The 57,671-nt window shown below is 70.7% G+C and carries 46 protein-coding genes and 2 tRNA genes (2 of these 48 cut by a window edge); 15 read left to right on the top strand and 33 right to left on the bottom strand.

Annotation, left to right across the window (positions count from 1 at the left end; translation table 11 throughout):
• The 3 genes in view from JIG36_RS54070 to JIG36_RS18385 are tightly spaced (at most 52 nt apart) and all read left to right on the top strand, a layout consistent with a single transcriptional unit that may run on beyond the window.
• Positions 1-2,080 carry the 3' portion of a helix-turn-helix transcriptional regulator gene (locus JIG36_RS54070; RefSeq protein ID WP_203377561.1) on the top strand. The gene continues 662 nt to the left of window position 1, outside the view, so the window shows 2,080 of its 2,742 coding nt (coding positions 663-2,742); the start codon falls outside the window, past its left edge; the stop codon is at positions 2,078-2,080.
• A 52-nt stretch (positions 2,081-2,132) separates the two neighbouring features.
• Positions 2,133-2,927 (top strand): alpha/beta hydrolase, encoded by a 795-nt coding sequence (locus JIG36_RS18390; RefSeq protein WP_203377560.1) that lies wholly within the window; start codon positions 2,133-2,135, stop codon positions 2,925-2,927.
• The gene (locus JIG36_RS18385) at positions 2,924-3,664 is read left to right on the top strand and encodes an MBL fold metallo-hydrolase (RefSeq protein ID WP_203377559.1); all 741 of its coding nucleotides are present in this window, start codon (positions 2,924-2,926) and stop codon (positions 3,662-3,664) included. Before JIG36_RS18390 ends, JIG36_RS18385 begins: the two co-directional genes overlap by 4 nt.
• Here JIG36_RS18385 and JIG36_RS18380 read toward each other — a convergent pair.
• From JIG36_RS18380 to JIG36_RS18350, 7 genes are all read right to left on the bottom strand, one after another.
• A complete protein-coding gene (locus JIG36_RS18380) occupies positions 3,639-4,859 on the bottom strand; it encodes an RNA polymerase sigma factor (protein WP_203377558.1) in 1,221 nt (406 codons plus the stop codon). The two genes, JIG36_RS18385 and JIG36_RS18380, sit on opposite strands and share 26 nt — an antisense overlap.
• Positions 4,856-5,218, bottom strand: a complete 363-nt coding sequence (locus JIG36_RS18375; protein ID WP_203377557.1) for a YciI family protein — start codon at positions 5,216-5,218, stop codon at positions 4,856-4,858. The genes JIG36_RS18380 and JIG36_RS18375 overlap by 4 nt, the downstream gene beginning before the upstream one ends.
• The gene (locus JIG36_RS18370) at positions 5,215-5,796 is read right to left on the bottom strand and encodes a DUF998 domain-containing protein (protein ID WP_268919639.1); all 582 of its coding nucleotides are present in this window, start codon (positions 5,794-5,796) and stop codon (positions 5,215-5,217) included. The genes JIG36_RS18375 and JIG36_RS18370 overlap by 4 nt, the downstream gene beginning before the upstream one ends.
• Before the next feature lie 125 nt (positions 5,797-5,921).
• Positions 5,922-6,596: an MBL fold metallo-hydrolase gene (locus JIG36_RS18365; RefSeq protein ID WP_203377555.1), complete on the bottom strand. Its 675-nt coding sequence runs from the start codon at positions 6,594-6,596 to the stop codon at positions 5,922-5,924.
• Between the two features lie 232 nt (positions 6,597-6,828).
• A tRNA-Glu gene (locus JIG36_RS18360) sits at positions 6,829-6,901 on the bottom strand.
• A gap of 90 nt (positions 6,902-6,991) precedes the next feature.
• Positions 6,992-7,063 (bottom strand) — tRNA-Gln (locus JIG36_RS18355).
• 68 nt (positions 7,064-7,131) lie between these two features.
• Positions 7,132-7,929, bottom strand: a complete 798-nt coding sequence (locus tag JIG36_RS18350; protein ID WP_203377554.1) for an NAD(P)H-binding protein — start codon at positions 7,927-7,929, stop codon at positions 7,132-7,134.
• Positions 7,930-7,975: 46 nt separating this feature from the next.
• Between JIG36_RS18350 and JIG36_RS18345 the strand changes: the two genes are divergently transcribed.
• The gene (locus JIG36_RS18345; protein WP_203377553.1) at positions 7,976-8,743 is read left to right on the top strand and encodes a TetR/AcrR family transcriptional regulator; all 768 of its coding nucleotides are present in this window, start codon (positions 7,976-7,978) and stop codon (positions 8,741-8,743) included.
• Here the strand turns inward: JIG36_RS18345 and JIG36_RS18340 are convergent.
• From JIG36_RS18340 to JIG36_RS18325, 4 genes are read right to left on the bottom strand one after another with little or no spacing between them, the layout of a single operon-like run.
• Positions 8,714-9,505, bottom strand: a complete 792-nt coding sequence (locus JIG36_RS18340) for a fumarylacetoacetate hydrolase family protein (RefSeq protein ID WP_203377552.1) — start codon at positions 9,503-9,505, stop codon at positions 8,714-8,716. The genes JIG36_RS18345 and JIG36_RS18340 overlap by 30 nt on opposite strands.
• A gap of 40 nt (positions 9,506-9,545) precedes the next feature.
• Complete coding sequence (locus tag JIG36_RS18335) at positions 9,546-9,803, bottom strand: helix-turn-helix transcriptional regulator (protein ID WP_203377551.1); 258 nt, start codon at positions 9,801-9,803, stop codon at positions 9,546-9,548.
• A 9-nt stretch (positions 9,804-9,812) separates the two neighbouring features.
• The gene (locus tag JIG36_RS18330; protein WP_203377550.1) at positions 9,813-10,655 is read right to left on the bottom strand and encodes an ABC transporter permease; all 843 of its coding nucleotides are present in this window, start codon (positions 10,653-10,655) and stop codon (positions 9,813-9,815) included.
• Entirely contained in the window at positions 10,652-11,578 is a 927-nt protein-coding gene (locus JIG36_RS18325; RefSeq protein ID WP_236047641.1) for an ABC transporter ATP-binding protein, read from the bottom strand. Before JIG36_RS18325 ends, JIG36_RS18330 begins: the two co-directional genes overlap by 4 nt.
• Positions 11,579-11,759: 181 nt before the next feature.
• On the opposite strand from JIG36_RS18325, the gene JIG36_RS18320 reads away from it, so the two are divergent.
• The 3 genes from JIG36_RS18320 to JIG36_RS18310 all read left to right on the top strand — a co-directional run bounded on the left by JIG36_RS18320 (position 11,760) and on the right by JIG36_RS18310 (position 15,507).
• Positions 11,760-12,701 carry a 3-methyladenine DNA glycosylase gene (locus tag JIG36_RS18320; protein WP_203377548.1) on the top strand — a complete coding sequence of 314 codons (942 nt, stop codon included), beginning with the start codon at positions 11,760-11,762 and terminating at the stop codon, positions 12,699-12,701.
• A 5-nt stretch (positions 12,702-12,706) separates the two neighbouring features.
• The gene (locus JIG36_RS18315; RefSeq protein WP_203377547.1) at positions 12,707-13,255 is read left to right on the top strand and encodes a DUF1877 family protein; all 549 of its coding nucleotides are present in this window, start codon (positions 12,707-12,709) and stop codon (positions 13,253-13,255) included.
• A 128-nt stretch (positions 13,256-13,383) separates the two neighbouring features.
• Positions 13,384-15,507, top strand: coding sequence for a hypothetical protein (locus JIG36_RS18310; protein WP_203377546.1), 2,124 nt, complete (start codon positions 13,384-13,386; stop codon positions 15,505-15,507).
• Positions 15,508-15,513: 6 nt separating this feature from the next.
• On the opposite strand, the gene JIG36_RS18305 is transcribed toward JIG36_RS18310, so the two are convergent.
• Genes JIG36_RS18305 through JIG36_RS18285 form a run of 5 tightly spaced genes read right to left on the bottom strand, consistent with a single transcriptional unit; the run spans position 15,514 to position 20,777 of the window.
• The gene (locus tag JIG36_RS18305; RefSeq protein ID WP_203377545.1) at positions 15,514-16,026 is read right to left on the bottom strand and encodes a DUF6985 domain-containing protein; all 513 of its coding nucleotides are present in this window, start codon (positions 16,024-16,026) and stop codon (positions 15,514-15,516) included.
• Positions 16,023-17,012 carry an endonuclease/exonuclease/phosphatase family protein gene (locus tag JIG36_RS18300; RefSeq protein ID WP_203377852.1) on the bottom strand — a complete coding sequence of 330 codons (990 nt, stop codon included), beginning with the start codon at positions 17,010-17,012 and terminating at the stop codon, positions 16,023-16,025. The genes JIG36_RS18305 and JIG36_RS18300 overlap by 4 nt, the downstream gene beginning before the upstream one ends.
• Before the next feature lie 42 nt (positions 17,013-17,054).
• Entirely contained in the window at positions 17,055-18,065 is a 1,011-nt protein-coding gene (locus tag JIG36_RS18295) for an endonuclease/exonuclease/phosphatase family protein (RefSeq protein ID WP_203377544.1), read from the bottom strand.
• A gap of 52 nt (positions 18,066-18,117) precedes the next feature.
• On the bottom strand, positions 18,118-19,464 hold the full coding sequence (locus tag JIG36_RS18290; protein ID WP_203377543.1) for a M16 family metallopeptidase: 1,347 nt from the start codon (positions 19,462-19,464) through the stop codon (positions 18,118-18,120).
• Positions 19,461-20,777 (bottom strand): M16 family metallopeptidase, encoded by a 1,317-nt coding sequence (locus JIG36_RS18285; RefSeq protein ID WP_438870737.1) that lies wholly within the window; start codon positions 20,775-20,777, stop codon positions 19,461-19,463. The genes JIG36_RS18290 and JIG36_RS18285 overlap by 4 nt, the downstream gene beginning before the upstream one ends.
• A 39-nt stretch (positions 20,778-20,816) precedes the next feature.
• Between JIG36_RS18285 and arfB the strand changes: the two genes are divergently transcribed.
• Together arfB and JIG36_RS18275 are read left to right on the top strand one after the other, a co-directional pair.
• The gene (arfB, locus tag JIG36_RS18280; protein WP_203377542.1) at positions 20,817-21,245 is read left to right on the top strand and encodes an alternative ribosome rescue aminoacyl-tRNA hydrolase ArfB; all 429 of its coding nucleotides are present in this window, start codon (positions 20,817-20,819) and stop codon (positions 21,243-21,245) included.
• Entirely contained in the window at positions 21,245-21,949 is a 705-nt protein-coding gene (locus tag JIG36_RS18275) for an alpha/beta fold hydrolase (protein ID WP_203377541.1), read from the top strand. The genes arfB and JIG36_RS18275 overlap by 1 nt, the downstream gene beginning before the upstream one ends.
• A gap of 1 nt (position 21,950) precedes the next feature.
• Here JIG36_RS18275 and JIG36_RS18270 read toward each other — a convergent pair whose 3' ends face one another.
• Both JIG36_RS18270 and JIG36_RS18265 read right to left on the bottom strand, forming a co-directional pair.
• Complete coding sequence (locus JIG36_RS18270; protein ID WP_203377540.1) at positions 21,951-22,352, bottom strand: hypothetical protein; 402 nt, start codon at positions 22,350-22,352, stop codon at positions 21,951-21,953.
• On the bottom strand, positions 22,328-23,575 hold the full coding sequence (locus JIG36_RS18265) for a hypothetical protein (RefSeq protein WP_203377539.1): 1,248 nt from the start codon (positions 23,573-23,575) through the stop codon (positions 22,328-22,330). The genes JIG36_RS18270 and JIG36_RS18265 overlap by 25 nt, the downstream gene beginning before the upstream one ends.
• A gap of 245 nt (positions 23,576-23,820) precedes the next feature.
• On the opposite strand from JIG36_RS18265, the gene thrS reads away from it, so the two are divergent.
• Positions 23,821-25,023, top strand: coding sequence for a threonine--tRNA ligase (gene thrS, locus JIG36_RS18260; protein ID WP_203377538.1), 1,203 nt, complete (start codon positions 23,821-23,823; stop codon positions 25,021-25,023).
• Between the two features lie 75 nt (positions 25,024-25,098).
• Here the strand turns inward: thrS and cimA are convergent, their stop codons facing one another.
• On the bottom strand, positions 25,099-26,667 hold the full coding sequence (gene cimA, locus JIG36_RS18255; RefSeq protein WP_203377537.1) for a citramalate synthase: 1,569 nt from the start codon (positions 26,665-26,667) through the stop codon (positions 25,099-25,101).
• Between the two features lie 253 nt (positions 26,668-26,920).
• On the opposite strand from cimA, the gene JIG36_RS18250 reads away from it, so the two are divergent.
• Entirely contained in the window at positions 26,921-27,667 is a 747-nt protein-coding gene (locus JIG36_RS18250) for a tyrosine-protein phosphatase (RefSeq protein WP_203377536.1), read from the top strand.
• On the opposite strand, the gene JIG36_RS18245 is transcribed toward JIG36_RS18250, so the two are convergent.
• The 5 genes from JIG36_RS18245 to JIG36_RS18225 all read right to left on the bottom strand — a co-directional run bounded on the left by JIG36_RS18245 (position 27,664) and on the right by JIG36_RS18225 (position 35,885).
• The gene (locus JIG36_RS18245; RefSeq protein WP_203377535.1) at positions 27,664-29,049 is read right to left on the bottom strand and encodes a caspase family protein; all 1,386 of its coding nucleotides are present in this window, start codon (positions 29,047-29,049) and stop codon (positions 27,664-27,666) included. The two genes, JIG36_RS18250 and JIG36_RS18245, sit on opposite strands and share 4 nt — an antisense overlap.
• A gap of 78 nt (positions 29,050-29,127) precedes the next feature.
• Positions 29,128-30,225, bottom strand: coding sequence for a branched-chain amino acid aminotransferase (locus tag JIG36_RS18240; RefSeq protein WP_203377534.1), 1,098 nt, complete (start codon positions 30,223-30,225; stop codon positions 29,128-29,130).
• 151 nt (positions 30,226-30,376) lie between these two features.
• Complete coding sequence (locus tag JIG36_RS18235; RefSeq protein WP_203377850.1) at positions 30,377-31,402, bottom strand: 3-isopropylmalate dehydrogenase; 1,026 nt, start codon at positions 31,400-31,402, stop codon at positions 30,377-30,379.
• Between the two features lie 316 nt (positions 31,403-31,718).
• Entirely contained in the window at positions 31,719-32,117 is a 399-nt protein-coding gene (locus JIG36_RS18230) for an Imm50 family immunity protein (RefSeq protein WP_203377533.1), read from the bottom strand.
• A gap of 9 nt (positions 32,118-32,126) precedes the next feature.
• Positions 32,127-35,885, bottom strand: coding sequence for an HNH/endonuclease VII fold putative polymorphic toxin (locus JIG36_RS18225; RefSeq protein ID WP_236047553.1), 3,759 nt, complete (start codon positions 35,883-35,885; stop codon positions 32,127-32,129).
• Positions 35,886-36,267: 382 nt separating this feature from the next.
• On the opposite strand from JIG36_RS18225, the gene JIG36_RS18220 reads away from it, so the two are divergent.
• A complete protein-coding gene (locus JIG36_RS18220) occupies positions 36,268-36,603 on the top strand; it encodes a hypothetical protein (RefSeq protein WP_236047637.1) in 336 nt (111 codons plus the stop codon).
• On the opposite strand, the gene serA is transcribed toward JIG36_RS18220, so the two are convergent.
• The 8 genes from serA to JIG36_RS18180 all read right to left on the bottom strand — a co-directional run bounded on the left by serA (position 36,590) and on the right by JIG36_RS18180 (position 49,971).
• Complete coding sequence (gene serA / locus JIG36_RS18215) at positions 36,590-38,194, bottom strand: phosphoglycerate dehydrogenase (RefSeq protein WP_203377530.1); 1,605 nt, start codon at positions 38,192-38,194, stop codon at positions 36,590-36,592. The two genes, JIG36_RS18220 and serA, sit on opposite strands and share 14 nt — an antisense overlap.
• Positions 38,195-38,279: 85 nt before the next feature.
• Positions 38,280-39,521 carry a mannosyl-3-phosphoglycerate synthase gene (mpgS, locus tag JIG36_RS18210; RefSeq protein WP_203377529.1) on the bottom strand — a complete coding sequence of 414 codons (1,242 nt, stop codon included), beginning with the start codon at positions 39,519-39,521 and terminating at the stop codon, positions 38,280-38,282.
• A gap of 169 nt (positions 39,522-39,690) precedes the next feature.
• Complete coding sequence (locus JIG36_RS18205; RefSeq protein WP_203377528.1) at positions 39,691-40,077, bottom strand: hypothetical protein; 387 nt, start codon at positions 40,075-40,077, stop codon at positions 39,691-39,693.
• A complete protein-coding gene (locus JIG36_RS18200) occupies positions 40,077-43,796 on the bottom strand; it encodes an ALF repeat-containing protein (protein ID WP_203377527.1) in 3,720 nt (1,239 codons plus the stop codon). The genes JIG36_RS18205 and JIG36_RS18200 overlap by 1 nt, the downstream gene beginning before the upstream one ends.
• 260 nt (positions 43,797-44,056) lie before the next feature.
• Entirely contained in the window at positions 44,057-45,070 is a 1,014-nt protein-coding gene (gene ilvC / locus JIG36_RS18195; RefSeq protein ID WP_203377526.1) for a ketol-acid reductoisomerase, read from the bottom strand.
• A 22-nt stretch (positions 45,071-45,092) separates the two neighbouring features.
• Positions 45,093-45,608, bottom strand: coding sequence for an acetolactate synthase small subunit (gene ilvN / locus JIG36_RS18190; protein ID WP_184955320.1), 516 nt, complete (start codon positions 45,606-45,608; stop codon positions 45,093-45,095).
• Positions 45,608-47,437 (bottom strand): acetolactate synthase large subunit, encoded by a 1,830-nt coding sequence (locus JIG36_RS18185; RefSeq protein ID WP_203377525.1) that lies wholly within the window; start codon positions 47,435-47,437, stop codon positions 45,608-45,610. The genes ilvN and JIG36_RS18185 overlap by 1 nt, the downstream gene beginning before the upstream one ends.
• A 200-nt stretch (positions 47,438-47,637) precedes the next feature.
• Complete coding sequence (locus JIG36_RS18180; protein ID WP_307872781.1) at positions 47,638-49,971, bottom strand: putative bifunctional diguanylate cyclase/phosphodiesterase; 2,334 nt, start codon at positions 49,969-49,971, stop codon at positions 47,638-47,640.
• Positions 49,972-50,083: 112 nt separating this feature from the next.
• Here JIG36_RS18180 and ilvD point away from each other — a divergent pair, with 112 nt between their 5' ends.
• The 3 genes from ilvD to JIG36_RS18165 all read left to right on the top strand — a co-directional run bounded on the left by ilvD (position 50,084) and on the right by JIG36_RS18165 (position 55,570).
• Positions 50,084-51,931, top strand: coding sequence for a dihydroxy-acid dehydratase (gene ilvD, locus JIG36_RS18175; protein ID WP_203377524.1), 1,848 nt, complete (start codon positions 50,084-50,086; stop codon positions 51,929-51,931).
• A 288-nt stretch (positions 51,932-52,219) separates the two neighbouring features.
• Positions 52,220-52,975 carry a siderophore-interacting protein gene (locus JIG36_RS18170; protein WP_203377523.1) on the top strand — a complete coding sequence of 252 codons (756 nt, stop codon included), beginning with the start codon at positions 52,220-52,222 and terminating at the stop codon, positions 52,973-52,975.
• Positions 52,976-53,071: 96 nt separating this feature from the next.
• On the top strand, positions 53,072-55,570 hold the full coding sequence (locus JIG36_RS18165) for an MFS transporter (protein WP_307872780.1): 2,499 nt from the start codon (positions 53,072-53,074) through the stop codon (positions 55,568-55,570).
• A 131-nt stretch (positions 55,571-55,701) separates the two neighbouring features.
• Here JIG36_RS18165 and JIG36_RS18160 read toward each other — a convergent pair whose 3' ends face one another.
• On the bottom strand, positions 55,702-57,671 hold the 3' portion of the coding sequence (locus JIG36_RS18160; protein ID WP_203377522.1) for a glycoside hydrolase family 2 protein. The gene runs 475 nt beyond the window's last position; the window shows 1,970 of its 2,445 coding nt (coding positions 476-2,445); its start codon lies beyond the right edge, outside the window — the gene reads right to left on this strand; the stop codon is at positions 55,702-55,704.

Below are 57,671 nucleotides of genomic sequence, written 5' to 3'. Positions count from 1 at the left end.
CCTCACCGACCTGGGCCACGAACTCACCGCCGGACAGCTCGGCGGCAGTGTCGCGCTGCCCGAACCGGCCCCGATCGGCAGCCGGCTCGAGGCGCACTACGCGGCCCGGATCGCCGCCTATCCCCCGGCCACCCGCACGTGGCTGCTGCTGGCCGCGGCCGACGCGGGCGGCAGCACCGACCGGCTCGTCGCGGCGGCCCGCCTGCTGGAGGTGACGCCGGCCGACGCCGGCCCGGCCGAGGCCGACCGGCTGATCACCGGTTCCCCGGCGGTGACGTTCCGGCATCCGCTGGTGCGCTCGGCCATCTATGGCGGCGCCCCGCCGGCCGAACGCCGGGCCGCCCACCGCGCCTTGGCCACCGCGATCACCGCCGAGGCCGACGCCGACCGGCGCGCCTGGCACCTCGCGGCGGCCGCGGCCGAGCCCGACGAGGCGACCGCGGCCGAACTCGAGCGGCGGGCCGGCCGGGCCGCGGCCCGCGGCGGGCACACCGCCCGCGCCACGTTCGTGACCCGGGCGGCCGAGCTGACCCCCGAGCCCGGGCTGCGGGCCGTGCGCCAGGTGCGGGCGGCCGAGGCGTCGCTCGCGGCCGGGGCCTACGGCCGGGCGTTGCTGCTGCTCGACGACGTGGACGAGAGCGCGCTGCCCGGCCCGGTGCGCGGCAGCGCATTGATGACCCGATCACTGGCCGAGGTCAACACGGGCACACCGGCCGGGCAACGGCTGGGTGCGGCCCGCTGTCTGGCCGCGGCCCGGGCGTTCGGCGACGACCACGACCGGGCCCGGCGGGCCGTGGTGCAGGCGATCGAACTGGCCCGCAGCGCCGAACATCTGGCCACGGTGAGCGAGCCTGAGATCGCCGGCGAGGCGGCCCGGCTGGTGCGCGGCACGACCGGCCTCGACGGCCTGATCCTGGACGGGTACGCGGCCTTCACCTTCGAGGGCTACGCGGGTGGGTTGCCGGCCGTGCGACGGGCCGTCGCCGCGATCACCGACCCAGCCGTGAGCGACGAGGCGCTGCTGGCCCGGCTCGTGGTCGGGGTCAACTTCTGCACGCTGCTGTGGGACGACGCGGCCAAGGAAGGGCTGCTGCGCCGGGCTGAGACGGCCGCACGGCGCAGCGGAGCCCTGCACGCTCTGGATCTCGTGCACTACCTCGGCGCGATGACCTGGTCGCTGCTGGGCGGGCTGAACGAGGCGGACCGGCACGACGCCGCCGGGCAACGCCTGCGCACGGCGCTCGGGATGACCGCCGACCAGGCCCAGGTCTGGCGGCACCCGGAACTGGCCACCTGGCGGGCCGGGCCCGGCATCCGGGAATCGGTCGGGGCCGCGCTCGGTGTCTTCGAGACGCTCGGGCTGGGCGGTCTGCACGGGTGGACACGGCTGAGCCTGGCCGTGCTCGACAACGCCGAGGGACAGTACGCGTCGGCCCGCGACACCCTGAGCGGGCTGATCGAACTGGGCCGGCCCCACCGTTATGCCGAGGCGCTGCCCGAACTGGTCGAGGCCGCGCTGCGCTCCGGCGACCGGCGCACCGCGAAACTCGCCGCGGCCGACCTCACCCTGGTCGCCGAGGCCTGCGGCACCCCGCGCGCGCTCGGCACCCTGGAACGGTCGCGGGCGTTGCTGGCCCCTGCCGGTGAGGCCGAACCGCACCACCGGCGGGCGATCGAGCTTCTCTCCGGCGGCATCGGCCCCGGCGACCTGGCCCGCGCCCATCTGGTCTACGGCGAATGGCTGCGCCGCCAACGCCGCCGGCGCGACGCCCGCGAGCAGCTGACCGTCGCGCTCGACATGTTCGCCGGTGTGCGGGCCGAGGCGTTCGCCGAACGGACGCGCAAGGAGCTGCGCGCGCTCGGCGGGGCGGCGCTCTCCCCCGTACGGGAAAGGAACGAAACGGCCCTGACCCCGCAGGAGGCCGCCGTTGCGCGCCTGGCCCGGGACGGGGGAACCAACGCCGAGATCGCGGCCCACCTGTTCCTGAGCGCGAACACCGTGGATTACCACCTGCGCAAGGTCTATCGGAAGCTCGGAGTGAAGTCGCGGCGGCAGCTCAAGGAGACCCTGCACGACTGACTACGTGTGGCGCGTGATTCGCCGATGGACGCGCTCCCAGCAGGATCGGCGCATGAGCACGATCGTTCTGGTTCATGGCCTCTGGGTGACTCCGCGCAGCTGGGAGCACTGGATTTCCTACTACGAGTCGCAGGGGCACACCGTCGTCGCCCCGGCCTATCCGGGCTTCGAGGTCGAGGTCGAGGCCCTGCGCGCCGACACCACCCCGATCGCCACGGTGACCGTTCCCGAGACCATCGCCCACCTCGAAAAGATCATCACCGCGCTGCCCGAGAAGCCGATCATCATGGGCCACTCGTTCGGCGGCACGCTCACCCAGTTGCTGCTCGACCGCGGGCACGGCTCGGCCGGTGTGGTCATCGACTCGGCGCCGCCCGAGGGCATCTACGTCAACCCGCCGTCACAGCTCAAGTCGCTGTTCCCGATCCTCAACAACCCCGCGAAACGCCACCAGGCGGCCGGTTTCACGGCCGAGCAGTGGCACTACGCGTTCACCAACACGCTCTCCGAGGAAGACTCGAAGGCCGCCTACGACCGCTACGCCATTCCCGCCCCGGGCAGCTGGGTGTGGGCGTACGGGCTGATCGCGAACTTCAAGCCCGGCAAGCAGGAGACGTGGGTCGACTTCGGAAACAAGGAGCGCGCACCGCTGCTGTTCATCGCGGGCGGGGCCGACCACATCATGCCCGCGTCGGTAAACAAGTCGAACGCCCACCACTACAAGGGCGAGGGCACGGTGACCGAGTTCTTCGAGTTCCCGGGCCGTTCCCACTGGACGTGCGCCGAGCCCGGCTGGGAGCAGGTGGCCGACAAGGCACTCGAGTGGGCCCTCGCCCACGCCCGATGATCCCTCTGACCGTCACCCACATCGGCGGCCCGACCACCCTGCTCGAACTGGGCGGGGTGCGGCTGCTGGTGGACCCGACGTTCGACGCCCCCGGCCGGCGCTACGCGTTCGGCTGGGGCACGTCGTCACGCAAGACCGCCGGCCCGGCTCTGCCCGCATCCGCGCTGGGTCCGCTGGACGGCATCCTGCTGACCCACGACCAGCACGCCGACAACCTCGACGACGCCGGGCGGGCGCTGCTGCCCTCGGCGCCGGTCGTGGTGACCACGCCGGCCGGGGCGCGCCGGCTGGGCGGCACGGGCCTGGAGCCGTGGCAGACCACCACCATCGGGGACGTGGAGATCACCGCTACGCCCTCGCGGCACGGCCCGGCCTGGAGTGTGCCAATTGTGGGGCCCACAACCGGATTCGCGCTGCGGACACCGGATTCCGAGTCGGTCGTCTGGATCTCGGGCGACACGGTGGTCTTCCCCGGCATGCTGGAGGTGGCCGAGCGTTTCCGCGTGGACACCGCGATCCTGCACCTGGGCAAGGTGCAGTTCGGCCTCACCGGCCCGTTCCGGTTCACCATGTCGGGGCGCGACGCCGCCGCGCTGTGCGCCCGGATCCGCCCGCGCCGCATCGTGCCTGTGCACTACGAGGGCTGGTCCCACTTCCACGAGGGCCGCGCCGAGATCGACGCCGCCTTCCCGCCGGGCACGCTGACGTGGCTCACGCCGGGGGTTCCGACAGCCTGATCCGGTCGGCGCGGCCCAGCAGATACTGCTGCTCGACCGTGTTGGCGGTCAGCCCGGCCGCCGCACGGTAGAGCCGCGCCGCCTCGCCGTGCTCGCCCGTCCGTTCCAGCAGATGGGCCCGGACGGCGCGTTCCCGTTGCCGGGTCAGGGGTTCGCCGGCCAGATCGTGCCGCTCGTTCAGCTCGTCGAGCAGGTCGAGCCCGCGCCTCGGACCGTACGCCTGGGCCACCGCGACGACCCGGCTGAGCCGGACGGGTGCCGTCGGGCTGACCGCTTCCAGACCTTCGTAGAGGGCGGCGATCTGCGGCCAGTCGGTCTCCTCGCCCGCGCTCGCGGCGGCATGCACGGCCGCGATGGCCGCCTGGATCCGATAGGGGCCCGCATCGGGTTCGGCCCACACGGCATCGAGCAGATCGGTCCCCTCCCGGATCAACGCCCGGTCCCACCGCGAGCGGTCCTGCTCTTCCCAAGGCACCAGACGACCATCATTTCCCGTACGGGCCGGACGCCGCGCCTGGGTGAGCAGCATCAGCGCCAGCAGCCCGGCCGTCTCGCTGTCGCCGCCCGCCGAGCCGTGCAGCATGCGGGTCAGCCGGATCGCCTCGTCCGCCAGGTCGACCCGGTCGAGGTGGTCGCCGCTGCTGGCGACGTAGCCCTCGTTGAAGATGAGATAGAGCACCGGCCGGACCCGTCCGGCCTCGACCGGCTGGGTGAAACGCACACCCCGCAGTTGTTTCTTGGCGCGGCTGATCCGGGCGCTCATGGCGTTCTCGCCGATCCCGTAGGCGTGGGCGATCTCGGCCGTGGTGAGCCCACCCACGGCCCGCAGGGTCAGGGCCACCTGGGCGGTGCTGGTGAGCGAGGGGTGGCAGCAGAGAAGCAGCAGGGTGAGGCTGTCGTCCACCGCGGACACCGGCGCGGCGGGCACAGCCGTCGCCGTGTCGTACTCCCGCCGGCGCCGGGCCTGCTCGGCGCGCAACAGGTCGACCAGCCGGCGGTAGCCGACCCGGATCAGCCAGCTCCGCGGATCGGCCGGGACGCCGTCGACCGGCCATTGCCGGCTCGCCGCGAGCAGGGCCTCCTGCACCGCGTCCTCGGCCAGGTCGAAGTGCCCGAACCGCCGGACGAGCGCGCCGAGCACCTGCGGCGCCTCGGAGCGCAGCAGATGCTCGACCGCGGGCCCCGGCGTGCTCACCCGGTGAATTCCCCGCCCATGATCGGCCGGATCTCGATGGGCTCGCCGAGGATCGCGACGATGCGCCCGACGATCTCGACCGCCCGTTCCTGGCTCACGCAGTCGATGACCGCGAAGCTGGCCAGCACCTCTTTCAGCTCGGCGAACGGCCCGTCGGTGGCGACCACACCTTGCTCGGTGCGGCGCACAGTCGTGCTGACCGCCGGGTGCGCGAGTCCTTCGCTGCCGACGAACTCCCCGGTCGCGACGAGCTCCTGCTGAAACTTCGTATAGACCTGAAAGGCCTCGTACGCCTCCTCCGACGCGTTCTCCGCGTCCCAGGCGGCGATCGGCGTGTAGGCGAGCAGCAGATATTTCACCGGACACTCCCGGAAGCCGCGGCGGACAGGGCGATCGCGGTGGTCCAGCCGAACGAGATCAGCCCGGTCAGCGCAAGCTGCACGCTCGCGTGTTCCGGAGACATCGGCAGAAGCAGCACCACCGCCACGATCCCACTGAGCCCCGCCACAACAAACGCCCTACGACGAACCGCCCGCACAAGATGCACAACACACGCCCCCGCCAGAGCCGTGAACCCCACCACGGCCGCCGTCGCATGCACCACCCCGTGCCACGACATCACTTCAACGGATCCCGAAGGCGCTCCCACCGGAAACCCGTTCTCCGCATCCGGCGCGAACACCCCCGCCACCGCCAGCCCCACACCGAACGCCCCGATCAGCCACACCATCGCCCGCCCACCGAGCCCACCGATCCCCACCCGGCGGAGCCCGACGGCCAGCGCCAAGACACCCAGCCCCGTCAGCACGAACGTGCCTACTTGAATCCACCCGAGCTCCCCCAGCACAAGCAGACTCAACGGATGCCGCCGAAGGTCAAACCCTTCCCGCCCCAGCACTTGAGCACCACTCGACAACGCAAAGAGCGGCCCAGCCATCACACCCAGAACCAGAAGCCCACGCCCACGCCGAACCCGGCGCTCCACAACCGCAGCAGTCACAACATCCTCCTAAGTAGCCCTTTTGCAGCTACCTCGGAGCCACCCCCACATCCATGACGCTTCTATGGGGTCCAGACCGCGTTGTCGTGGGCGAACCAGATTTGACGAGGATCCATCCGCAACAGGCGGTCCAGCCAAGCGGGTTGGGTCCCGACGCCGGCGTGGTGACCCAGGGCATCGCTGGTGAAGAGATTGGCATTGTCGTGGCTCTGGCCGGCGACGATCACCACCCCGTCGTTGCGGCGGATCACCAGGGACTGGTGGCCCGCGGTGTGGCCCGGGGTCGGAAGGATGAAGACGCCGGGCGCTATCTCAGCCTCACCGTCCAGCTCTTCGATCCGCGCCCCCGGATGATCCACCAGCTCAGGAAAGGTGTGACTCTCCACCGCGCGGACCAGCTCCAGTTCAGCCCGCTGAGCAAACACCGGCCGCCCAGCCAAGCTCGGGTTCCCCCCACAGTGGTCAAAGTGCAGATGACAGTTCATAACCATACGAATGTCAGCAACATCAGCACCGGCAGCTTTCAATGCGGGTGCCAGGCCAAGACGCGTGGGTTGGTACCAGGCGTCTACTTCCTCGTTGCCACCCATGCCGGTGTCCACCAGGATCTGCCCAGCCCGAGGGTGGCCAACCAGGTAGCCAAAAGTGGGCTCCACACGCGGGGCGCCCGTCCCCGTTTCCTCGGCAGGCCGGACAAAGTAGCCATAGTTGACGCGCCGCACCGTAATGTCGTCCACAGCCTCAAGCTACTGGCCGCAGCCGATCAATTTTTCACCCGAAAACGAAACCCCGTACGTACGGGAACCGCTCTGGTTTTCCGGGGGCAAGGGGCGAAGCCCCCAAGCACCGACCAGCCCACGGGTTCACGGGTCGCGCAAGCACCGGAACGTGGGGTCTGGGGGCTCGGCCCCCAGGTAGTAAGCGGAATGAGCCCGTCTGCGCACTCCGCAGACAGGCTCAACCCGAATGTAGCCCCGAAGGGATTCGAACCCTCGCTACCGCCTTGAGAGGGCGGCGTCCTAGGCCGCTAGACGACGGGGCCAGGAACTTTCTCTTGCTTCCGCTTCCGCTTCAGCGACGGGCCGAACTCTATCAGAAGTCCAGCGCCGCCCCCTCCGTGGGAGTGGTAGCGCTGGGGTACCAGGACTCGAACCTAGACTAGCTGAACCAGAATCAGCCGGGCTGCCAATTACCCCATACCCCATTGGCGCGGTTTCCCGTGCCGAGAGAAAACCTTACCTGACGCTTCAGGGCCCACCAAATCGGGTTCCGTCATCGGAACTGGTCGGCGTGGTCGCGGGCCCACTGCTCGTACGTTTTCGCAGGTCGGCCCAGCAGTTCGGCGACGGTGGGCGTGGCCGCCTGGGGGTGTTGGAGAAGCGCGGCGGCGCCTTGCAGGTACCACTCGGCGTATTCACCCATGGCGGGCTGGAGCTGCCGGACGGCGTCGTCGTGGGTGAGTTCGATGTAGCGCAGTTCACGTCCGAGCGCCCGGCCGATGGCTTCGACCTTCTGGCGCCGGGTCAGTGATTCGGGGCCGGTGAGTTCGTACGACCGGCCTTCGTGCCCGTCGCCGAGGATGACGTGGGCGGCGACGGCGGCGATGTCTTCCTGGGCGATCGCGGCGTTGGCACTGTCGGCGTAGGCGTCGCGGATCTCGTCGCCGGCCCGGATCTGGTCGGCCCAGATGGTGGCGTTGGCCATGAACTCGCCCGGTTCGAGGTGGGTGTACGGCACGCCGGAGGCTTCCACGCCGTCTTCGATCGCTTGCCAGTGGTCGCCTTTGGCGCCGGCCAGGTCGACGATGCGACCGACTCCGGCCCGGGCGGCGGCGCGGCAGGTTTCGGCGACGGTCGGGATGTGCGGGGCGAGGTACATCACGTCGACGCCGTGGAGCCAGTCGAGTGAGGGCCGGCCCACGAAGCCGCGGACAACTTCGACGCCCTCGGGCAGGGCGGCGCGTGCCGGGTCGACGGTCAGGGCCCGTACGTCGTCGGCGCCCCGGGCCAGCAGTTCGTCAACGACCATGCGCCCGACGTTGCCAGTTGCGCCCGTTACCAGGATCTTCATTTCCGTACCCCCTAAGGAAACGACTTCCCGTAGGGTATACGGAATCATGGAGGAATTCAGCCCGCGGATCCTTCCGCTGCTCTGGCGCCGGCACGTCCCGGCCCGCAAGGCGGTCGGCCGCCCGCCCCGGCTCAGCGTCGACGTCGTGGTGACGACCGCGATCCGGGTCGCCGACGCCGAGGGTCTGGAGGCGGCGTCGATGGCGCGGGTCGCGGCCGAGCTGTCGGTGGCCACGATGAGCCTCTACACGTACGTGCCGTCCCGTCCCGAACTGGTCGATCTGATGGTCGACGAGGTGCTGTGGTCACGCGATCTGCGCAGCGACGACGGCTTCCGGCCGCGGATCGCGTACTTCGCCGAGCGCACCTTCGCGATGTACCGGGCGCATCCCTGGCTGGCCGAGGTCTCGCGGGTGCGGCCGCCGGTCGGCCCGGGCACGCTGGCCGAGACGGAGTTCCTGCTGGCGGCCGTGGCCACGCTGGGGCTGCCGCTGCGCGGGCTGAGCCCGGCCGCCACCGCCATCGCCTCGTGGGTGACCTCGGCCGCCCGGCACGAGGCGGAGAGCGCACTGCTGCGGCGCACCACCGGGCTCAGCACCGACGAGTGGTGGATGCAGCGCGGCGAGATGTGGGAGAGCTGGTTCGACGTCGAGAGCCACCCCACGATGACCTCGATCTGGAATGCCGGCGCGTTCGACCGGGGCGCCGACGAACAGGCCCAGGACGCGTACGAGTACGGCCTGGACCTGCTGTTACGCGGGATCGAAGAGCGTGGGACCGAAGGGTCAGTCGAGCGAGACGACCGGGTTCCGTAGCTCGCCGATGCCCTGGATGCTGACCGACACCGTGTCGCCGGGCGTGATCTGGGCGACCCCGGCCGGCGTGCCGGTCAGGATGATGTCGCCGGGCAGCAGCGTCATGACGTGCGACACGTACGACACCAGGGTCGGCACGTCGAAGACCATGTCCTTGGTGCGGCCCAGCTGCACCGTCTCGAGCGCCTCGGGGTTGCGCCCCACCTCGGCGCGGATCTCGAGGTCGCTCACGTCGAGGCCGGTGACGATCCACGGGCCGATCGGGCAGAACGAGTCGAAGCCCTTGGCCCGCGTCCACTGCGGGTCGCTGCGCTGCAGGTCACGAGCGGTCACATCGTTGCCGATGGTGTAGCCGAAGATCGCCTTCTCGGCGCCCGCGCGGTCGAGGCGGCGGGCCCCGGTGGCGCCGATCACCACCGCCAGTTCGCCCTCCTCCTCGACGCGCTGCGACTGCGGGGGCAGCCGGATCGCGTCGTTGGGCCCGATCACCGAGGTGGACGGCTTGATGAAGATCAGCGGCTCTTTCGGGACCTCGTTGCCGAACTCGGCGGCGTGGTCGGCGTAGTTGCGGCCGACACCGATGACCTTGCTGGAGAAGATCGGGGCGAGAAGGCGTACGTCGGCCAGGGCCCAGCGCTGACCGGTGAACCGGACCTCCTCGAACGGCAGCGAGCCGATCTCGGCGATGGTCAGGCCCGACGCGTCACCCTCGACGACGCCGAACGACACCCCTCCGGCATGAACAAAACGGGCGAATCGCACGGTTGATCCCCTCTACGGCTTGCGGTTCTTCACCGGAAATCTACGCCGAGCGCTCGCCGTTCATTCCGTTCACCGTCGTGCCCAGCCGCGGGAACGGGTCGAGCGAGAAGATGACCTCGACCGGGACCTCGAAATAGCGCGAGATCCGCAGGGCCAGGTGGAGGCTGGGGCTGAACTCGCCGCGTTCCAGGTAGCCCACCGTCTGATAGTGGACCCCCAGAGCGTCGGCCAGTTGCCGCCGCGACACTCCGCGCTCGGCCCGGAGCATCGCGATCCGGTTGTAGGTGACTTCGCTCATCGACTCTCTCTAACGACCCACCGTGGTCAGGGCCCGTTCCCGCCGGGCCGCCACCGCGGAACCCGACTCCCGTTGCGCCATCCGCCGCATCAGTATCGGCGCCACCAGCAGGCCGGCCACGGCCCAGGCGGCCAGCACCCCGAAGGTCTCGAAGTGACGCCAGGAGTCGCCCAACTCGACCGAGGCGAGGGCGTCGGGCAGGAACACCGACCGCATGCCCAACCCTAGCCAGTAGATCGGGAAGCCCTGCGCGACCGCCTGCAACCAGCCCGGCATGCCGGTGATGGGGTAGAAGATGCCGGAGATCGCGACCAGCCCGAAGATCGGCATCATGACGAAACCGAGGTTGCGCGGGTTCTCGATGGACGAGCCGACGGCGGCCCCGATCGGCATGGTGGCCACGACGGCCAGCGGGAGCAGCCAGATCAGCGTCAGGACGCCGCCGAGGTCGACTCTCAGGCCGTCGACCAGGAACGCCCCGGGAATCAGCACGATCAGCACCGAGAACAGCGTCATGCCGCCGACCGCGATCACCTTGCCGATCAGATAGCCGTTCATGCCGTGCGGTGTGGCCTTGGCCCGCAGCAGCGTGCCGTCCTCGCGCTCGACGACCAGGATCTGGGCGATGGTGAGCAGGCCGCCGAAGGCCAGCAGCATGCCCAGTGAACTGGGCAGGGTGGCCGCGCCGAGCGAGAAGTTTGTGCCCGGGACCGTGGCCTGGTTGGTGAAGAACACCGTGATGAGCAGGCCCACGGAGGGGAAGAAGTAGCCCCAGAGGTCCTGCCCGTTGGTCAGGGTCTGGCGCAGCTCGATGAGCCCGCGCGCGGCGCCCACCCGCAGCGTCTCGATCATCGCGCCCTCCCTTCCGAGTCGTGGACCAGCCGGATGTAGGTGTCTTCCAGGCTGTTACGGCGTACTTCCAGGTCTTCGACGGCGTCTCCGTGCTGCAACAGCAGTTCCCGTACGAAGGGGGTCGGGTTCGCCGCCGAGTGGACGAACCGTTGCCCGTCGCGGGTCCAGCGGATCTCGCTCTCGCCGGCCACCTGGCGGGACAGGTCGTCGGCCGAACCGTCGGCGATGATCCGACCGTCGTTGAGGATGAGGATGCGGTCGGCCAGCTTCTCGGCCTCGTCCAGATCGTGAGTGGTGAGCAGGATCGTGGTGTCGTCCACATCGGTCAGCCGGTGCACCAGGTCGTGGAACTCGCGCCGGGCCTCCGGGTCGAAGCCGACCGTCGGCTCGTCGAGGAAGAGCAGGTCGGGCCGGCCGACGATGCCGATCGCCACGTCGAGCCGGCGGCGTTGACCGCCGGAGAGCCGCGCGATGCGGGTGGACGCCAGGGCGGACAAGCCCACCACCTCGAGCAGGTCGCCGACCGGCCAGGGCCGCGATTTAAGATCGGTGGAGTAGCGCCGGTAGTAGGCCCCGAGGTGATCCAGCAGCTCCTGGACCCGCCACTTGCCGTGGTCGCGCCAGGACTGCAGCACCACGCCGACGCGGGCCCGCCAGGCCTCGCCGGCCCGGGCCGGATCGGTGTCGAGCACCGTCACCTCGCCCGAGGAGCGCATGCGGAAGCCCTCGAGGATCTCGATCGTTGTCGTCTTGCCCGCGCCGTTGGGCCCGAGCAGCGCGAGCACTTCCCCGCGGCGAGCGGCGAAACTCACACCGTGCAGGACATCCTTCGTCCCGTATCGCATCCGCAGATCGCGGACGTCGATGACCCGCTCGCCGGGCGGCACCTGCGTGCCGGCCGCGAGCGCCCCCGTCAGAGCCATTCCTCCCATGTCCAGCACGTTATCAAGTGTGTAGTAGGTGTACTACATTCCGAGGCACAGATTCGGTATCTGCAAGACGACAGACCGAATTGGACGCATATGCCGGAATCGAACGCGACGCCAAATGCATTCGCGCCTAACGGTGATCGTGTTGATCGCCTCGGCTGGATACGCTGATGCCATGGGGATCAAGCAGGTGAGGGCGCTCACCACGACGCTGCCCTCGGTCACCTGGATTCCCCTTGCCCGGGCGCACGCCGAGCGGGCCGACGAGATGACCGCCGGCCACCGTGCCCGCCGCGCCACCGGCGAGAAGCACGCCATCGAAGATTTTCTCTACGACTACTACGGCACCCGGCCGGCTGTGCTGCGCCGCTGGCACCCCGGGGTCGGTGCCGGGCTCTCCCCCGCGCCCGACGGCCTGGCCGAGCATTCGACGTGGAAGTTCTACATGACCTACCCCGACGGGGTGGTCACGCTCGACCAGGATGCCTATCTCCACGCCCGCGGCGAGAGCGTGCGTTACATCCACGGCCTGCTCACCGCGACGGCGTCCCGCCCGGTCTTCTCCGGCTGTTTCGGGCTGCACGAGTGGGCCATGGTCTATCGCGACCCCGACCACCGGCACCCGCTGCCGTTGCGCCTGGGCCTGGCCGAGACCGACCGGGTGGTCGAGCAGCACCCGATCCGCTGCACCCACTACGACGCGTTCCGGTTCTTCACCCCCGAGGCGGTCGGGCTCAACCGTCTGCAGCCCACCCGGGCCACCCAGGTCGACCTCGACCAGCCCGGCTGCCTGCACGCCGCGATGGACGTGCACAAGTGGGCGACCAAGCTGGGCGCCGCCGTGCCCGGCGCGCTGGCGCTCGACTGTTTCGCGCTGGCCTCCGACATCCGGCTGCTCGACATGCAGGCCAGCCCCTACGACCTGAGCTCCTACGGCCATCCCCCGGTCAAGATCGAAACCCCCGAGGGCAAGGCTGAGTACGTGGCCCGGCAGCGCGAGTTCGCCCGCCGGGCCGCCGCCCTGCGGGCCCGTCTGATCCGCGTCTGCGAAGAGCTGATGGGCCCCGAGGGCGCGGCCCGCAGCCGCGAGGCGGTCGCCCCCGCCAACCGCCGCTGACCGTCATGAGCCTGCTCGGCGATCTGATCCGGCTGTCACCGGAACTACGGGACGAGATCCGGTCCGACCCGGCCACCGCCTACGACCGGGTGACAACGTTCGACCAGCCGGAGCGGCTCGAACTCGACTGGGAGTGGAAGCTGTTCGGCCCCCTGTTCACCATCGCCGGCTTCCGGGTCAACCCGTTCCGGTCCGGCGTGTTGTTCCCCGACGAGCAGACCGCCTTCGGCGCCCACGGCGACGCCCGCTGCCTGGACCCAGCTCAGGTGGCGGAGGCAGCCACCCAACTCGAGCGGACACCATTCGCCGCGCTCGCCCCACACCTGCGCGACGCCTTGGTCGAGCGGGACACCCTGCGGGTCGACTACGACTACGACTACGAGTCACCGACCTACGGGCAGCCTCTGCCACCCGAGAGAATCGTGACGCCGACATTTCCCGACGAGCAGATCGAGTCATACCGAACCCGGCTGGCCGACCCATACGCCGACCTGACCACCTTCTACCGCACAGCCGCCCACCACGGCGAGTGCACCATCTTCTGGGCCGCCTGAGACCAAGCGGGGTTCCGCGGCACGAAGATCCAGGTTCGGGCCGCACCACACTCTCAGCAAACATCGGATGCTATTTCCCAACGATTGATGGCATGTCCTGAATCGTTAGGCGGCAGTAACCTCACGAGATGCCGTCACGATCACAGGCCGCGCTGGGACGAGCACTGAGCGAGGGGAAACCTCTCGCACTAGGAGAGAAAACCAACCCTGGTAGGCAGGTCGACCAACGGGACAGCAAGTTCTGGCGCGGCCGAACGGTGCCCGCCGCCGCGGTGGCCACCGCACTTCGCGCCGGACACGACGTGATGATCGATGGCGCCTACTTGATCGGGGATATAGACCTTTCGCGGGTACGCGCGGCAACTAAGATGCTGTCGATCACACGCTCGGTCATCAGCGGAAGGCTGCAGCTCGACGCCGCCACGATCGCTGACCTCGACCTCCACGACTCGACGCTGCTCCGAGGGCTCTCGGCGATCGGCATGAACTGCCGCGCCATCAACCTGCGCGGCGTCTTGGCGGAGGACGCCGTGCTGATGCGATATCTGTCCGTGAACGGTCCGATGGAGATGCACGACGCCGTTGTCCGCTCGACTCTGCCGGAAGCGCTGGACATTCGCGGCGCCAGCGTGCAGCGGAGTGTCCGAATGGATCGCGTCCAGGTCAACGGGGCCGTGCTGGCGAGTGGCATTGAAGTCAACGGATCACTGAATTTTGCGGGATCGAAATTGGTAGGCGCGCACTGGCCCGTCGGCACCAAGGACCCTTACGGTGAAGTACGGAATCGCGCCGGGTCGGATCGCGTGGCCCTGACCCTCGACGGCGCCAAAGTCCGCGGCGGGCTGGTACTGCAGAGTGAGGTCGACGGCGAGCGATTCCTTGCCCTCGGACTGGTACGCGCCGTTGGAGGGGCGTTTGACTCGGTGAACCTGGACGGCGGATCCTTCATCAATTATCGCGGCTACAGCATCTTGTTGGAACGCTGCACCGTCGCCGGTAATGTCGCGTTCCGCCGGCAGGCGCACTCTGCGGGGACGATTCGGCTGTTCGCGTGTACCATCGGCGACTCCTTGGAGATGGACAGCTCCACGCTCGAGGGGCCCGACGGCTTCTGCCTCACCGCTGAGCGAACCGAGATCAAAGGTCCGGTGCATCTCCGGAACGGCCTGTCCGCGCATGGCGCGGTCACGTTCATGGGTGCTCAGATCGGAGGTAGCGTCGACCTCGCAAACAGCCTGTTTCGGTGCGCCGACGTCGACGCTCGCGATTCCAGCTTCGGTGGGCGGCGCGCCGGCGACACGGCGATCTCATTCGAGAACGCGCGCATCGCGGGCAGCCTATTTATCGGCGGATCTTTCGCAGCCGAAGGGAACGTTGTCCTGCGCTTGGCAAACGTCGGCGGAAACTTCATCGTGTCCGGATCGGAGGAACGGAAGGTTTCGTTTTCCAACATCGGGCGATCAGCTCTCGACGCCTTCGGGCTCACCGTTGCACTCGCTATCGTGGTGCGGCACCTCGACGTCGTAGGTGTGATCAATCTTCGATCGGCGCGCTGCGCTGTACTCGAGGACGACTTGACGGCTTGGCCGGAAGCCAGAATCGGCGGCACCACCCTGCGGCGCAGGCTGACCGGGAAACCCAAATTCGTAGCCTCCGGCCTGGCTCTTGACGGCCTGACATATGACCGCCTGTTCAGTGATGATTTTGCTTGGCACCACCGGCGACGGCTGTTACGCGGCTCATTGGACCGCCGCACAGCACAGCCTTACCTGCACCTGGCTCGCCTGTACGCCCGCGAAGGCTTCCCACGCGACGCCAAGCGCGCACACATTGCCCGTCTGAACGCAACAACAACGGCGCGCAACCCGAGTCGATGGGTAGCTCGACCGCTTGTCGGATACGGTTACGCCCCGCTTCGCGGCTTGGTGGTTCTCATTCTCGCCGCGGTGCTCGGTGGTTTTTACTTCGCGCATGCGGCGCCCTCCGGCGCGATCAAACCGACTCGGCCGCCAAGCGGTCGGGCGGTTACCAGCAATTCCTGCAATGCTGACATCTACCCTTGCTTCAACCCGTACGTGTACAGCGTCGACTCACTGCTGCCGATCGTCGGCCTCAAACAACGAGACCACTGGGCGCCCGACTTCGAGACCTCACGTCTGACCGCGGCCGTGACCTGGGGGCTGAGCGCGCTCGGTTGGATCATCGGGCTGCTGGTGGTAGCCGGCTTCACCAGCCTGCTTCGTAAGGATTGAACGAAGTCAGCGGAGTGAGCGGTAGACCACGCCCTCCAGTGCGGGGTCGGCGTAGGCGCCGGAGTTGGTCACGTGGCCGTCGTACGGGCCGACCTTGGTGATCTCGGCGCCGGCGCGGAAGATCAGCTGCAAGCCGTGTTCGGGCTCCCAGTCGCAGTTGCACTCGACGGAGACGTAGACCGGGCCGTCGCGGATCACCGAGATCTCGTAGCCGGGGTGCACGTGGTCGAGCACCCGGTCGGGGCCGGCGATGTCGATGCGGAACTCGTCGTCGACCAGCTCGGTGATGTCGCGGTAGTACGCGTAGATGTGCGGGGTGGCCGCCTCCAGCGCGCCGCGGTCGAGGGCTAGGAACGTGCGGATCGCGGCGTGGAAGTCGTCGGCGCCGTCGTAGCCCTCGACCAGGAAACGGCACTCGCGGCCGCCCAGAACGGGCACGGGGACGGGTTCACTCTCGAACCAGCCGGCGTCGTCGTCCTCGACCACCGGGCCCAGACCGGGAATCTCCGTGACGGTCATGATGCGGCGGGGACGGTGAGGGCGGCGATCACCGCTCGGTGGTCGCTGCGCGGGACGTTGTGGACGCTGACCTCCCGTACGCCGATCCGCTCGTCCACCAGCACATGGTCGATCGTCACGGGCGGGATCGGGTTGCCGTCGTACGGGCCCCACGTGCCGATCAGCCCCTTGCCCGCGGTGTCGGCGGCGTCGCGGTAGCCGCTTGCGATCAGCTCGCGCAGCGGGGCGTGGTCGAGGGTCGCGTTGAAGTCGCCGAGCAGGATCCGCGGGGTGGCGCTGTCGTTCGCCCGCGGCTCGGCCAGCAGGTCTTCGCGCCACTGGCCCAGCACCGAACGGGCGTACGGGGCCAGGGGGTGCGCCGACTCGACGATGACCGGGCCGGCCTCGGGCACCTGCACGGTGCCGTACGCCTGCATGAAGCCCCCGCCGTTGCGCGTCGAGCCGGGCGAGGTGATCGGGTAGCGCGAGTAGAGCCCGGACCCCTCGGCGCCGGGCTTGTCGGCCAGTGACGAGTACGGCATCAGGCTGCCCAGACCGGCCTCGGCCAGCGCCTCCTTGCCCTCGGAGGTGAACTCCTGCACGGCCAGCACGGCGACGTCGTGGTCGCTGATCAGCTTGACCATGGCCGCCGCGTCGGCCTTGCCGAAGAGCATGTTCGAGGTCATCACGGTGATCCGCACGCCCTGCTGCGGGCCCTTGTCGCGGCTCGGGAGCGCGCGGGGCAGCACGGCCGAGGCCAACATGATCGCGACCACCACCGCGGCCGCGGCCACCGTCCACCGCCGGGTGACCAGGGCCAGGATCGCGGGCAGCCAGGCGGCGGCCGCGACATAGGGGGTGAAGGCGAACAACTGGACCACCGGGCCCCGTTCCCAGCCACCGAGGCGGATCACGGCCCAGATCGCGAACGGGAGGATGAACAGCCAGAACAGCACGGTCAGCGCGGCCTTTCGTCGTGGTCGGGAGCGACCGGGGCTCGGCGCGATGATCGTCATGGCGGCGAGGCTAACCACTCCACGCCAGACCAACTATGACGCGGCGGGAAGAGTGACCGTCGCAACGAGAGCACGATGGTCGGAGCCTGTGACGCTGTGCACAGACGATTCCCGTACGCCGATCCGCTCGTCGACCAGAACGTGGTCGAGTGTCACGGGCGGGATCGGCAGACCGTCGTACGGACCCCAGGTGCCGATCAGCCCCTTGCCGGTGGCCGCCGCCGCATCGCGGTAGCCGTGCGAGATGACCTCGCGCAGCGGGGCGTGGTCGAGCGTCGAGTTGAAGTCGCCCAGGATCAGCTTGGGCGGGCCCGCCTGGTCGGCCCGGGGCAGCGCGGCCAGGTCGGCCCGCCACGCCTCCTCGGCCGCCAGCGCGTAGGGCGCCAGCGGGTGGGCCGACTCGACGAAGACCGGGCCGGCCCCGGGCGGCTGGATCGTCGCGTACGCCTGCAGGTTGCCGTCCTGCAGCCCGCCCCCGTCGCCGCGCCGCGAGCCCTGGCCGGTCAGCGGGAAACGGGAGTAGAGACCCGAGCCGGTGGTGCCGATCTCGTCGGCCAGCGCGTGGTGGGGCAGCAGCGCGTCGATGCCGGCCGCGCTCAGCCCGGCCGCCGACTCGGGCGTGAACTCCTGCACCGCCAGCACCGCGACGTCGTGGTCGCGCACCAGCTTCACCACCGCCGCCGGGTCGGCCGCGCCGATGAACATGTTGACCGTCATGACGGTGATCGGGACGCCGGTCGACGGGCCCTTGTCCATGTCGGGGATCGTCCGGGGCAGCACGGCCGCCGCCAGCAGCACCGTGGCCAGCGCCGCCACCACCGCGGCCAGCCATTTGCGGGTCAGCAGGGCGATCGTCAGCGGCACCAGCGACCAGGCCGCCGCGTACGGGGTGAAGGCGACCAGCTGCACGAGGACGCCGTGCTCCCAGCCGAACAGCCGCACCACCGCCCAGGCCAGGGCCGGCAGGGCCAGCAGGATGAGCAGCGCGGTGCGCCTCACCCGCCGGCCCGGCCGGACCTCGGACGGTGTGGTGGTGATCGTCATGGCGGACAAGTTATCGGTCGAAGCTGGCCGTTCACTTGAAACGCCGCGTGATTCAGATCTCCGCGTCGACCACTTCGCCGATCTTCGCGGCCACCAGCTCATCCCGGATCACCGCCGCGTCGCCCTCCACGACCAGGGTCAGGGCGTGCGGGTGCAGGTGCCGGGCGGCGGCGTCGCTGACCTCGGCCAGGGACGTCTCCAGGTATTGCGAGCGCAACGTCGTGTAGTAGTCGTCGGGCAGGCCGTGCACGACCAGCGTGCTGAGCGCGCCCACGATCGAGCCCGGCGTCTGCATCTCGACCGAGAGCTGACCGGCCCGCCACGACCGGGCCACCGCCAGTTCGTCCTCGGTCACCCCGGTTTCCTGCGTACGCGCGATCTCGCCGATGGTGTCGACGATGGCGGGCGCGGTCACGGCCGTCTGCACACCCGCGGCCACCTCGAAGCGGCCGAACCGCCGGCTCATCGCATAGGAGCCGCGGATGCCGTACGAGTAGCCCTTGACCTCGCGGATCAGGTGGTTGAGCCGGGACGTGAACGCCCCGCCCAGCACCGTGGCGGCCAGCGTCATCGACACGTAGTCGGGCGTGGCCCGCTCGGGTGACCGGTGCCCGATGCGCAGCGTGGACTGCACCGAGCCGGGCCGGTCGACCAGCAGGATCCGGCGCTCGTCGCGCAGCGGCACACCCAGCGGCGGCTCGACGGCCAGCGGCTCGCCCGAGGTGCCCGCGAACGCCGCCTCGCCCAGCGCCTTGAGGTCGAGCGTGCTCAGGTCGCCCGCCACCAGCAGCACACCCGGGCGCCGCAGCCAGGCCCGGTGGAAGGCCAGCACGTCGTCGACGGTCACGGCGGCCACCGACGTGGGGTCGCCGTGCATCGGACGGCCGAAGCGCTCGGCCGCCCCGAACAGGTCGGCCCGCAGGGCGGCGTCGGCCCGCGGGCCGGGCTGGGCCCAGTCCATGCGGAGCGCGGTCACCTCGTCGTCGCGGACCCGGGTGACGTCGGCCACGTCGAGCCGCGGGGTGCGGACCGCCTCGGCCGCCAGCCGCACCGCGTCGAGCAGCTGCGGAACCGGCGCCGAGACGCCGGCCCGGAACGTGTCCCAGTCGACGCCCGGCGCCAGCTCGGCACCCAGGCTCTCCAGGGCCAGCGCGTACGCGGCCGAGTCGCGCTTCTCGGTGCCCTCCTCCAGCGACTTGGCCAGCACGGTGGCCGTGCCCTCGCGGCCGTCGGCCTCGCGGGCGGCCCCGGCGTCGAGCAGCAGCATCGCGCTGGCCAGGGCCTGGCCGGGCAGGTGGGCGCCGATGACGGTGCCGCCGGCGACGGTGACCCGTTGCAGGTCGGGGAACGTGTAGGGGCGGGCGTCGCCCGGGTCGGGGCGGGTGGCGATGAGGGTCATGCGTTGTCCCCGTTCTCAGGCAGGTACGTCAGGGTCACCCGGGACTCGGGCTTGAGCGCGTACTTGGCGGCGTCGGTGACGTCGTCGGCGGTGACCGCGAGCCACTGCGGCAGGCGGTACGCGGCGGCGCCCGGATCGCCGAACTGGGTGGTGTAGCGCGAGAGCGTGTCGGCCCGGCCGCCCACCGTGGACACCTGCCGCCACCACGCGGTGGTCAGCAGCGCCTTGGCCCGGGACAGCTCCTCCTCGGTCACCGGCTCGGTCACCAGGCTGCCGATCACCTCGGTCAGTCCCTCCTCGAGGGTCTCGACCGGCACGCCGTCCTTCGCGGTGGCGGTGATGATCAGCGGGGCCGGGGCGTGCGCCAGGTCGACCCCGTAGGAGCCGATGTAGTCGGGCTGGGCGATCCGGCTGCCGTCGGCCAGGCGCTGGTAGAGGCGGCTGCCCCGGCCGTTGCCGAGCACCGCGGCGAGCACGGTGATCGCGTCGTACCCGGCCGTGCCGAACGGGTGTGTGCGGTGCGACAGATAGATCCGGGGCGCCGGGACGGCCGCGGTGACGGTCTCCCGTACGGGCTGGGTGGCCGGACCGGGCAGGTGGCCGTGGGGCGCGGGCGGGATCGACGAGACCGGCTCGAGCAGGCCGAAGTATTTCTCGGCGAGCGCGAAGACCTCGGCCGGCGACGCGTCTCCGGCCACCGTGAGCACGGCGTTGTTGGGCGCGTAGTACTGCTGGTGGAACGCCTTGAACGTGTCGAGGGAGGCCGCGTTGAGGTCTTCCATCGAGCCGATGGTGGCGTGGTGGTAGGGGTGGCCCTCGGGATAGAGCAGGGCCAGCAGGCGCAGCCAGGCATCCCCGTACGGGACGTTCTCGTAGCGCTGGCGGCGCTCGTTCTTGACCACCTCGCGCTGGTTGTCCAGCGTCTCCTGGGTGAGCGCGGGCACCAGGCCGCCCATCCGGTCGGCCTCCAGCCACAGCGCGAGCTCCAGGTGCTCGGCCGGCATGGTCTCGAAGTAGTTGGTGCGGTCGGGGTTGGTGGTCGCGTTGAGGGAACCACCGTTTCCCTGTACGAGGCGCATGTGCTCGGTCTTCGCCACGTGCTGCGAGCCCTCGAACATCAGGTGCTCGAAGAGGTGCGCAAAACCGGTCTGGCCGGTGGGTTCGTGGCGCGACCCCACGTCGTACCAGAGGTTGACGCAGACCACCGGGGCGGTCCGGTCCTCGCTGACGACGACCCGAAGGCCGTTGTCGAGGCGCGTGGTTTCGATGGGCCACGGATAGCCGGTCACGACTGCCGGCGCGCTTGAGGTCACCCGTTCATAGTGCCCTGTCCGCGTGCCATGCTGGGCGGCGTGGTGGATGACGTCCGGGTCAATGACCGGCTGACTATTCCGGCGGCCGAGCTCGCCTGGCGTTTCTCACGCTCCAGCGGGCCCGGTGGCCAGGGTGTGAACACGACCGATTCCCGGGTCGAACTGTCGTGGGACCTGGGCGGGTCGGCGCTGCTGCCGCCGGTGCTCAAGGAGCGGGCGGCCGAGCGGCTGGGCCACCGGCTCGTGCAGGGCATTCTCACCGTCACGGCCTCGGAACACCGTTCCCAGCTGCGCAACCGGGAGGCCGCGGCGGCCCGCCTGGCCGGTCTCGTGGCCGGGGCCATCGCCGCGCCACCGCGCGTGCGGCGGGCCACCCGCCCCTCCAAGGGTTCGGTCGAGCGCCGCATCGCCGAGAAGAAGCGCCGCGGCGAGACCAAGAAGAACCGAAGGTCCTATCCTTCCGACTGATGACACTGGTGGTGATCCTGCACGGCCTGGCCGGCAGCGCGAACGAGATGGCCCCTCTCGCGGCCCGGCTGACCGAGGCCGGCTACCGGGTCGTCGTGCCCGACCAGCGCGGCCACGGTCACAGCCCGCGCCACCCCTCCGATGTGTCCCGTGCGGCCTATGTGGCCGATGTGCTGGCCCTGCTCGACGAGCCCGCCTTCCTGGTCGGTCAGTCGATGGGCGCGCACACCGCGATGCTGGCGGCGGCGCAGGAGCCTTCCCTCGTACGCGGTCTGGTGATGATCGAGGGCGGGGTCGGCGGCTCGACCGACGACTATCCCGAGCGGCTGCGCGCCTATTTCGCCTCGTGGCCGGTCCCGTTCGCCGACGAGGCCGCGGCCCGGGCCTTCCTCGGCGACCGCCCGATCACCGAGGCCTGGGTGGCCGACCTGGAACGCCGCCCCGACGGCCTGTGGCCACGTTTCGACCCCGACGTGATGAAGGCCGCCATCGCCGGTGTGGCCGCCACCGCCCGCTGGCGCGAGTGGCAGAGCCTGGCCGTCCCGGTGCTGCAGATCCTCGGCGAGCACGGCTCGATCCCGCCCGACGAGGTGGAGAAGATGGCCGCCGACCGCGTGGTCGTCCCCGGCGTGGGCCACGACGTGCACCTGGAAGCGCCCGACGTGACCGCCCGCCTGATCCTCGACTTCCTGGCCGGGCGCTGACTCAGCCGATTCCGTACGCCCGGAAGACAGTGACCTCGGTGTACGCGCCCCCGGCGACCGTGGCGCGGACCTTCAGGGCCACCGCACTGGTCGACGGGTTGGTGACGGTCGCGTACCAGGTGCCGCCGATCTTCTGGACCGGGACCGTGCGCCACGTCTGACCGCTGTCCGGCGACATCTGCGCGGTCATCCTGCTCAGCTTGGGGTCGGTGCCGCGCTTGGCGTCGGGGTTGGCCGCGGTCCGCAGCAGGTTGATCGCGACCTTGGTGGTGCTGCCGGCCTTGGCCCGGTTGACCAGGTTGAGCCCGGTCGGGCGAAGGTGCACGGAGTAGACCCCGGCCAGCGCGCTGGCCTTCGGCTTGGTCGAGAACCGGTAGGTCACCCGGCTGGTCGTGGACAGCATCCCGGACGGGAAGGTGATCTCCGGGTAGTAGCGGTCGCGGTGTTGGTCAGCGTGTACCAGCCGGCCTTCTTGACCGTGTACTCCAGATAGGTCGGTTCCGGCTCCCAGCCCTTGTCCTGCTTGCCGGCCACCGTCTTGCCGCCGAACTGCAGGGTGGCCAGCGCCTTGTCGCCGCCCTCGACCGAGCCGTCGCGGGGGAACCCGGGGTCGGCGAACATCTCGTTCAGGCCGAAGGAGATCCGCCCGTTGACCGTGACCGGCAGTTGCGCGCTGGGACCCCAGACCGAGTTGAAGAAGGTCACGCCGTACGACTTGCCGGCGCTGACCGTGCGCTTCGCGAAGTAGCTGCCGATGTTCCAGGTCTCACCGGTCTTCGTGGCGGCCGACGAGCTGACCCGGACGTCCCAGGTGCCGGGCGAGGCGAGCACCTTGGTGGCGGTCGGCCGGTCGGTGCCGCCCAGCCCGGCGTACAGGCTGTCGCCGCACCCGCTGGTGATCGCCTGCATCGCCAGGTCGGAATAGACCGAGCCGGACGGGCCGCGCTTCTGGACCACCCCGATGGTGGCCAGCTGGCTCCGGCTGAAGGTGCGGCCCAGACCGCCCGGCACGCCCGTGGTCTGGTGCAGCACCGCATAGCTGGTGGAGGTGCCGAGGTGGTCGCTCCACGAACCGAGCGCGGCGAAGCCGAGATACTTCGAGGCGAACGGGACGATGTACAGCAACGTGCCGGGGGACGCGGACGCGTCGACCCCTTCACTCGCGCTGGTCCGGGTGCAGACGCGCATCGTGATGGTGCGTTCGAGGCCGGTCGGGGCCGGGCTGATCGCGAGCCCGACGCCCTTGCCCTGACGGGCGTCGATCGTCAGCTTGGTCGAGCCGGAGACCTTCACCGCCTTGCCCGACAACGTGATCGTGTTGCCGGTGGTCACCGAGGTCAGGACGGCGTACGTGCCCTTGGGCAACTTCCGGGCGACGCCCGAGGTCGCCGAGTAGCTCGAGCTGCTCACCACGTCGACCAGCTTGATCCCCGCCTTGACCTTGACGCCGTTGCGGTTGATCACGGTGACGGTGAGCGTGTGGGTGGCGGCCACGGCGGCGCCGCCCATGCCCAGCAGCAGGGCCGGGACCACGGCGAGGGCCAGCAGACGGCCGAGGCGGGCGCGCTTGACGAAAGAGAGCATGACGATCCCTGCGGCGAAGGAGAGGGCGAGGAGCGAGATCATGCCATAGACGACGGTACGGTGTCGTCCCCTTCTCGACCGCCGCGGCGGTTAATCGGATGCCGGCCGTGGGCGGCGGGCCTAGCATCGGGTCATGAGCTTCAGGCCGCAGCGGACGACGACGCCGGGATGTCCCGGCGTGCGTTCGCGCTGACCTGATCCGCAGCGACAGACACGGCCCCGGGCGAGATGCCCGGGGCTTTTCTGTGCCCGGTGGTTCTCGCCCTTTTTCGACAGGGAGACCTCCGATGCACATCGACCACCGCAAGCTCGGGCGCGAGCTCGACCTCTTCGACTCCGACCCGCTGATCGGCGCGGGACTGCCGTTCTGGTTGCCCGGCGGCGCCGCGGCCCGCCACGCGGTCGAGTCCTATCTCCACGACCTGGAACGCCGGAACGGGTATCAGCATGTGTATTCGCCGGCGCTCGGCAAGCGGCAGCTCTTCGAGAAGTCGGGACACTGGCGCAACTTCGCCGACGACATGTTCCCGCCGATGCCGATGGGCGGCGACGAGCTCGTGCTGCGGCCCAGCCTGTGCCCGCACCACGCGCTGATCTACAAGTCCCGCGGGCGGTCCTACCGCGACCTGCCGTTGCGGATCGCCGAGCTCGGGCCGATGTACCGGGCCGAGCGCTCGGGTGTGGTCGGCGGGCTTTCCCGCGTACGGGCGATCCAGCTCAACGACGCGCATGTGTTCTGTGCCGAGTCGCAGGCCGCGGCGGAGGTCGCCGACGTGCTCCGGCTGATGCGGCAGGCTCATGCGGCGCTCGGGATCCAGCCGTCGTCGTTCCAGTTGTCGCTGCGCGGGGAGGGCAAGAAGTACGGCGGGGACGAGGCCGGCTGGGCGTCGGCTTCACGCCTGCTCCGGGTGGCCCTTGCCTCAGCCGGGATCGACCATGTCGAGGCCGAGGGCGAGGCTGCCTTCTACGGCCCGAAGATCGACGTGCAGGTGGCCGACTCCGCGGGCCGCGAGTGGAGCCTGGCCACCATCCAGATCGACTACCACCAGCCCGAGGCGTTCGACCTTTCGTACGCCGACGCGTCGGGCGGGCGGTCCCGGCCGGTGATGGTGCACCGCAGCCTGGCCGGATCGATGGAGCGGTTGTTCGGGCATCTGATCGAGGTGCACGACGGGGCGTTCCCGCTCTGGTACTCCCCCGTGCAGCTCGCCGTGCTGCCCGTCTCGGAGGACCAGAGCGACGCCGCGAACGCGCTCGTGCGGGCCGCCGTCGCCGCCGGGTTGCGGGCCGAGGCGTCGCACGACGGGTCGATCGGCGCGCGCATCCGGTCGGCGTCGGAGAGGCGGATCCCGTACGCGGGAATTGTCGGAAAGAAGGAGGCGCCGGACGGCCTGGTCGCCCTGCGGCATCGCGACGGCCGGCAGCTCCCCGCGATGCCGGTGGCGGCCGCGATCGAGATGATCAGCGGGGAGGCAAGGCCGGGAGCCTAGCGTCACATCCGAGGTCGGCCGGGCCGCACACCGTCGTGGTGGCGACCGGGCCGACCTCGCTTCAGTTCCTCGTCATTAGGCCAGACCGTAGGTGAGCGCGTCGACCAGCGCCACCCACGAGGCCTCGACGATGTTCTCGTGCACGCCGACCGTGGTCCAGTCGCGCTCGCCGTCGCCGGTCTCGAGCAGCACCCGGGTGATCGCGTTGGTGCCGTGGCTGCCCTCGAGGATGCGTACCTTGAAGTCGGTGAGCTCGAAGTTCTTCAGCTGCGGGTAGTACTGGGTCAGCGCCGCCCGCAGGGCCTCGTCGAGCGCGTTGACCGGGCCGTTGCCCTCGGCGGTGGCGATCACGCGCTCCCCCCGTACGCGAACCTTGACCGTCGCCTCGGACACCACGGAACCGTCCTCGCGGTGCTCGACCTGCACCCGGTACGACTCCAGGCTGAACGGGCGGGCCAGCTTGCCGTCCAGCAGCTCGTCGCGCACCAGCAGCTCGAACGACGCGTCGGCGGCCTCGAACGACCAGCCGCCCGCCTCCAGGTCCTTGACCCGCTGGGTGACCGTGCTGAGGGTGTCCGGATGGCCGGCCAGGTCGATCCCGAGCTCGCGGCTCTTGAGCTCGATGCTGGCCCGGCCGGCCATCTCGGTCACCAGGATCCGCATGTCGTTGCCCACAACCGACGGGTCCACGTGGTTGTAGAGCAGCGGATCCACCTTGATCGCGCTCGCGTGCAACCCCGCCTTGTGAGCGAAGGCAGCGGCCCCGACATAGGCCTGGTGGGTGTCGGGGGCGATGTTGGCGATCTCGGCGAGCGCGGACGAGACCCGCGTCGCCTTCTCCAGGCAGCCGTCCGGTAGGACCTGCAGCCCGAGCTTCAACTGGATGTTGCTGACCGTGGCGAACAGGTCGGCGTTACCCGGCCGCTCGCCGTATCCGTTCGCGGTGCACTGGAAGTGCTTCACGCCCGCCTCGACGGCGGCCACGGTGTTCGCCACCGCGCAGGACGTGTCGTTCTGGCAGTGGATGCCGAGAAGATCGGGAGTGACGCCCGTACGCTCGACGACCTCGGTGATCGCCTTGGTGATCATCGAGGGGAGCATGCCGCCGTTCGTGTCGCACATGATGACCCGCTCGGCGCCGGCATCGATGGCGGTGCGGACGACGCTCGCCGTGTACTCGGGGTCGTGGCGGAAGCCGTCGAAGAAGTGCTCGCAGTCCACGAACGCGCGGCGGCCGTTCGCGACCAGGTGCTGGACGGTGTCGCGGACCATGGCCAGGTTCTCGTCGCCGGTGGTGCGCAGCGCCCGCTCGACGTGCCGGATGTCGCTCTTGGCGACCACGCAGACGACCGGGGTCTCGGCGTCGAGAAGGGCCTTGACCTGCGGGTCGTTGGCGACATCGACGCCGGCCTTGCGGGTCGCGCCGAACGCCACCAGCACCGCGTTCTGCAGGTCGAGCTCGGTCTTGGCGCGTTGGAAGAACTCGGTGTCCTTGGGCATCGCGCCGGGCCAGCCGCCCTCGATGAAGCCCACGCCGAACTCGTCCAGCAGTTTCGCGACCGCCAGCTTGTCGGCGACCGAGTAGCTGATCCCCTCACGCTGCCCGCCGTCGCGCAACGTCGTGTCGAAGACCTGGTACTCCATGGCGCGTTCCCTTCAAGGATTCTTGGGGTGACCAACAAAAAGACCCCCCGCGGATGCGGGAGGTCTGCGCGTCGGCGAAGAAGTCAGCCGGCGCGCTAGGTGCGAATAATCAGCACGGAGTGGGTCACGTTGCGAAGCATGCCACGCCTTGGGGAAAGTGGAACCGGAAATCCACGGATTGGGACGCGATCGCTCGCCCGGGGGACACATCTACGTCACAGCGTCGTTCGATCGGGCGGGTTAGGTTGGGCTCGTGGCAGTCGAACAGTTCCCCCGCAACCTCGGCTTCTCGGCGACCTACAACTTCCGCGACGTCGGCGGTTACCGCGGCCTCGACGGGCGCACGGTCCGGTGGCGCCGGCTCTTCCGCTCCGACGCGCTGCATCGCCTCGGCGAGGACGACGCGGCCGCTTTCGAGGCTCTGGGCGTGCGCACGGTGATCGACCTGCGCCGCCCGTTCGAGATCGAGAAGTACGGCCGGGTCGCCGAGCGCTACGGGTTGGACTATCAGAACCTGGTGCTCCACCACGTCGACTGGGAGACCATCGACCACCCCGACGACGTGGTGCACGAGCGCTGGCTGGCCGACCGCTACCTGAACTTCGCCGAGGACGGGCGGTCGGCGATCCTGGCCTCGTTGCAGATCATCGCCGACCCCGCCCAGGCGCCGGTCATCGTGCACTGCATGGCGGGCAAGGACCGTACGGGAACGGTTTGCGCTCTGGCCTTGTCGCTGCTGGGCGTGTCCGACGAGGACATCGCGGCCGACTACGCCCTGACCACCGAGGCGATGCTGCCGCTGACCGACTATCTGCTCGAGAAGCACCCGTCGGCCGTGCTGGGCAAGCAGCACATGTGGGACTCACCGCCGGCGGCGATGCAGATGTTCCTGACCGATCTGCGCGCCCTGCACGGCTCGGTCGAGAACTACGTGGCCGAGATCGGCCTGACCGACCAGCAGGTGGCATCCATGCGGGCCCACCTGTTGGAGCAGCCTTAGCCGATCTGCTCGAGCAGGGTCCTCGCCTCGGCGTAAGCCCTGGTATAGCTCGCCGCGGTCGTGCCCTCCGTGTGGACCTCGCAATAGAACAACAGATCTTCGAGAGCCCAGGCGACCTCATAGTGTGCCGGTTCACCGGTCTGCGGGCTCTCCTCCATCGGGCGGCACGAGAGCCAGCCGGCCCGGCCGACCAACGGCAGAGGTTGCACGTTTCCCTTGCCGCTTGGCGGGCCGGAGCAGTCGTCCGGCCGCGGAACGGCGCCTTCCTTCCGCACCTCCAACTGCTCCGCCGTGGCAAGAAGATGGAACTCCACCCGGTACGACTCCCGTGCGGTCGCACAGATCGCCAGCACCGACGAACCGACCGGAGCTTTCGGCAGGGCGTACGGGTCGCAGCTGCCTCGGATACCGGCGGGGAGCAGGCTCAGCAGCTCGGGGTAGCGGCGCAGCGGGTCCGGGTCGCCGGGACGGAACACGACCAGCGCCAACACCACCGCGGCAAGCAGGGTCACCACGGTTGCGGCCCCGAGCACGAACCGTCGCGTCACCTTCGTCCGGCCCGGAGGCGTCGGGACTCCCTTGGCGGACTCACGTGCAGCCACCGGACGGAGGTGCGCCGGCCGGCGGGACACATAGATGTCACCGCGGACGCCGAACTCCGACTTGGTCGGGTTCTGATTCGGGTTCTCCACACGGACCCGGTCGTAGACGTAGTCGTAGAGTTCGGTCAGGCCGATCTTGCCGTCGCGGTCCTTGTCCGCTTCCCCGGTGCGGATGCCGTCGGCCACGGCCCGGGTGAAGATCGACGGTTGCGGCGCCGCGCCGTCGGCCAGGTCGGCCCCCTCGAAGGCGTACTCCATGGCCGTGGAGGCGGTGATGACCACCCGGCCCCGGCCCTCGTCGAGGTCGTCCTGGCGGAACTGGTCGTGCACGTTGACGTCCGAACCCGAGCGGTGGACGAGATGGTGTGCGAACGCTCCGCTGTAACAGCAGTCGAGCAGCAGCACCACGCGCTGGGCCCGGCTGTCCTGCATGAGCTGGCCGATCAACGCCGAGCTGACCGCCGTCGACTTCAGGCGGTCCGGCCGGGTGTTGGAGGCGGCCAGATACAACCGGCCGGAGTCGTCCTTGAGCCCGTGGCACGAGAAGTGCACCAGCACCAGATCGGTGCTGCGCCGCGCCGCCAGCACCGATTCGACGTGCTCGGCGATCTCAGACGCCGTCGGATTGTGCTGGACGTCGACCGTGAACCCGCCCAGTTGCTCATCGCCGAGCACGTCGGCGAGCGTCTGGGCGTCGGCCGCCGGGGACCTCAGTTTCCGCAGTTCCGAGTGGTCGTAGCGATCAACCGCCACGACCAGCGCATATCGGCCGTCGCCCATGCACCCAGCATCGGGCGGGGGCGGGCGGGAGCCGGTCGGGCATCCGTCAGATCATGGGCGGATGCCCGACGCGGGCCGTCAGAGGACGCGGTGGACCCAGCCGAACGGGTCTTCGGCGCGGCCCCGCTGGATGTCGACCAGCTGCTTGCGCAGGTCGTCGGTGATCTCGCCGGTGCCGCCGTCGGCGATCGTGAAGGCGCCGTCGGCCGACTTGACCGTGCCGATCGGGGTGATCACGGCCGCCGTGCCGCAGGCGAACGCCTCGCGGATCGCCCCCGAGGCCGCACCCGTGCGCAGCTCTTCCAGGCTGATCGCGCGCTCCTCGACCTTGCGGCCGGCCCGCTCGGCCAGCTTGATGACCGAGTCGCGGGTGATGCCGGGCAGGATCGTGCCGGTCAGCGGGGGCGTCACCAGGGTCCCGTCGTCGAGCACGACGAACACGTTCATGCCGCCGAGCTCGTCGATGTACTTCCGCTCGACCGCGTCGAGGTAGACGACCTGGTCGCAGCCGTTCTCGATGGCCTCGGCCTGCGCCGACAGGCCGGCCGCGTAGTTGCCGCCGCACTTCGCCGCGCCCGTGCCGCCGGGGGCCGCCCGCGTGTAGTCGGGGGTCACCCAGACCGACACCGGCTTGACGCCGCCCGAGAAGTAGGGCCCGACCGGGGACGCGATCACCAGGTAGAGGTATTCCATCGACGGGCGCACGCCCAGGAAGACCTCACTCGCGTACGCGAAAGGTCGCAGGTAGAGGCTGCCCTCGTCGCCCGGCGGGAGCCAGGAACGGTCGATCGAGATGATCTCGCGCAGCGACTGGAGGAACGTCTCCTCGGGCAGCGACGGCATCGCCATGCGCTGCGCCGACTGGGTGAAGCGGGCCGCGTTGGCGTCGGGGCGGAACATCGCGACACCGCCGTCGGGCAGCGTGTACGCCTTCAGGCCCTCGAAGATCTCTTGCGCATAGTGCAGGACGGCGGACGCCGGGTCCATCGGGATCGGGGCCCGCGCCTCGACGCGCGGCTCATACCAGCCTTTGCCGTCGGCGTAACGGATCGTGACCATGTGGTCGGTGAAGATGCGGCCGAAGCCGGGGTTGGCGAGGAGCGCGGCGCGCTCGGCATCTGCCACGGGTGCCGGGTTCGGACGGATCTCGAACTCGAGGTTGTCACCACCGCTCATGACAAGTGGACCTGCTTTCGTCAACAGAAGAATTGAGGCATGCGGAAGCACCCGTAGTGCTTCATGAACTTACCCCGAACGCTCGTTAAAACTAAGGGCGCGGGTGAAGAGGCCCCTGGCACGGGGCCTTATAAGAGAGAAGCGAGCAAGCTCAGAGAGCTTGCGCCACGCGGTCGCCGACCTCGGCGGTGCGCAGGGAGGCGCCCGGGGTGCGGGACGCGACCTCGGCTGCGACCGCCTCGGATACTCGGCCGGCCTCGTCGTGGTGGCCCAGGTGCTCGAGCAGCAGCGATGCGGAGAGGATGGCGGCCGCCGGGTCGGCGATGCCCTGGCCGGCGATGTCCGGCGCGGAGCCGTGTACGGGCTCGAACGTCGACGGGTACTTGCGCTCCGGGTTGACGGAGCCGCTGGCCGCCATGCCGATGCCGCCGGTCACGGCCGCGGCGATGTCGGTGAGGATGTCACCGAAGAGGTTGTCGGTCACGACCACGTCGTAACGCTGCGGGTTGCTGACCATGAACATGCTGGCCGCGTCGATGTGCTGGTATTCCGTCGTGACCTCGGGGAACTCGGCCGCGACGGCCGCGAACGTGCGCGCCCAGAGGCCGCCGGCCTTGGTCAGCACGTTGGTCTTGTGGACCATCGTCACGTGGCGGCGGTCGCGGCGCTGGGCCCGGGCGAAGGCGTCGCGGATGACCCGCTCGACGCCGTGCCGGGTGTTCAGGCTCTCCTCCGTCGCGATCTCGGCCGGGGTGTCCTTGTGGAGCACGCCGCCGGCGCCGACGTAGAGACCCTCGACGCCCTCGCGGACCACGACCATGTCGATCTCGCCGGGCTTGATGCCGGCCAGCGGGCTGGTGGTGCCCGGCCAGAGCTTCGAGGGGCGGAGGTTCACGTACTGGTCGAAGTCGAAGCGGAGCTTGAGCAGCAGGCCCCGCTCGAGGACGCCCGGCGGGACGCTGGGGTCGCCGATGGCGCCCAGCAGGATGGCGTCGTGGCGGGCCAGCTCGTCCTGGATGGCCTGCGGGAGGACCTCGCCGGTGCGGTTGTAGAAGCGGGCGCCCAGGTCGTAATCGTCGAACTCGGTCCCCGGGAGCACGGCCTCGATTACCTTGCGGGCCTGCGCGGTCACCTCGGTACCGATGCCGTCGCCGGCCACCACCGCGATCCGCGCCACGCTCACGTCTGCTCCTCAAGGGTCGTATCCGTCGCGCCTCAGGCTAGCGCCTCGGTCCCGATCTTCGGTACGACGGTCCCACCTAGTGAGCGTTAAGGATGCTACCGGGCAGTATTTCCGGCGCTGCCGCCGGACGCGAACAGCCCCCGTGCCGCGGCAAACGGCAACGGGGGCTGATGCGACGAGTACGCGTGGCTCGGTCCCGCCGGAATACGCGCGCCAAGCCGAGGAGAGCACCGTCACCCGAAGACGGGCCCACCCGAGCCGGGCGGCACGGACAACGCTAGCGATGCGGACTTATGACGCGCAAGACGCATCACCGCGTGTCGGCTCGCTGATATGCGGAAAACCCGGCCACGTCGGCGAACGCCGCCACCGCGGTCACGGTCAGCCCGGGCGAAACCAGCTCGAGGCGAACCGGATCACCGGCGCGGAGCCGGATGTCGGCCACCGGGCCGGTCGACATGCCGCGCAGCTCCACCTCGGTCACCCCGGTCAGCCGGAGCCGCACCTGCACCGTGTCGAAACGGCCCCGGACCCACTTCGCCGGCGGGTCGGCCGGGTAGGCGGGCAGATCGAACGTGACAGTCAGCGCGGGACCGTCACGCCCGATCGTGACCTCGTGGACGGACACCCCGGCCAGGTCCGGCGGATCCCCGCCGAACACGGCGAGGAGGCCCTCCGGGTTGCCCAGTGCGTCCGTCCATCCAGCCATACCGACTACCTACCATTCGTAGTGCTGAGCGGTTCCCTCGACCTTGCCGGTACGGGTGTTCTCGATCGGCCGGACGTTCAGGTGACGCCCCTGGTCGCCGGTGCCGCCCTGGTTGTAGTAGTGCCCGGCCGAGTGGTCCTGGATGACCACCTTGCTGCCGTCCTCGCGGGTGAAGTGGTACTCCCGCGTCATGATCCGCTGCTTGTTGGCATCGAGCACCGGGTTGCCGTCCCGGTCGGTCATCGGAACCTTGTTCACCTTCTCGGGAACCTGGTTGTTCGGGATCCCGAGGTCACGCTTCGCCTGCCGGAACGAGGCGCTCCGGCTCGCCGAGGTCACGGTCTTCGGGATCTCACAGGCATCGCCGGCCGCGGCTGCCCGCACTCCCACGGCCGCCTTGCCGCCCGCCGCCTTCACCGAGGCGACCCGGCCCAGGCAGGGGATCTCGTCCGCCTTCTTGCGCGCCTTGGCGAGGTCGGTGAGTTCGTCGACCTCCTTGCGGGCGCCGCTGAGGGCGTTGACGAAACGAGCGATCTTGGGCGCGAACTTGAGCAGGTCGGCGGTGAGGCTGAGGGCCTTGCTCCACGGGATGAAGTCGGCCAACGCCCACAGACAGGCGGAGATGTTGCCGTCCATGAAGCAGCCCTTGATGTTGTCCAGCCCGAGCAGGCTCAGGACAAGATCACCGGCATTCGCCTTGATGAAGTCGAGGATTCCCTGGTCGGCCTGCTCCTTGGCCGCCCGGTACCGCTCCTGCTCGGCCGGCGTCATCGAGGCGAGGAGGTCACGCTCCTCGTCCGGGGTGAGACCGCCCCCGCCCTCGATGTCCTCGACGCGTTCCTGCTGCTCCCGTGCACGGTCGGCCGCCTCGGCCCGTTCGAAGGCCTTCTGCGCCTCGACCGCGTAGCCGAGAGCCTTGTCGGCGGCGATGGCGGCGCTGTCCGCGTGCTTCTGCGCGCTCGCGGCGGAAGCTTCGGCCGCGGCGGCATCCCGCTCGGCGGCCGAGGCCGAGCCCCGGGCGGCCGCCGCGTCGGACTCGGCCCGCGAGGCCGCGGCGTTGGCCGCGTCGGCCTCGCTCTGGGCCGCGGCCGCCGCCTTGCCCGCGATGGCGGCGTCGGAGGCCGCCTCGTTCGCCGCGTTGCGGGCCGCGATGGCGTCGGCCCGGGCCTGCTCGTCGGCCCGGGCGGCACTGGCCGCGGCCGCGCGGGCGGCGGCCCCGTCGACCGCTGCCTGCGCGGCCGGCTGCTTGGCCTCGGCGGCCGACTGGGCCGCCTGCGCGGCCGAGGCGGCGGCCTTGGCGGCCTGCTCGAAGGCGGGCTTGACCTGCTCGTTGGCGAGCCGGGCGGCGTCCGCGGCCGCGTTGGCGGCGACGATCGCCTCCTCCGCCCGGCGCTTGGCCGCCGCTGCCTGCTCGGCCCCGATCACCCGGGCCTGCTCGGCCACGAGCTCGACGAAGTCGGCGTCGATGTCGTCGCCGCTGAACGGCGACACCATCGCGATCGCGGTGTTGGCCGGCTCCGCGATGCCCGCCGCCGAGACCCGCGCGGCGTTCGCGGCGCTGACCGCGATGTCGGCCTGAGCCGCCGCGGCGACCGCCTCGTTGGTGGCCGCCTGGGCTTCGTCCCGCACCCGCTGGGCCGCCCAGAGCGAGCGCACGGCCTCCTCGGACGCCTGCGAGGCGAGCTGCTGCGCGGCCCGCGCCGCCTCGGCCGCCTTGACCTCCTGGCGGGTCGCCTCCGCAGCCCGCGCGTCGGCCTGCATCCGAGCCGCGTGGGCGGCCCGGGCATCCGCCTCCGCGGCGTCGGCCGCGGCGTCCGCGCGGGCCGCGGCGGCCTGCGCCTTCTCGGACGCCGCCCAGGCCCGGGCGGCCGCCTGGTCGGCCTGCACGGCCGCCGAACGCGCGTTGGCCGCGGCCCCGGTCGCCGTGTTGGCCGAAGCCCGCGCGCTGCGGGCCGCGGTGCCGGCCACACCAGCCTGCCGCCCGGCCTCGTCGGCCTGCCGCTGCGCCTCGGCGGCGTCGGCGCTGCCGGCCGCCTGCGCCGCCCAGGCCCGGCGGGTGGCCGCCTCGGCCTTCGCGGTCTGCTCCGCCCGTTCCGCGGCCATCGCGTCGTCGCGCGCCCGCATGGCGTTGTTCTCCTGGTCCCAGGCGCGCTTGTTGGCCTCGTCGGCGGCCGTGTCGGCCGAACCGGCCTGCCGCCGCGCGGTGGCGGCGATGCCGGCCTGGGCGTCGGCGTTGGCCCGGGCGTTGGCGGCGATGGCGGCCTGCGCGTCGGCCCGCTGCCGGGCCGCGGCCGCGTTGGCCCGCTCGGCCTCAGCGATCTGCCGCTGGCGCTTGGCCTCGGCGGCCTGGGCCTCGGCGACCTCACGGTGCCGGCGGGCCTGCTCGGCCGCCGCCCACGCCTTGGCCTCGGCGGCCTCGGCCTGCTCACGGGCCTTCTTGGTGCGGGCGGCCGCGGTCTTGGCCGCCGCCGCCTGCTTGGCCGCCGCGGCCGCCAGCTTGGCGGCCGACTTGGCGTGTTCCTCGGCGTGCTGCCGCCACTTGATCGCCTGCTGGGCGTGCGCCTCGGCCTGGGCCTGGGCGCCCTGCGCGCTGTTGGTGGCGATGGTGGCGTCGATCGCGAACTGGGCGGTCCGGGTGGCGCCGACCGCGGCGGTGGCGGCCTCGGCCATGCCCTCCGCGATCAGCGACCACTCCGAGCCGTAGTCCAGCCCGGTGTCCAGCAGATCGTCCGCGGCCGTCGTGGCCGTCCGGGCCGCGATGGCCGCTTCGCGGGCGGCCGCCTCGGCGTACCCGAGCTGCCTCTTCGCCTCGTTGTTGGCCGTGGTGAGCTCGCCGGCCTTCTGCGTCGCCGTGCCGCTGCCGTCCAGCACCCGCGAGGCGTGCCGGGCCGCGTTCGCCGCCGCGGCCATCGCGTTCGCCGCCTGCTGCAGCGCCCGTACGGCCTCGCCGTGCGCGACCAGCATCTGCCGGCGGGCGACGTTGGCCCGGGCCGAACGCTGCGCCAGCTCGGTCAACTCCTCGGCCGCCTTGTTCCGCGCCTCGAGATCCTTCAGATACTGCTCCCGCTCGGCCGCGTCCTGCCGGGCCGCGGCCAGATAGCCGGAGCTCAGGAACGTCGCGATGGCGGCGTCGTCACCGGCCAGGGCGGCCTCGGCGGCCCGCTTGACGTTCGACTCGGCCGGTGCGGCCGCGGCCACGAGCCGTACGCGCTCGCGCAGCGCGGTGGCGCGTTCGGCCGCCGTACGAGCGACCTGCGCGTCCCGCTCCCGCGCGATGTCCGCGCCGTAGGCCAGGAACGCCGCCCGGTCGCTGTCAGTGCCGGCCAGAACCCGCTGCACCTCGGCGTTGAAATACGAACCGCCGGTGCCCGCCATCGCCCGGATCGCGGCCAGATTGTCCGCCGCCTCCTGCTTCTTCCTCGCGGCCACCTGCTTCTCGAGAGCCGGCTTGTCGACCGTGGCGAACTTCTGGATCGTCGCCGGGTCACCCGTCGCGAGGGCGGCCAGAGCCGCGTCCCGGATCTCCGGCTCGGCCGTGAACTCGGCCACGTCGGCAACCGCCTTGCGCCACCGGTCGTCGGTGGTCGACACGCCGGTGGTGCCGTTCCAGGTCTCGGTGATCAGCGGCGGGACCTCGACCGTGGGCGGGTCCTCGGCGAGCGCGAGCACCGCCGTCCTCGTCGCGGCGGGCGCGGCCGAGGCCGGCGGCGCGTGCAGGAAGGTTCCGATCATCGCGGCGCTCAGCGACAGCATGGCCGCGGCTCTCATCCGCGTTCTGATGCTCACTACTGGTTTCCCCGTTTCGCGTGCATGGTCACTCCGGCCACCCACGCGGCGACCGGAGCAGAAGGAGGGGGTCAGACGGCAGCCGAAGCACGCACAAGCACGCCGTCCTACCCCCGTGAACGTCGTGATCGACCGGAGCCACACAGTCATCCAGGTCGATGGGCGAGCGCCGCGGGCATTCAATCACATGACTGTCCGGCCGGGGTGGCCCGGAGCAGCCCACCGGCCGTCACCGCCCGGCCGCGGGCCGATGACGGCGCTCGCCCGTCGCCACCGGCTTCCGCGTGTCGGGGCGGTTCTTCCGTTCTGTGGCGCATCGTGATGGCACCATGCGCCGGTGAGTTTCGACCTCGTGGTGTGGGCGATGGACAAGACGGACCTGCCGGACGCCGTGCGGGCCGCCAACGCGCGATGCGCGCGCGGTGAGCACCCCCAGCGCCCGGCCGATCCGCGCGTCGTCGCCTTCTATGACGCCCTGACCAGTGATTATCCCGACCGCGGCCCGCGCGCTTCGGCGCCCGGCTCGCCGTGGGCCCATCCCCCGCTGCACGCCGCGGCCGACCACATCCAGATGCGGCTCGACGAGAACTGCCCGGACGAGGTGCTCGAGGCGATCGAACGCCTGGCCGCCGAGCTCAATCTGGATCTGCTCGACCTGCAGGACGGGACGGTCTATCCGCCGCCGGTCAGGAGCCGTTGAGCCGCAGATCCACCGCGCTCCCCCGCTCCGAGCCGACCGCCGCCGCCACCGTGGAGAGCAGTTCCGCGTCGACCGACGAGTCGACGGTGAGCGTCATCAGCGCCTCACCGCCGGCCTCGCGCCGCGCCACCTGCATGGCCGCGATGTTGACGCCGGCCTCGCCGAGCAGCGTGCCGATCGTGCCGACGATGCCGGGCCGGTCGCTGTAGCGGAAGAACAGCAGCACGCCGTCGGCGTTGAGGTCGAGGTCGAAGCCGTCGACCCCGGTGAGCTTGGCGATCTCACGGACGCCGTGCACGGTCAGCGTGCCGGCCACGCTCACCGCCCGGCCGTCGGGCAGGGCACCGCGCACGGTCACCAGGTTGTGATGGTCGGCCGGCTCGTCACTGACCACGAGCTCGACCTCGACGCCCCGGTCCACGGCGAGCTGAGGGGCGTTCACGTACGTCACCCGTTCGTCGACCACCGCGGTGAACAACCCCTTCGTGGCCGCCAGCCGCAGCACCCCGACGTCGTGCGAGACGATCTCGCCGCGGACCTCGACCGTGACCGTCGCCGCGACCCCGCCGGCCACGGCCGTGAAGACCTTTCCCAGCTTCTCGGCGAGCGCGAGCAGGGGGCGTACGTCCTCGTCGACCACCCCGCCCGCCTGCACGTTGACCGCGTCGGGCACGAACTCGCCGTCGAGCGCCAGCTTCACGCTGCGCGCCACCGACAGGCCCGCCTTGTCCTGCGCCTCAGCCGTGGACGCGCCCAGATGCGGCGTCACCACCACGGTGTCAAAGTCGAACAGCGGCGACTCGGTGGTCGGCTCGGTGACGAACACGTCGATCCCGGCCCCGGCCACCCGGCCGTCGCGCAGGGCCGCCGCCAGCGCCGCCTCGTCGATCAGGCCACCTCGGGCCGCGTTCACGATCCGCACGCCCGGTTTGACCAGGGCCAGTTCCTTCTCGCCGATCAGGCCCACGGTCTCGGGCGTGCGGGGCAGGTGGACCGAGATGAAGTCGCTCTCGCGCAGCAGCTCCTCGAGACCCACCAGCCGCACGCCCAATTGAGCGGCCCGGGCGGGCTGGATGTAGGGATCGTAGGCGATCAACCGGGTGCCGAACGACGCCATGCGCTGGGCGAACAGCACGCCGATGCGGCCGAGCCCGACCACCCCGACGGTCTTGCCCTGCACCTCGACACCCACGTAACGCGAGCGCTGCCACCGGCCCGCCTTGAGCGTGGCCGAGGCGGTCGCCGTGTGCCGGGCGACGGTCAGCAGCAGCGCGATCGCCTGCTCCGCGGCCGAAACGATGTTGCTGGTCGGCGCGTTGACCACCAGGACGCCCCGTGCGGTGGCGGCCGGGACGTCCACGTTGTCGAGACCGACACCGGCGCGGGCCACCACGCGCAGGGTGGAGCCCGCGGCCAGCACCTCGGCGTCGACCTGGGTGGCGCTGCGCACGATCAGGGCGTCGGCCTCGACCACCCCGGCCAGCAGGGCCGCGCGGTCGGTGCCGTCGACGTGGCGGACGTCGTAGTCGTGGGCGAGAACGTCGAGGGCGGAGGGGGCGAGCTCTTCGGCGATCAGTACGACGGGCGTCACGCGGCAGCCTCCGGGGATCGCGGGACCCGATCGTATGCAGCCCCGGAGATCCACCGTTATGTGACCGCCGTCACACGCCCGTCATCTAGGCGACACGCCTCGGAATCTTGTCCCGGTCGATGGGCGGCGCCTCCGCGAAACCGGCCAGGGCCCGCCCGTCGGGCTGACGGAAGCTCAGCGCCTCGGCGTCCAGCGCGTCGTAGAGCAGGTCGAGGTCGAGCGTGCCGACCGGCGGGTAGACCCGCTCGCGCGGCGGCTCCTGACCCACCTCGAGCGCGCCCTGCTCGACCATGAACTCGACGATGGCCTGCCGGACCGCCGGCAGCGTCACCGGCGAGTGGTAGACCACGTTGAGGGCCTGCATCCGCATGCCCTGCACGTGGTCCTCGCCCTTGTTGTCGTGGAAGTGCGGGTTGCGGGTCTCGATCTGCAGGACCGGCACCGAGTTGGCCATGACGTCGGGGTCGGTGCTCTCGAGCACGCCGCCGAACTGCTCGAACATGTCCATGTACTCGTACGGCTCGACCGCGAACCCGCCGGCCAGACGCAGCTTGAGGCCCAGGTCGAGGGTCATCGCGTGCTCGCCGGCGTTGCCGGTGGCGATGACCTCGGTGCCGAAGTCGGAGTATTCGGCCAGGAACCGGTTGAGCCACTCGTTGGTGATCTGCGAGCTGCGGCCGCGGCGGCTGAAGAAGAGCCGGTTGTCGCGCAGCTTCGGCTTCGAGTGCCACGAGATGCGGACCATGGAGTACGGCGAGGCGGCCAGGTGCAGCCCGGCCGCGTAGACCTTGCAGTACTCGTGGACCGAGCCCGGCACGTAGTTGTCGGCGTCCACATAGCCGATGTAGCGCCGTCCGGTCATCGCGGCGAGCGCCATGCCGAGCAGCATCGCCTCGCCCTTGCCGTTGCGGACCAGACCGTCCTCGTCGATCAGCTCGGGCATGCCGGCCGCCTTGATCGCGGCGGCCACGCCCGGGTCCTTCTGATGCAGGGTGATCGCGGACCGCCCGGCCAGCCGGCAGAACTGTTCGACCGTCTGCGCCTCGATCTCGTAGCGGTCGACCGGGCCCCGGTCGCTGTTCGAGACCAGCACAATGAGGCAGTCGTGCGGAATGCCGGAGAGGACACCCTCGATGACGGTCCGTGTCTCATTCATACACGGAACGACAATTACCATTTGCGATTCGATGGCGCGCAGCGCCTCGGCCGGCACAATCTGGCTGCCCGCACCGACCGAGGTGCCCGAGTCGAGCTCGATCACCCTCTGCAGCTCATGAATCCGGACCGCGCCGAAGCGCTCACTCCGAAAAGAATCAGCCAGTCGCATCTCGCGAAGATACCCAACCGAAGGCTCTCGCAAAGGCCTGAACAACACACAATTCGGTTTCGGAACGGGCCAGGTAAGCAGGAAGTAACACGCACGTTTCAGGTAATCGCAACCTCACGCGAACGGCCCCGGTTTTCGCACGCGAACGGACGAAAACCGGGCCCTTTCGCTACGCGGGCCGTTTTCCGTAGTACGGCTTGATCACTTTACCGAGCTGACGTTGAAGACCCCGCAGCAGACGAATGGTCCCCTCGTCGCTACGCCCGGTAGTGGTCGACCACTCATAACCCGATCCGACGAGATCGCTGACAAAGACGACCTCGGTCGACAGCAGCATGCGGGCCCAGTCGACCGGCGCGATCGGCTCGTCCGCCTTGAGGGCCCGCTTGAGGTCCCGGACGCCCCGCACCAGGTCGTCCGCGTCGGCGAAACCCATGGCGTACGCCATCTCGTCGCTGCAGCGGGCCGGGCCGAGCCACTCGTTGAGGGCCCGCCTCAGCAGGTCGGCCTCGTCGTCGTTGAGGATCTCGCTCGGTCGCACCGGAGTCTCGGACATCAGTCGAGATCCTCCCACCACTCCTCGAATTCGTCCTTGTTCGTCTTGCCCTTGAACACCGTGCCGCCGTCGGGGCTCATCGGATCGTGGATCACGACCGTCCGGCCGTCCTTGCTGACGTAGGCCTTGCGCCCGCGGGCCAGATCTTTGACCCGGGACGGGTTGCGCATGGTGTCGTCGACCAGTCTGCCCAGTTCCTCCCGCGACATGCCGGGGAACTCGGACGCGTGCTTGCCGTCCGCGTGCCCGTTGGCGATGTCACCGGAATCCTCCCAGCGGTCCTCGTCGGGGATGCACCAGCTGCTGCCACCGCCCTGCGCCACCGCGGCCGCGCGGGACGCCGCCGGATTGGGCCGGATCGGGCAGGCCTGCGGGGTGTCGGGGGTCTTGCGCTTGCGGGCCTTCTCGCGCAGCTCCTCCAGCCGCTTGCGGGCCTTGTTGACGTCGTCGAGGAACTTCTTGATCTTCGGCGCGTGCTCGAGGAGCTTCTTGGCCATCTTGCCCGCCTTGAGCAGGCCACCGCCCGGAGCGAAGGTGAGCGCCAGCGACAGGCACGCCGTCCAGTTGCGCTCCATGAAGCAGCCCTTGATGTCGCCCCACGGGGTCAGGTCCTCGATGAGGCCCGGGATCGCTTCCTTCAGATAGTCCAGCAGGTCCTTGTTGGCCAGCTCCTCGAGCTGCTTGTACTCGTCCTCCTCGCCGTCGAGCAGCAGGGCCAGCAACTCGTCGCGCTCGGCCCCGGTGGGCGCACTCGACGTGCCTTCGACCAGCTCACGACGGCGGTCCAGCTCCCTCTGCCGTTCCGCCTCCTCGGCCCGCTCGGCGGCCTGCTGGGCCTCGACCGCGTGCTGCAGGGCGCTCGCCGCCGCGGTGGCGGCACTGTCGGCGTAGGACTGGGCCCGTTCGGCCGCCCGCTTGGTGGCCGCGGCGTCCGCCTCGGCCCGGTCGGCTGCTCCCCGGGCCGCGGCCGCGTCGGCCTCGGCGGCCGTGGCCGCGCTGTTGGCCGCGTTGGCCTCGTTCTGGGCGGCCTGGGCGCTGCGACCGGCGATGGCGGCGTCGCTCGCCGCCTCGTTGGCCGCCTGACGTGCGGCCAGGGCGTCGGCCCGGGCCTGGGCGTCGGCCCGGGCGGCACTGGCCGCGGCGGTCCGCGCGGCCGCACCGTCGGCCGCCGCCTGGGCGGCGTACTTCTTGGCCTCGGCGGCCGAAGCAGCCGCGTTCGCGGCCGACCGGGCGGCCTGCGCGGCGGCGGTGAAGGCCGGCTTCACCTGTTCGTTGGCCCGGTCGGCGGCGGCCTCGGCCCGCTGGGCGGCGGTCAGCGCCTCCTCGGCCCGGGCCTGGGCCGCGGCGGCCTGCTCGGCGCCGATGCTCTGGGCCTGCTCGGCGACCAGTCGCACGAAGTCGGCGTCGATGTCGGCCCCGGTGAACGGCGACACCATGGCGATCGCGGTGTTCGCCGGTTCGGCGATGCCCGCGGCCGAGTCGCGCGCCGCGGCGGCGGCCCGCACCGCGATCTCGGCCTGCACCGAGGCCGCGACCGCCTCGCTGGTGGCCGCCTCGGCCTCGTCCCTGGTGCGGTTGGCGGCCCACAGGGCCCGTACGGCCTCGTCGGCCGCCTGGTCGCTCAGCCGAACCGCCGTCCGGGCCGCTTCCGCCGCCTTGGTCTCCTCGGCCGTGGCCACCGCGGCCTTGGCATCGGCGCGCACCCGCGACGCGTGGGTCGCCCGCGCGCTCGCCTCGGCCTTGTCGGCCGCCGCATCAGCTGCGGCCGCGGCTTCCCGGGCCCGTTTGGCGGCGACCGCGGCCCGGTCCGCCGCCTGCTGGGCCTGGGTGGCGGCGGCGCGGGCGTTGGCCGCCGCGCCGGTCGCCGTGTTCGCCGACGCCCGGGCCGACCGGGCCGCGCCACTGGCCACCCCGACCTGCCGGTCCGCCGCGTCGGCCTCCCGCTGCGCGGCCTCCTTCTCGGTCTGGCTGCCGGCCGCGGCCACGCCGGCCCGCATCGCCTGGGCGTACGCCTTGGCGGTCTGCTCGTCGAGCTCGGCCTGCACCGCGGCGTCCCGCGCCCGCCCGGCCTCGCTCTCCTTGTCCCAGGCCCGGCCGGCGGCGGCTTCGGCGGCCGCGCTGGACGACTCCGCCTTCTGCCGGGCCGACGCCGCGATCGCCGCCTGCGAGTCGGCGTTGGCGCGGGCGTTGCGGGCGATAGCCGCCTGCTGCTCGGCCTCGGCCCGGTGCCGGGCCGCGTTCGCACGCTCGGCCTCGGCGATCTGCCGCTGGCGCTTGGCCTCGGCCGCCTGGGCCTCGGCCTCCTGCCGATGCTGGCGCGTCTTCTCGGCCTGGGCCCACGCCTTGGCCTCGGCCGCCTGGGCCTCTTCACGAGCTTTCTTCGTACGCGCGGCGGCCGTCTTGGCGGCGGCGGTCTGCTTCGCCGCGGCCGCGGCCAGCTTCGCCGCCGACTTGGCGTGTTCCTCGGCGTGCTGCCGCCACTTGATCGCCTGCTGGGCGTGCGCCTCGGCCTGGGCCTGGGCGCCCTGCGCGCTGTTGGTGGCGATGGTGGCGTCGATCGCGAACTGGGCCGTCTGGGTCGCGCCCACGGCCGCCGTGGCCGCCTCGCTCATGCCCTGCGAGATCAACGACCACTCGGCGCCGTACTCCAGGCCGGTGTCGATCAGGTCGTCGGCCGCCGAGGACGCCGTCTGCGCGGCCGCCGACGCCTGCCGGGCCGCCTCCTGTGCGTACCCGAGCTGCCTCTTCGCCTCGGTGTTGGCGATCGTCAGCTCGGACGCCTTCTGCGCTGTGGTACCGCTGCCGTCGAGGACCCGTGCGGAGTGCCGCGCCGCGTTCGCCGCCGCGGCCATCGCGTTCGCCGCCTGTTGCAGGGCCCGTACGGCCTCGCCGTGGGCCACCAGCATCTGCCGACGGGCGACGTTGGCCCGGGCCGAGCGCTGGGCCAGCTCGGTCAGCTCCTCGGCCGCCTTGTTCCGCGCCTCGAGGTCCTTCAGATACTGCTCCCGCTCGGCCGCATCGGCCCGCGCCGCAGTCAGGTAACCAGAGTTCAGAAACGCCGAGATCGCCGCGTCATCACCGGCCAGCGCCGCCTCCGCCGCCCGCCGGACGTTCGACTCGGCCGGAGCGGCCGCAGCCACAAGCCGTACGCGCTCGCGCAGCGCGGTGGCGCGTTCGGCCGCCGTACGAGCGACCTGCGCGTCCCGCTCCCGCGCGATGCCCGCGCCATAGGCCAGAAACGCCGCCCGGTCGCTGTCAGTCCCAGCCAGAACCCGCTGCACCTCGGCGTTGAAATACGAACCGCCGGTGCCCGCCATCGCCCGGATCGCGGCCAGATTGTCCGCCGCCTCCTGCTTCTTCCGGGCCGCCACCTGCTTCTCGAGAGCCGGCTTGTCGACCATCGCAAACTTCTGGATCGTCGCCGGATCACCCGTCGCCAACGCAGCCAGAGCCGCGTCCCGGACCTCCGGCTCGGCCGTGAACTCGGCCACGTCGGCAACCGCCTTGCGCCACCGCTCCTCGGTCGCGGACAGCCCGGTCGAGCCGTTCCACGTCTCGGTGATCAGCGGCGGCAGGTCGGGGGTGTCGGGCTCGGCCTCGGCGGCCGCCCGCACCGGTGCCGGCGCTGCCAGTGCGGGTGGTGCGTGTAAATGGGTTCCGACGATCGCGGCGGCCAGCGCCGCCAGCGCCGCGACCCGAATCCGCTGGACAACTCTCACTGCGTGCATCCCCGTTCAGCTTGCGATCCGCACGGGGAAGCGGAGGCCGGGCACAGCGGTGCCCGGCCCCTCACGTTCGAAATGCCCCCGTGGACGCGGCGACCGACCAATCATCGAGGTCGATACCTAGGCGCCGCGGGCATTCAATCACAGGATCAAGACCGTGGATGTCCGCGCGGCGCCCGCGGGGCCGAGAAAGGGATCACAACGCAGCATGCCCGGCCTCCGCGGAGGCCGGGCATGCGGGTGGAGCGGGAAAATCAGGCGGTCTCGGTGATCGGCCGGTCGACCCAGCTCATCATGTCGCGCAGCTTCTTGCCGGTGACCTCGATCGGGTGCGCGGCACCCTGCTCGCGGTACTTGGTGAGCAGCGGACGGCCGTTGTCGTCGTCCTCGATCAGCTGGCGGGTGAACTCGCCGGACTGGATGTCGGCCAGGATCCGCTTCATCTCGGCCTTGGTCTCGGCGTTGATGACCCGCGGGCCGCTGACGTAGTCACCGAACTCGGCGGTGTCCGACACGCTGTAGCGCATGCGGGAGATGCCGCCCTCGTACATGAGGTCGACGATCAGCTTGAGCTCGTGCAGGCACTCGAAGTACGCGATCTCGGGCGCGTAGCCGGCCTCGGTGAGCACCTCGAAGCCGGTCTGCACCAGCGCCGCCGTGCCACCGCAGAGGACGGCCTGCTCGCCGAAGAGGTCGGTCTCGGTCTCCTCCTTGAAGGTGGTCTTGATGACGCCGGCCCGGGCGCCACCGATCGCCTTCGCGTAGGAGAGCGCGAGCGCGAGGCCCTCGCCGGTCGGGTCCTGCTCGACGGCGACCAGACACGGCACGCCCTTGCCGTCCACGTACTGGCGGCGGACCAGGTGACCCGGGCCCTTCGGCGCGACCATGGCGACGGTCACGTCGGCCGGCGGCTTGATGAGCTCGAACCGGATGTTGAGGCCGTGGCCGAAGAAGAGGGCCTTGCCCGCGGACAGGTTCGGCGCGATCGACTCGGTGTAGATCTTGCGCTGCGCGGTGTCCGGCGCCAGCACCATGATCACGTCAGCCCAGGCCGACGCCTCGGCCGGCGTCTTGACCTCGAGGCCCTGCTCCTCGGCCTTGGCCCGGCTCTTGGAGCCCTCCTGCAGACCGACCACCACCTGGACGCCCGAGTCACGCAGCGACAGCGAGTGGGCGTGGCCCTGGCTGCCGTAGCCGATCACGGCGACCTTCTTGCCCTGGATGATGCTCAGGTCGGCGTCGTCGTCGTAGAAAACTTCCGCGGTCATTGCTTTTCCTTCTTGGGTTGAATCAGGCGGCGCGGAGCGCCGGGCCGGTGGTGATCGAGCGGGAGCCGCGGCCGATGGCCACGAGGCCCGACTGGACCATTTCCTTGATGCCGTACGGCTCGAGGTCGCGCAGCAACGCGTCCAGCTTGTCGGGGTTACCCGTGGCCTCGATCGTGAGGGTGTCCGGAGCGACGTCGATCACCCTCGCCCGGAACAGCTCGACCGTCTCGAGCACCTGGCTGCGCTGCGCGCGATCGGCGCGCACCTTGACCAGCAGGAGCTCGCGCTGAACCGACTGCTGCGGGTCCAGCTCGACGATCTTCAGGACGTTCACCAGCTTGTTGAGCTGCTTGGTCACCTGCTCCAGGGGTGAGGAGTCGGCGTTGACCACGATCGTGATGCGGCTGACGTCCGGGTTCTCCGTCTCGCCGACCGCCAGGGAATCGATGTTGAAGCCGCGCCGGGAGAACAGGCCGCTGACGCGAGCGAGCACGCTGGGCTTGTTCTCGACCAGCACGGAAAGCGTGTGCTTGTTCATCAGAGGTCGTCCTCTTCGAAGTTGGGACGCACGTCCCGGGCGAACATGATCTCGTCGTTGCTGGTGCCGGCCGCGACCATGGGCCAGACCATCGCGTCCTTGCCGACCGTGAAGTCGATGACCACCGGGGCGTCGTTGATCTCCATGGCCTGCTTGATGATCTTGTCGACGTCGTCCTTGGACTCGCAGCGCAGCCCGATGCAGCCGAGCGCCTCGGCCAGCTTCACGAAGTCGGGGATGCGGTGCTTGTGCGTGCCCAGCTCGGTGTTCGAGTAGCGGCCGTCGTAGAACAGCGTCTGCCACTGCCGGACCATGCCCAGGTTGCCGTTGTTGATCACGGCGATCTTGACCGGGATGCCCTCGAGCGCGCAGGTGGCCAGCTCCTGGTTGGTCATCTGGAAGCAGCCGTCGCCGTCGATCGCCCACACGGTGGTGTCCGGCTTGCCGACCTTGGCGCCCATCGCCGCCGGGACGGCGTAACCCATGGTTCCGGCGCCGCCCGAGTTCAGCCAGGTGCCCGGCTGCTCGTACTTGATGAACTGCGAGGCCCACATCTGGTGCTGACCCACGCCGGCCACGTAGATCGCCTCGGGACCGACGATCTCGCCGAGCCGCTCGATCACGTACTGCGGGGCCAGGGTGCCGTCGGTCGGCTCCTCGTAGCCCAGCGGGTAGCGCTCGCGCAGCTCGTTCAGGGTGGCCCACCAGGCCTCATATTGCCCGGCGCCCTCGGCCGTGGCCGAGACCGCGGCGATCAGCTCGTCGATCACGTGCCGGGCGTCACCGACGATCGGGACGTCGGCGTGCCGGTTCTTGCCGATCTCGGCCGGGTCGATGTCGGCGTGCACGACCTTGGCGTCCGGCGCGAACGAGTCGAGCTTGCCGGTCACCCGGTCGTCGAAGCGCGCGCCCAGCGTGATCAGCAGGTCGGACTTCTGCAGCGCGTAGACCGCCGGGACGGTGCCGTGCATGCCGGGCATGCCCAGGTGCTGCGGGTGGGAGTCGGGGAACGCGCCCAGCGCCATCAGCGTGGTGATGACCGGGATGCCGGTCATCTCGGCCAGCTTGCGCAGCCCATCGGTGGCGCCGGCCTTGAGCACGCCGCCGCCCACGTAGAGCACCGGGCGCTTGGCCGCGGCGATCAGGCGGGCCGCCTCGCGGATCTGCTTGCCGTGCGGGTGCAGGGTCGGGCGGTAGCCGGGCAGGTCGATCGCCGGCGGCCAGGTGAACGTGGTCTGCGCCTGCAGCACGTCCTTGGGGATGTCGACCAGCACCGGGCCGGGACGACCGGTGATCGCCAGGTGGAACGCCTCGGCCAGGATCTTCGGGAGCTCCTCGGGCGTCTGCACCAGGAAGTTGTGCTTGGTGATCGGGAGCGTGATGCCCTGGATGTCCGCCTCCTGGAAGGCGTCCGTGCCGATCGAGGGCCGGGCCACCTGACCGGTGATGGCGACGATCGGGACCGAGTCCATGTATGCGTCGGCGATCGGCGTGACCAGGTTGGTGGCGCCCGGGCCGCTGGTCGCGATGCAGACGCCGACCTTGCCGGTGGCCTGCGCGTAGCCGGTGGCGGCGTGACCCGCGCCCTGCTCGTGCCGCACCAGGATGTGCCGGACCTTGGAGTCGTAGAGCGGGTCGTACGCGGGGAGGATCGCGCCGCCGGGGATGCCGAACGCGACCTCGACGCCGAGCGCCTCGAGCGACCGAACGAGCGAGCCGGCGCCCGAGGTCGGGACCGGGGAGGCTACGGCCGGGGCCGGGGTGGCGGCCGCCGCGACAGTGGCCGGGTTGGCTCGGTGGGCGAGAGTCTCGGGAGTGGGTCTCGTCATGGCACTTCATACCTTTTCGAGTTGGGCGGTCCTGTACTTGAGCAACAAAAAAGGCCCTCGTGCGGGAAGCACGGGACCTAGCGCACTCTGGCCCTCTTTACCGGGGCTGGAGTGCGCTCACATAAGTACTCGGGACGCGAAGCACATGCTGCCAACCTTGCCCCATCTCAAGCGGTGAGTCAACTGATCCCACATTTTGATCACTCGGACTCACTCGGCGGGGCCACGAATCCCGGATCGCTCGGCAGCAACGCCCTGAGCTGGCGCATTCCCGGCCCGAGGGAGACGACCTGACTGCGTGCGGCGGCGTCCACCGGCGGGGCCGAGCGCGGCGCCGGCAGCGGCCGAGGCGACCCGCCCTGACGCAGCGTCTGCAACTGGGCCTCCAGGTGTTCGGCGGGCACTCCCCAGCCGAACAGCGAGCCCTGGCCCAGCCGGCAACCGGCCTCCTCGACCGCGGCCCGCTGCGCCGGGGTGCCGATGCCCTCGGCCAGCACCTCCAGCCCGAGCCGGTGCCCCATCCGGACCACCACGTCGACCAGGGGCGCGGCCATGCCCGTACGGGATTCCGGCTCGGCCACCAGGAGACGGTCGATCTTGAGGATGTCGACCGGCAGCGTGCGCAGCTGGCCCAGCGACGAGTAGCCCGCGCCGAAGTCGTCCAGCGCGACCCGGACGCCGGTGGCCCGCAGCTCGGCCAGGCGGCTGATCAGCTCCTCCATGTCGGTCGCGACGGCGTGTTCGGTGACCTCGAGCACCAGCCGCTGCGGCGGCACCCCGTGCTGCTCGAGCACGTCGGCCACGTGACCCGCGAAGTCGGTGGAGTGCAGCTCCTTGGGCGACAGGTTGACCGACACCCACACGTCGTGGCCGCGCGACAGCCAGTCGGCGAGCTGGATGCAGGCCTGCTCGAGCACCCAGGCGCCGATCCGGTTGATCAGCCCCGACTCCTCGGCCACCGGGATGAACTCGTCGGGCCGCACCGCCCCCAGCGTCGGGTGATGCCAGCGCAAAAGCGCCTCGGCGCCCACCGGCCGCATCGAGGGCAGGGCCACCACCGGCTGGAAGACGAGCCGCAGCTGGTCGCGGTCGATCGCGTGACGCAGTTCGTTCTCCAGCGTGCCGCGGCGGCGCAGCAGCTCGTCGTAGCGGGCCTGATAGCGCTCGACCCGGTTCTTGCCGCGCAGCTTGGCGTAGCGCAGCGCGAGATCGGCGTCCCGGATCAGCTCGCCGGTGTCGGCCGGGCTGAGCGTGGTCGAATCGGCCACCCCGATGCTGGCCGAGAGGAAAACCGCCAGACCTTCCACCTCGTACGGCTCACTCAGCACTGCCAGGAGCCGGTGCGCGGTGAGCATGGCCTCCTCGGCGTTGCCCCGCATGAGCACCGCGAACTCGTCGCCGCCGAGCCGGGCCGCCACGTCGCCGTCGAGCAGGTTGCGCCGCACCCGCTCGCCCACCTCGGTGAGCACCGCGTCACCGACGTCGTGACCGCGCATGTCGTTGACCGTCTTGAAGCCGTCGAGGTCGATGCCGACCAGCACCCGCGAGTCACCGCTCGCGCGCAGCGCCCGCTGCAGGCCCCGGCGGTTGGCCAGGCCGGTCAGCGGGTCGGTGTGGGCCAGTTCGCGGAAGTGGGCCTCGCGTTCGCGCAGCTCCAGCGTGTAGCGCCGGACGTCGCGCAGGGCCAGGAACTGCCGCCCGACCAGCGCGAACCCCTCCACGCTGGCGCCCAGAAAGCCGTACAGGTCGAAGGAACCGCCGCGGGCCAGGTGATAGCCGAGCGCACCGACCATGGCGACCATCGGGACGATCGCGTACGCCGTGTTGCGGTCCGTCACGTCGCCGACGACCTCGACCGGGCGGTCGGCGATCTTGACCGCGCGCGCGATGACGACCAGGCCGGCCGGCAGCAGGAGCGCCCCGGCCAGCCCCACGGCGTCGTGGTCCTGGCAGATGCCGCTGGCGATGGCGACCGCCGAGCCCGACACGAGGCTGACCCCGGCCGCCACCCGTACGGTGATGAGCCTCGGACGGTGGGCGTGCAGCGCCAGCACGATGGTGAGGCCGAGCGAGACGACCGTGAGCCCGGCCGGGATGAGAACCGAGAGACAGGCCATCGGGGTGGCGTCGCCCAGGATGCGGGTCGGCTCGGCGATCAGCACCCAGCCGACGAACCAGAACGCGGCGGCGATCACGAGCCCGTCCAGCAGGTGCCGTACGGCCGCGCCCGCGCTCTCCGCCGCGCCCGGCATCAGCGCCGCCCCGACCAGCAGGGTGAGCACGCCCAGGGCCATGCCCGCGGCGACCGCCGTGCCCAGGCCCACGCGCGGCGGCTGCGAGGTGGTGAGGAGCACAGTGATGACGCCGGCCAGCGCGGCCGCGGTCGCGACGGCACCACCGGCAGCCAGGAGCAGATGGGCCCGGCGGGCCGCGCCGGTGTGCCTACGCCCGGAATCGCCCAGCACGGCGACGGCCGGGACCGCGATCAGAAGGCTCGCGAGGCCGGCCAGTTCCACACCGGAGGGTGATTGCACGCGAACACTCTGCCTGATGCCGATCTATTTAGGGAGCCCTCTGACGGTTCCGGAATCCCGTCTTGTGGACGTGATTGGCGGTCCTTACTTCTGGCAGTGGCACACTGAGGGGATGCCTGACCTGCGATCCCGGACCTCGACCCACGGTCGGACCATGGCCGGCGCGCGTGCCCTGTGGCGCGCCACCGGGATGACCGACGACGACTTCGGCAAGCCCATCGTGGCGATTGCCAACAGCTACACCCAGTTCGTACCAGGTCACGTGCACCTCAAGGACCTCGGCGGCCTCGTCGCCGACTCGATCGCGCAGGCCGGCGGCGTCGGCCGCGAGTTCAACACGATCGCGGTCGACGACGGCATCGCGATGGGCCACGGCGGCATGCTCTATTCCCTGCCCAGCCGCGAGCTGATCGCCGACGCGGTCGAATACATGGTGAACGCGCACTGCGCCGACGCCCTGGTCTGCATCTCGAACTGCGACAAGATCACCCCGGGCATGCTGATCGCCGCGCTGCGGCTGAACATCCCGACGGTCTTCGTCTCCGGCGGCCCCATGGAGGCCGGCAAGACGGTCGCGATCGAGGGCGTCGTGCACGAGAAGCTCGACCTGGTCGACGCGATGAGCGCCAGCGCCAACGAAAACGTCACCGACGCGCAGCTCGACACCATCGAGCGCTCGGCCTGCCCGACCTGCGGCTCCTGCTCGGGCATGTTCACCGCCAACTCGATGAACTGCCTGACCGAGGCGATCGGCCTGTCCCTGCCGGGCAACGGCTCGACGCTGGCCACCCACGCCTCGCGCAAGGCCCTCTTCGAGAAGGCCGGCACGCTGATCGTCGACATCGCGCGGCAGTACTACGAGCAGAACGACGAGTCGGTGCTGCCCCGCAGCATCGCCAACCGGTCGGCCTTCGAAAACGCGGTGGCCCTCGACGTCGCCATGGGCGGCTCGACCAACACCGTGCTGCACCTGCTGGCCGCGGCCCGCGAGGCCGAGCTCGACTTCTCGGTCTCCGACATCGACGCGATCTCGCGCCGGGTGCCGTGCCTGTCCAAGGTCGCGCCGAACAGCCCGAAATACCACATGGAAGACGTGCACCGCGCCGGTGGCATCCCCGCCCTGCTCGGCGAGCTGCACCGCGGCGGCGCCCTCAAGACCGACGTCCGCTCGGTCCACGCGCCCGACCTCGACACGTGGCTGGGCGAGTGGGACATCCGCGGCGGGTCGCCCTCTCCCGCGGCTCTGGAGCTGTTCCACGCGGCTCCGGGCGGCGTGCGCACCACGCAGCCGTTCAGCACTCAGAACCGCTGGGCGACGCTGGACACCGACGCCGAGAACGGCTGCATCCGCTCGGTCGACCACGCCTACACGGTCGACGGCGGCCTGGCCATCCTCTTCGGCAACCTGGCCCCCGACGGCTGCGTCGTGAAGACGGCCGGCGTCGACGAGTCGCTGTGGAAGTTCACCGGCCCCGCCCGCGTCTACGAGTCGCAGGACGCGGCGGTCGACGGCATCCTCGGCAAGGAGGTCGTCGAGGGCGACGTCGTGATCATCCGCTACGAGGGCCCGCGCGGCGGCCCCGGCATGCAGGAGATGCTCTACCCCACGTCGTTCCTCAAGGGCCGCGGCCTGGGCAAGGCGTGCGCGCTGATCACCGACGGCCGCTTCTCGGGCGGCACGAGCGGCCTGTCCATCGGCCACGTCTCCCCCGAGGCGGCCGCGGGGGGCCTGATCGCCCTGGTCGAGACCGGTGACGAGATCAGCATCGACATCCCCGGCCGGTCCATCACCCTGCACGTCGACGACGAGGCCCTGGCGCAGCGTCGACACGAGGAGGAGCGGCGCCCGAAGCCTTACAGCCCGGCCGACCGGCAGCGCCCGGTCTCGGCGGCGCTGCGGGCCTACGCGTCGATGGCCACCAGCGCCAGCGACGGCGCCTACCGCAAGGTCCCTGAGTAGATCGTTGTCTGCCGCGGCCACGCACCCGAGGGGTGCGTGGCCGCTGTCGTTCGACGTCCGTGCTTTCACGTCCCACCTCCTCCCGGTGCGCCGACGGTACGCCTCGCCGGGCCGCCGATTCGGTTATCCACAATCCCGCGTTGTCCACAGGCCGCCCCACGCTGCGGGCCCGGATTTGCCACGCTGGATGAGGGTGGACCCCCTGGGCGGGAGGGGTAGGGCAGGAGGACTTGATGTTGTCGGGAGTTAGGTTAGCCTTACCTCTCCACACGGCAACAGGAGGTCCTCATGGCGCGTGGCTGGGAAGGCGCGGTCATCAAGGTTCTCGGTGGGCGCGACCACGTGCTGACCGTCACCGGGCGACGCGAGATCGCGCCCCACTTCGTCCGGCTGAGCTTCGAAGCGCCGACGCTGTTCTCTAAGGTGCGGCCCGAGCCGGCGGCCTGGCTGCGGTTCTGGATCCCTGACCCGGACGGCGGCAAGCGGGAATACCAGCGCGCCTACACGATCGCCGAGGCCGATGAAACGGCCGGCACCATCGAGGTCGACTTCGTGCTGCACGAGCCGGCGGGACCAGCCTCGCTGTGGGCGACCAAGGTCGAGCCGGGGAGCCAGGTGGCCGTCGTGTCGCTCGGGTCGCAGCCGTTCAAGCTGGCCGACGAGGTGAGCGGGGTGATGCTCGTGGCCGACGCCGCCTCGGTTCCGGCGGTCAACGGCATTCTGCGCACACTGCCGGCCGGCGTCGACGTGGAACTCGTGCTGGAGCAGGCGCACGCCGAGGACGAGCAGATCCCGCTGGTCGGCCGTCCGGGACTGACCGTGCACCGGGTTCCCCGGCAGGGCACCGATTCGCTGGTCAAGGCGGTCAGTGAGCGGATCCGGCCGGGCTGGCAGTTCTGGGCGGCGGGCGAGTCGGGCTCACTCAAGGCGGTGCGAGCGGTGGCCCGGGGGCGTGCGGGCGCGACCAAGGAGAACACGTACACCCAGGCCTACTGGATCGAAGGCAAGGCGATGGGCAAGCGGCGCGACGACAACGGGTCTTGAACCGATCAAGCCGGTCGGGCTGAAAAGGGGAGGAGCCCGGCAAATTGATCTTTCCCAAAGGGCAACTTCCGGTGAGGCCGCATCGTTGGTCGATGCGTGAGCACCGACGCGCGAAGCCATCGGCAGACCCTCGAGGTGCTGGCCGGGCTCATGCTCGGCATGTTCCTGGCCGCGCTCGACCAGACCATCGTCACCGCGGCCATCCGCACGATCGGTGACGACCTGCAGGGCCTGAGCGTGCAGGCCTGGGTGACCACGGCCTACCTGATCACCGCGACCATCTCGACGCCGCTCTACGGCAAGCTGTCCGACATCTACGGTCGCAAGCGGTTCTTCCTGGCCGCCATCACGATCTTCGTCGTCGGGTCGGCGGCCTGCGCGTTCGCCGGGTCGATGTATCAGCTGGCCGCCTTCCGCGCGGTTCAGGGGCTCGGGGCGGGCGGCCTGTTCTCGCTGGCCCTGGCCATCGTCGGCGATCTCGTGCCGCCCCGCGAACAGGCCCGCTACCAGGGATTCTTCCTGGCCGTGTTCGGTTCGGCGAGCGTGCTCGGGCCGGTGATCGGCGGGTTCCTGGCCGGCACCGACGAGCTGCTGGGGATCGCCGGCTGGCGCTGGGTGTTCCTGGTCAACGTGCCGATCGGCGCGGTCGCGCTGGTCGTCGTGGCTCGGGTGCTGCGGATCCAGCACACCCGGCGTGAGCATCGGATCGACTGGTGGGGCGCGCTGACCATCTGCGTGTGCCTGGTTCCGTTGCTGACCGTGGCCGAGCAGGGGCGTACGTGGGGATGGGGTTCCGGCCGGTCGGTCGTCTGTTATCTGGTCGGCGGCGCCGGGCTGGTGCTCTTCCTGATCGCCGAGACGCGGATGGGGGCGGCGGCGCTGATCCCGTTGCGCTTCTTCCGGAACCGCACGTTCGCGCTGACCGCGGGCGGCGGGTTCGTGACCGGCATGGGGATGTTCGGCGGGCTGGCCCTGCTGCCGCTCTACCTGCAGATCGTGCGGGGCGCGACGCCGACCGAGTCGGGGCTGCAGCTGCTGCCGATGACGGCGGGCATCATGATCGGTTCGCTCGTCTCGGGACAGACCATTTCCCGTACGGGAAAATATCGTGTCTTCCCGGCGACCGGCGCGGCGCTGATGATCGCCGGGTTGGCGCTGCTGCACACCGTGGGCGTCGGCACGCCGTTCTGGCACACCGGCATCCACATGGGAGTCTTCGGGCTGGGGCTGGGCTTCGTGCTGCAGCCGGTCACGCTGGCCGTGCAGAACGCCATGCCGCCGTCCGAGATCGGCGTGGCCACCGCGTCGTCGACGTTCTTCCGGCAGATGGGCGCGACCGCCGGAACCGCCGTCTTCCTGTCCATCCTGTTCGCCACCGCGGGCGATAGGATCGCCGCCGCGTTCCGGGCGGACACCACCGCCCAGCGCGCGGCCGCCGCCGAGCCCGCCCTCATGGGGGTGGTCCGCGGCGAGGGATCCGCCCTGGACGACACCTCGTTCCTCGAGCGGGTGACCCCGGCCCTGGCACATCCGTTCAAGGCGGGCTTCTCGGACGCGGTGGACGGCATCTTCCTCATCGCCGCTGCCATCCTGCTCGTTGCCTTTGTGCTCTTCCTGTTCCTCCCGCACGTGCCGTTGCGAGGGGCGGCGGCCTCGGCCTCGACCCCTCCGGAACACGCACTTGCCCGCACCGACCTGGATGACCTCGACGCCGACCTGGCCCGGCTCTTCGACGAACGGACGCCCGACATGGAAACTGCCCAGCTGACCGACGACCCCGCCGCCCCGGCCGCGTACTCCGCGCCCGACGAGCCCACCGGCCCGGGTGATGCGGTGGTGCGCGGCCGGATCGACGGACCGGGCGGACTGCCGCTGCCCGGGGCCACGCTGACGATCACCGACTTCGGCGGTCAGCAGCTGGCCCGCGCGGTGACCGGCGAGGACGGCACGTACCGGATGGTGCTGCACTCCGGCGGCTCGTTCCTGCTGATCTGCGCGGCCGACCGGCACCAGCCGGCGGCCGCCGTGATCAATGTAGCCGCCGGTGAGATAAGGCGTGTGCTGTCGCTGGCGGGCGCCGGCCAGGTGACCGGCCGGGTCACCGACCGGGCGGGCCGCGGCCTGCCCGGCGCCACGCTGACCCTGACCAACCCGCAGGGCGAGGTCGTGGCCACGACGACGGCCGGGCCGGACGGCCGCTACCAGCTGCCCGGCCTGGACGGCCCGGAGTACACGCTGACGGCGACGGCCGCGCACGCCCGGCCCGCGTCGCGGACGGTCTCACCCAACGAGCCCGGCCCGGTCGACCTGGCCCTGGCCGTCGGCGGCGTGCTCACCGGCAACGTCCGGGCAGCCGGTTCGGGCCACCCGATCCCGGAGGCGTCGGTGGTGGCGGTGGACCGTTTCGGCCGGGTCGCGGGCGCGGCCACGACCGATCACGAGGGCCGCTACGAGCTGCGCGACCTGCCGCCGGGCGTCTACACGGTGGCGGCCAGCGGCCACGCCCCGGTGGCGACGCGGGTCGAACTGACCGGCGACCACGCCGACCACGACATCACCCTGGGCACGCCGGCCACGATCACCGCCCTCCACTGAGGACCTGAAGTTGATCTCGCGGAATAAAGGCCCCACCCACCCGGGGTGGCCACCCTACTGAAAATCCTAGTGGATCCGGGTGGGCGGGACGGGTTATCCACAATTCCGCGCTGTCCACAGGCCCCAAGCGATCAACCCGGCGACTTCATATCGTTCACGCATCGGAGCACCGGGTGACTGGTCAGGGCCTTCGGGTCGAGGGGTTCGGGTGAGTGGATGGTGAACGTGACGGATTCGCCGGGCAGGACGGTCACTGCGGCGCGGTCGGTTTCGGCCTCCGGCGACAAGCGGTCGGGGAACAGGGTCAGAGACCGCAGGATCGTCGTGGCATGCACAGTCACGGAGGTGCCGTCGACGGTGGCGGTGAAGTCGGCCGCGGGCCACTCGATGTCCTTGTCGGACACCCAGAACCACGTGGTGCCGGTGTCGGTGACCAGCAGTTCGGTGCGCGGATCGGCGGGCGTGGCGACGTCGTCCGGCAGGGTCAGGGTGACGGCCCGGCCCGGTTCGACGGTCGCGGTCAGGGCGACCGAGGCCAGCACCTCGCCGGCGAGGTTGCGGCGGGTCACGGTGGTTTCCAGAGCCCAGGAGGCGCGCCCGTCGTTGACCGCGACCAGGGCGGGGGCTCCGTCGGGCGTGACGACCGAGCCGGGCTCGATGTCGGTGAGCGGGCCTCCGGTGGTCAGAGGCTTTCCCGTACGGGGCTGGAACGTGAGCAGTCGGTCCGCGTAAGCGTCGCGCATCGCGTACCAGAGCGGCTTCTTACGGCCGTCGCCGTCGACCGCCGCCCACGACGTGACCGGCCAGCAGTCGTTGAGCTGCCACATGATCGTGCCCGCGCACAACGGGCTCAGCGACCGGAAGTGCTCGATGCCGAAGGCCAGCGCGCGGGCCTGGTTGAGCTGGGTCAGGAAGTGCCAGTCGTCGAAGTCCCGCGGGGCCGGGAGGTGGTTGGCCAGGCCGCGTTCGAGCTTCTGGTCGCCGCCGACGGCCTTCTGGTGGTGGGCCATGCCGGGCGAGTCAGGGGCCAGCTCGGTGTCCGAGATGGAGCGTCGCAGTGTCGAGAAGGTCGGCGGGGCTTGAAAGCCGAACTCGGCGACGAAGCGCGGGCGGTAGGCGCCGTACTTGGTGTAGTCGTCGGTGTTCCAGACGTCCCAGATGTGCGTGGTGCCGAAGGCGGGGTCGTTCGGATAGCGGTCGGGGCTCCCCGAGTACGGGCTGCCCGGCCAGTAGAACCGGGACGGGTCGAGCTCGCCGACGACGCGGGGCAGCAGCTCGTAGTAGAAGCCGGCGCCCCACGTGCGGCCGTTCAGGGCGGGCTTCCAGTCCCAGTCCTCGTGGCCCCACAGGTTCTCGTTGTTGCCGGTCCACATGATCAGGCTGGGGTGCGACGCCAGCCGGACGACGTTCTCGCGGGCCTCGGCCTCGATCTCGGAGCGGAACGGCTCCTCCTCGGGGTAGGCGGCGCAGGCGAACAGGAAGTCCTGCCCGACCAGGAATCCCATCTCGTCGGCGAGCTCGTAGAAGTCCTCCGACTCGTACCGGCCGCCGCCCCAGATCCGCAGGTAGTTGACTCCTGCGTCGGCCGCCTGCCGGAAGCGGGTGGCGAGCCGGTCCCGCGTGATGCGGTCGGCGAACACGTCGTCCGGGATCCAGTTGACTCCCCGGACGAACACCGGCACGTCATTGATCACGACGGTGAACCCGCCGTCGGTCGTGTCGACCCGCACATCCCGGAAGCCGATGCGACGCGACCAGCCGTCCAGCCGCTCCCCCGACGCATCCGACAGCACGACGTCGAGGTCGTACAGGGAAGGAGAACCGTAGCCGCGCGGCCACCACAGGTCGGGGTCGTCGACGGTGAGGATCAGCAGGGCCTCGATGCCGTCGACCGTGGCCTGGGCCGTGCGGCCGCCGATGGTCGCCGTGATCTTGACCGGGGTGTCCTCGAGCCGGTCGAGGCGCACGCGCAGCTCGACCCGGCCCACGCCGCCGGCCACGGTCACCTGCGGGCGCACCTCGGCCAGGCGGGCGGTCCGCCACGTCTCGAGCCCGATCGGCTGCCAGATGCCCGCCGTGACCAGCGTCGGCCCCCAGTCCC

The sequence above is a fragment of the Paractinoplanes ovalisporus genome, from assembly GCF_016834655.1.
Classification (GTDB): Bacteria; Actinomycetota; Actinomycetes; order Mycobacteriales; family Micromonosporaceae; genus Actinoplanes; species Actinoplanes ovalisporus.
Note: the sequence above shows the minus strand (reverse complement) of the source record. Positions and strands in the feature narration are given on the sequence as shown.

What these genes read in the sequence shown, in the direction of transcription:
- JIG36_RS18320 (WP_203377548.1), top strand. Translation starts at nt 11,760, where the DNA reads ATGGGGATCAAGCAGGTGAGGGCGCTCACCACGACGCTGCCCTCGGTC.
- ilvN (WP_184955320.1), bottom strand. Translation starts at nt 45,608, where the DNA reads ATGAACAAGCACACGCTTTCCGTGCTGGTCGAGAACAAGCCCAGCGTG.
- JIG36_RS18345 (WP_203377553.1), top strand. Translation starts at nt 7,976, where the DNA reads ATGGAGGAATTCAGCCCGCGGATCCTTCCGCTGCTCTGGCGCCGGCAC.
- JIG36_RS18325 (WP_236047641.1), bottom strand. Translation starts at nt 11,578, where the DNA reads ATGGCTCTGACGGGGGCGCTCGCGGCCGGCACGCAGGTGCCGCCCGGC.
- JIG36_RS18390 (WP_203377560.1), top strand. Translation starts at nt 2,133, where the DNA reads ATGAGCACGATCGTTCTGGTTCATGGCCTCTGGGTGACTCCGCGCAGC.
- JIG36_RS18310 (WP_203377546.1), top strand. Translation starts at nt 13,384, where the DNA reads ATGCCGTCACGATCACAGGCCGCGCTGGGACGAGCACTGAGCGAGGGG.
- JIG36_RS18370 (WP_268919639.1), bottom strand. Translation starts at nt 5,796, where the DNA reads ATGGCTGGGCCGCTCTTTGCGTTGTCGAGTGGTGCTCAAGTGCTGGGG.
- thrS (WP_203377538.1), top strand. Translation starts at nt 23,821, where the DNA reads ATGCACATCGACCACCGCAAGCTCGGGCGCGAGCTCGACCTCTTCGAC.
- JIG36_RS18350 (WP_203377554.1), bottom strand. Translation starts at nt 7,929, where the DNA reads ATGAAGATCCTGGTAACGGGCGCAACTGGCAACGTCGGGCGCATGGTC.
- cimA (WP_203377537.1), bottom strand. Translation starts at nt 26,667, where the DNA reads ATGGAGTACCAGGTCTTCGACACGACGTTGCGCGACGGCGGGCAGCGT.
- JIG36_RS18275 (WP_203377541.1), top strand. Translation starts at nt 21,245, where the DNA reads ATGACACTGGTGGTGATCCTGCACGGCCTGGCCGGCAGCGCGAACGAG.
- ilvD (WP_203377524.1), top strand. Translation starts at nt 50,084, where the DNA reads ATGCCTGACCTGCGATCCCGGACCTCGACCCACGGTCGGACCATGGCC.
- JIG36_RS18270 (WP_203377540.1), bottom strand. Translation starts at nt 22,352, where the DNA reads ATGCTGTCCACGACCAGCCGGGTGACCTACCGGTTCTCGACCAAGCCG.
- JIG36_RS18295 (WP_203377544.1), bottom strand. Translation starts at nt 18,065, where the DNA reads ATGACGATCACCACCACACCGTCCGAGGTCCGGCCGGGCCGGCGGGTG.
- JIG36_RS18220 (WP_236047637.1), top strand. Translation starts at nt 36,268, where the DNA reads ATGGACAAGACGGACCTGCCGGACGCCGTGCGGGCCGCCAACGCGCGA.
- JIG36_RS18205 (WP_203377528.1), bottom strand. Translation starts at nt 40,077, where the DNA reads ATGTCCGAGACTCCGGTGCGACCGAGCGAGATCCTCAACGACGACGAG.
- JIG36_RS18185 (WP_203377525.1), bottom strand. Translation starts at nt 47,437, where the DNA reads ATGACGAGACCCACTCCCGAGACTCTCGCCCACCGAGCCAACCCGGCC.
- JIG36_RS18240 (WP_203377534.1), bottom strand. Translation starts at nt 30,225, where the DNA reads ATGAGCGGTGGTGACAACCTCGAGTTCGAGATCCGTCCGAACCCGGCA.
- JIG36_RS18225 (WP_236047553.1), bottom strand. Translation starts at nt 35,885, where the DNA reads ATGAGAGCCGCGGCCATGCTGTCGCTGAGCGCCGCGATGATCGGAACC.
- JIG36_RS18330 (WP_203377550.1), bottom strand. Translation starts at nt 10,655, where the DNA reads ATGATCGAGACGCTGCGGGTGGGCGCCGCGCGCGGGCTCATCGAGCTG.
- JIG36_RS18335 (WP_203377551.1), bottom strand. Translation starts at nt 9,803, where the DNA reads ATGAGCGAAGTCACCTACAACCGGATCGCGATGCTCCGGGCCGAGCGC.
- JIG36_RS18230 (WP_203377533.1), bottom strand. Translation starts at nt 32,117, where the DNA reads ATGGCTGGATGGACGGACGCACTGGGCAACCCGGAGGGCCTCCTCGCC.
- JIG36_RS18290 (WP_203377543.1), bottom strand. Translation starts at nt 19,464, where the DNA reads ATGACCCTCATCGCCACCCGCCCCGACCCGGGCGACGCCCGCCCCTAC.
- JIG36_RS18385 (WP_203377559.1), top strand. Translation starts at nt 2,924, where the DNA reads ATGATCCCTCTGACCGTCACCCACATCGGCGGCCCGACCACCCTGCTC.
- JIG36_RS18265 (WP_203377539.1), bottom strand. Translation starts at nt 23,575, where the DNA reads ATGATCTCGCTCCTCGCCCTCTCCTTCGCCGCAGGGATCGTCATGCTC.
- ilvC (WP_203377526.1), bottom strand. Translation starts at nt 45,070, where the DNA reads ATGACCGCGGAAGTTTTCTACGACGACGACGCCGACCTGAGCATCATC.
- JIG36_RS18315 (WP_203377547.1), top strand. Translation starts at nt 12,707, where the DNA reads ATGAGCCTGCTCGGCGATCTGATCCGGCTGTCACCGGAACTACGGGAC.
- JIG36_RS18305 (WP_203377545.1), bottom strand. Translation starts at nt 16,026, where the DNA reads ATGACCGTCACGGAGATTCCCGGTCTGGGCCCGGTGGTCGAGGACGAC.
- mpgS (WP_203377529.1), bottom strand. Translation starts at nt 39,521, where the DNA reads ATGCGACTGGCTGATTCTTTTCGGAGTGAGCGCTTCGGCGCGGTCCGG.
- JIG36_RS18170 (WP_203377523.1), top strand. Translation starts at nt 52,220, where the DNA reads ATGGCGCGTGGCTGGGAAGGCGCGGTCATCAAGGTTCTCGGTGGGCGC.
- JIG36_RS18245 (WP_203377535.1), bottom strand. Translation starts at nt 29,049, where the DNA reads ATGGGCGACGGCCGATATGCGCTGGTCGTGGCGGTTGATCGCTACGAC.